The organism is Streptomyces sp. AM25 (genome assembly GCF_058146165.1).
In genome coordinates this window covers 1-55323 of sequence record NZ_JBKIWN010000022.1, presented here as the reverse complement: position 1 = coordinate 55323, position 55323 = coordinate 1, and the positions used below count along the sequence as shown (strand labels likewise).

54 protein-coding genes (1 of these 54 only partly in view) are annotated in these 55323 nt (G+C 72.2%); 17 read left to right on the top strand and 37 right to left on the bottom strand.

Features of this window, described 5'->3' with window-relative positions; all coding sequences use genetic code 11:
* Positions 1-738 carry the 5' portion of an ABC transporter ATP-binding protein gene (locus tag ACLHRZ_RS27445; protein ID WP_490421219.1) on the bottom strand. The gene continues 141 nt to the left of window position 1, outside the view, so only the first 738 of its 879 coding nucleotides appear in the window; the start codon lies at positions 736-738; its stop codon lies off the left edge, out of view.
* Positions 739-861: 123 nt separating this feature from the next.
* Between ACLHRZ_RS27445 and ACLHRZ_RS27440 the strand changes: the two genes are divergently transcribed.
* Positions 862-1299 (top strand): GntR family transcriptional regulator, encoded by a 438-nt coding sequence (locus ACLHRZ_RS27440; RefSeq protein ID WP_490421218.1) that lies wholly within the window; start codon positions 862-864, stop codon positions 1297-1299.
* Positions 1296-2414 carry a DUF1648 domain-containing protein gene (locus ACLHRZ_RS27435; protein WP_490421217.1) on the top strand — a complete coding sequence of 373 codons (1119 nt, stop codon included), beginning with the start codon at positions 1296-1298 and terminating at the stop codon, positions 2412-2414. Before ACLHRZ_RS27440 ends, ACLHRZ_RS27435 begins: the two co-directional genes overlap by 4 nt.
* On the opposite strand, the gene ACLHRZ_RS27430 is transcribed toward ACLHRZ_RS27435, so the two are convergent.
* From ACLHRZ_RS27430 to ACLHRZ_RS27415, 4 genes are all read right to left on the bottom strand, one after another.
* Positions 2407-3102, bottom strand: coding sequence for an MBL fold metallo-hydrolase (locus ACLHRZ_RS27430; RefSeq protein WP_490421216.1), 696 nt, complete (start codon positions 3100-3102; stop codon positions 2407-2409). The two genes, ACLHRZ_RS27435 and ACLHRZ_RS27430, sit on opposite strands and share 8 nt — an antisense overlap.
* A 100-nt stretch (positions 3103-3202) precedes the next feature.
* The gene (locus ACLHRZ_RS27425) at positions 3203-4360 is read right to left on the bottom strand and encodes a sensor histidine kinase (protein WP_490421215.1); all 1158 of its coding nucleotides are present in this window, start codon (positions 4358-4360) and stop codon (positions 3203-3205) included.
* Positions 4357-5028, bottom strand: coding sequence for a response regulator (locus ACLHRZ_RS27420; RefSeq protein WP_490421214.1), 672 nt, complete (start codon positions 5026-5028; stop codon positions 4357-4359). The genes ACLHRZ_RS27425 and ACLHRZ_RS27420 overlap by 4 nt, the downstream gene beginning before the upstream one ends.
* A 134-nt stretch (positions 5029-5162) precedes the next feature.
* Complete coding sequence (locus tag ACLHRZ_RS27415) at positions 5163-5810, bottom strand: hypothetical protein (RefSeq protein ID WP_490421213.1); 648 nt, start codon at positions 5808-5810, stop codon at positions 5163-5165.
* A 257-nt stretch (positions 5811-6067) separates the two neighbouring features.
* Here ACLHRZ_RS27415 and ACLHRZ_RS27410 point away from each other — a divergent pair, with 257 nt between their 5' ends.
* A complete protein-coding gene (locus ACLHRZ_RS27410; protein ID WP_490421212.1) occupies positions 6068-6934 on the top strand; it encodes a hypothetical protein in 867 nt (288 codons plus the stop codon).
* Between the two features lie 16 nt (positions 6935-6950).
* On the opposite strand, the gene ACLHRZ_RS27405 is transcribed toward ACLHRZ_RS27410, so the two are convergent.
* Complete coding sequence (locus tag ACLHRZ_RS27405) at positions 6951-8012, bottom strand: glycoside hydrolase family 113 (RefSeq protein ID WP_490421211.1); 1062 nt, start codon at positions 8010-8012, stop codon at positions 6951-6953.
* Complete coding sequence (locus tag ACLHRZ_RS27400) at positions 8009-9934, bottom strand: DUF2334 domain-containing protein (RefSeq protein WP_490421210.1); 1926 nt, start codon at positions 9932-9934, stop codon at positions 8009-8011. The genes ACLHRZ_RS27405 and ACLHRZ_RS27400 overlap by 4 nt, the downstream gene beginning before the upstream one ends.
* A 380-nt stretch (positions 9935-10314) precedes the next feature.
* Here ACLHRZ_RS27400 and ACLHRZ_RS27395 point away from each other — a divergent pair, with 380 nt between their 5' ends.
* The 4 genes from ACLHRZ_RS27395 to ACLHRZ_RS27380 are packed head-to-tail and all read left to right on the top strand — an operon-like array spanning position 10315 to position 13651.
* Positions 10315-10476: a hypothetical protein gene (locus ACLHRZ_RS27395; protein ID WP_490421209.1), complete on the top strand. Its 162-nt coding sequence runs from the start codon at positions 10315-10317 to the stop codon at positions 10474-10476.
* On the top strand, positions 10476-11729 hold the full coding sequence (locus tag ACLHRZ_RS27390; RefSeq protein ID WP_490421208.1) for a glycosyltransferase: 1254 nt from the start codon (positions 10476-10478) through the stop codon (positions 11727-11729). Before ACLHRZ_RS27395 ends, ACLHRZ_RS27390 begins: the two co-directional genes overlap by 1 nt.
* 51 nt (positions 11730-11780) lie before the next feature.
* On the top strand, positions 11781-12980 hold the full coding sequence (gene wecB / locus ACLHRZ_RS27385) for a non-hydrolyzing UDP-N-acetylglucosamine 2-epimerase (RefSeq protein WP_490421207.1): 1200 nt from the start codon (positions 11781-11783) through the stop codon (positions 12978-12980).
* Positions 12977-13651 carry a calcium-binding protein gene (locus tag ACLHRZ_RS27380; protein WP_490421206.1) on the top strand — a complete coding sequence of 225 codons (675 nt, stop codon included), beginning with the start codon at positions 12977-12979 and terminating at the stop codon, positions 13649-13651. Before wecB ends, ACLHRZ_RS27380 begins: the two co-directional genes overlap by 4 nt.
* 63 nt (positions 13652-13714) lie before the next feature.
* Here the strand turns inward: ACLHRZ_RS27380 and ACLHRZ_RS27375 are convergent, their stop codons facing one another.
* From ACLHRZ_RS27375 to ACLHRZ_RS27350, 6 genes are all read right to left on the bottom strand, one after another.
* Positions 13715-15244, bottom strand: coding sequence for a glutamate synthase subunit beta (locus tag ACLHRZ_RS27375; RefSeq protein ID WP_490421205.1), 1530 nt, complete (start codon positions 15242-15244; stop codon positions 13715-13717).
* On the bottom strand, positions 15237-19805 hold the full coding sequence (gene gltB, locus ACLHRZ_RS27370; protein ID WP_490421204.1) for a glutamate synthase large subunit: 4569 nt from the start codon (positions 19803-19805) through the stop codon (positions 15237-15239). Before gltB ends, ACLHRZ_RS27375 begins: the two co-directional genes overlap by 8 nt.
* Positions 19806-20083: 278 nt before the next feature.
* The gene (locus tag ACLHRZ_RS27365; protein ID WP_490421203.1) at positions 20084-20815 is read right to left on the bottom strand and encodes a VIT1/CCC1 transporter family protein; all 732 of its coding nucleotides are present in this window, start codon (positions 20813-20815) and stop codon (positions 20084-20086) included.
* A 194-nt stretch (positions 20816-21009) separates the two neighbouring features.
* Entirely contained in the window at positions 21010-21891 is an 882-nt protein-coding gene (gene lgt, locus ACLHRZ_RS27360) for a prolipoprotein diacylglyceryl transferase (protein ID WP_490421202.1), read from the bottom strand.
* 70 nt (positions 21892-21961) lie between these two features.
* Positions 21962-22759, bottom strand: coding sequence for a methyltransferase domain-containing protein (locus ACLHRZ_RS27355; RefSeq protein ID WP_490421201.1), 798 nt, complete (start codon positions 22757-22759; stop codon positions 21962-21964).
* Positions 22760-22940: 181 nt separating this feature from the next.
* A complete protein-coding gene (locus tag ACLHRZ_RS27350) occupies positions 22941-23798 on the bottom strand; it encodes a hypothetical protein (protein WP_490421200.1) in 858 nt (285 codons plus the stop codon).
* A 150-nt stretch (positions 23799-23948) separates the two neighbouring features.
* Between ACLHRZ_RS27350 and ACLHRZ_RS27345 the strand changes: the two genes are divergently transcribed.
* A complete protein-coding gene (locus tag ACLHRZ_RS27345) occupies positions 23949-25040 on the top strand; it encodes a glycosyl hydrolase family 18 protein (RefSeq protein ID WP_490421199.1) in 1092 nt (363 codons plus the stop codon).
* A 48-nt stretch (positions 25041-25088) separates the two neighbouring features.
* Here ACLHRZ_RS27345 and ACLHRZ_RS27340 read toward each other — a convergent pair whose 3' ends face one another.
* Positions 25089-26237: a hypothetical protein gene (locus ACLHRZ_RS27340; RefSeq protein WP_490421198.1), complete on the bottom strand. Its 1149-nt coding sequence runs from the start codon at positions 26235-26237 to the stop codon at positions 25089-25091.
* 285 nt (positions 26238-26522) lie between these two features.
* Between ACLHRZ_RS27340 and ACLHRZ_RS27335 the strand changes: the two genes are divergently transcribed.
* Positions 26523-27557, top strand: a complete 1035-nt coding sequence (locus ACLHRZ_RS27335; protein WP_490421197.1) for a serine hydrolase domain-containing protein — start codon at positions 26523-26525, stop codon at positions 27555-27557.
* A 22-nt stretch (positions 27558-27579) separates the two neighbouring features.
* Here ACLHRZ_RS27335 and ACLHRZ_RS27330 read toward each other — a convergent pair whose 3' ends face one another.
* The 10 genes from ACLHRZ_RS27330 to hisI form a co-directional block, all read right to left on the bottom strand.
* Positions 27580-28365 carry a DsbA family protein gene (locus tag ACLHRZ_RS27330; protein WP_490421196.1) on the bottom strand — a complete coding sequence of 262 codons (786 nt, stop codon included), beginning with the start codon at positions 28363-28365 and terminating at the stop codon, positions 27580-27582.
* Positions 28366-28430: 65 nt separating this feature from the next.
* Positions 28431-29246: a tryptophan synthase subunit alpha gene (trpA, locus tag ACLHRZ_RS27325; RefSeq protein WP_490421195.1), complete on the bottom strand. Its 816-nt coding sequence runs from the start codon at positions 29244-29246 to the stop codon at positions 28431-28433.
* Positions 29246-30490 (bottom strand): tryptophan synthase subunit beta, encoded by a 1245-nt coding sequence (gene trpB, locus ACLHRZ_RS27320; protein ID WP_490421194.1) that lies wholly within the window; start codon positions 30488-30490, stop codon positions 29246-29248. The genes trpA and trpB overlap by 1 nt, the downstream gene beginning before the upstream one ends.
* Positions 30491-30653: 163 nt before the next feature.
* Positions 30654-30806: a tryptophan biosynthesis modulator TrpM gene (gene trpM / locus ACLHRZ_RS27315; protein ID WP_490421193.1), complete on the bottom strand. Its 153-nt coding sequence runs from the start codon at positions 30804-30806 to the stop codon at positions 30654-30656.
* 6 nt (positions 30807-30812) lie between these two features.
* The gene (gene trpC / locus ACLHRZ_RS27310) at positions 30813-31622 is read right to left on the bottom strand and encodes an indole-3-glycerol phosphate synthase TrpC (protein ID WP_490421192.1); all 810 of its coding nucleotides are present in this window, start codon (positions 31620-31622) and stop codon (positions 30813-30815) included.
* 134 nt (positions 31623-31756) lie between these two features.
* Positions 31757-32200 carry a DUF2752 domain-containing protein gene (locus tag ACLHRZ_RS27305; RefSeq protein WP_490421191.1) on the bottom strand — a complete coding sequence of 148 codons (444 nt, stop codon included), beginning with the start codon at positions 32198-32200 and terminating at the stop codon, positions 31757-31759.
* Positions 32201-32323: 123 nt separating this feature from the next.
* Positions 32324-32539 (bottom strand): HGxxPAAW family protein, encoded by a 216-nt coding sequence (locus ACLHRZ_RS27300; RefSeq protein ID WP_490421190.1) that lies wholly within the window; start codon positions 32537-32539, stop codon positions 32324-32326.
* Positions 32540-32650: 111 nt separating this feature from the next.
* Entirely contained in the window at positions 32651-33307 is a 657-nt protein-coding gene (locus tag ACLHRZ_RS27295) for a TIGR02234 family membrane protein (protein ID WP_490421189.1), read from the bottom strand.
* A gap of 64 nt (positions 33308-33371) precedes the next feature.
* Positions 33372-34904, bottom strand: coding sequence for an anthranilate synthase component I (locus ACLHRZ_RS27290; protein WP_490421188.1), 1533 nt, complete (start codon positions 34902-34904; stop codon positions 33372-33374).
* 135 nt (positions 34905-35039) lie between these two features.
* Positions 35040-35393, bottom strand: a complete 354-nt coding sequence (gene hisI / locus ACLHRZ_RS27285) for a phosphoribosyl-AMP cyclohydrolase (RefSeq protein ID WP_490421187.1) — start codon at positions 35391-35393, stop codon at positions 35040-35042.
* 37 nt (positions 35394-35430) lie between these two features.
* On the opposite strand from hisI, the gene ACLHRZ_RS27280 reads away from it, so the two are divergent.
* Positions 35431-36063: a TIGR03085 family metal-binding protein gene (locus ACLHRZ_RS27280; protein WP_490421186.1), complete on the top strand. Its 633-nt coding sequence runs from the start codon at positions 35431-35433 to the stop codon at positions 36061-36063.
* Between the two features lie 23 nt (positions 36064-36086).
* Here the strand turns inward: ACLHRZ_RS27280 and hisF are convergent, their stop codons facing one another.
* The 8 genes from hisF to hisD are packed head-to-tail and all read right to left on the bottom strand — an operon-like array spanning position 36087 to position 41836.
* The gene (gene hisF, locus ACLHRZ_RS27275) at positions 36087-36842 is read right to left on the bottom strand and encodes an imidazole glycerol phosphate synthase subunit HisF (RefSeq protein WP_490421185.1); all 756 of its coding nucleotides are present in this window, start codon (positions 36840-36842) and stop codon (positions 36087-36089) included.
* On the bottom strand, positions 36839-37246 hold the full coding sequence (locus tag ACLHRZ_RS27270; RefSeq protein ID WP_490421184.1) for a RidA family protein: 408 nt from the start codon (positions 37244-37246) through the stop codon (positions 36839-36841). The genes hisF and ACLHRZ_RS27270 overlap by 4 nt, the downstream gene beginning before the upstream one ends.
* Positions 37243-37968 (bottom strand): bifunctional 1-(5-phosphoribosyl)-5-((5-phosphoribosylamino)methylideneamino)imidazole-4-carboxamide isomerase/phosphoribosylanthranilate isomerase PriA, encoded by a 726-nt coding sequence (gene priA, locus ACLHRZ_RS27265; protein ID WP_490421183.1) that lies wholly within the window; start codon positions 37966-37968, stop codon positions 37243-37245. Before priA ends, ACLHRZ_RS27270 begins: the two co-directional genes overlap by 4 nt.
* Positions 37968-38615, bottom strand: coding sequence for an imidazole glycerol phosphate synthase subunit HisH (gene hisH / locus ACLHRZ_RS27260; protein WP_490421182.1), 648 nt, complete (start codon positions 38613-38615; stop codon positions 37968-37970). Before hisH ends, priA begins: the two co-directional genes overlap by 1 nt.
* Complete coding sequence (locus ACLHRZ_RS27255) at positions 38612-38779, bottom strand: hypothetical protein (protein WP_490421181.1); 168 nt, start codon at positions 38777-38779, stop codon at positions 38612-38614. Before ACLHRZ_RS27255 ends, hisH begins: the two co-directional genes overlap by 4 nt.
* Positions 38776-39402, bottom strand: coding sequence for an imidazoleglycerol-phosphate dehydratase HisB (gene hisB / locus ACLHRZ_RS27250; protein WP_490421180.1), 627 nt, complete (start codon positions 39400-39402; stop codon positions 38776-38778). The genes ACLHRZ_RS27255 and hisB overlap by 4 nt, the downstream gene beginning before the upstream one ends.
* Positions 39396-40514, bottom strand: coding sequence for a histidinol-phosphate transaminase (locus ACLHRZ_RS27245; protein ID WP_490421179.1), 1119 nt, complete (start codon positions 40512-40514; stop codon positions 39396-39398). The genes hisB and ACLHRZ_RS27245 overlap by 7 nt, the downstream gene beginning before the upstream one ends.
* Positions 40511-41836 (bottom strand): histidinol dehydrogenase, encoded by a 1326-nt coding sequence (hisD, locus tag ACLHRZ_RS27240; protein WP_490421178.1) that lies wholly within the window; start codon positions 41834-41836, stop codon positions 40511-40513. Before hisD ends, ACLHRZ_RS27245 begins: the two co-directional genes overlap by 4 nt.
* Before the next feature lie 139 nt (positions 41837-41975).
* Between hisD and ACLHRZ_RS27235 the strand changes: the two genes are divergently transcribed.
* The 4 genes from ACLHRZ_RS27235 to ACLHRZ_RS27220 are packed head-to-tail and all read left to right on the top strand — an operon-like array spanning position 41976 to position 45002.
* A complete protein-coding gene (locus tag ACLHRZ_RS27235) occupies positions 41976-43577 on the top strand; it encodes an oxidoreductase (protein ID WP_490421177.1) in 1602 nt (533 codons plus the stop codon).
* A 43-nt stretch (positions 43578-43620) separates the two neighbouring features.
* A complete protein-coding gene (locus ACLHRZ_RS27230; protein WP_490421176.1) occupies positions 43621-44358 on the top strand; it encodes an LON peptidase substrate-binding domain-containing protein in 738 nt (245 codons plus the stop codon).
* 16 nt (positions 44359-44374) lie between these two features.
* Positions 44375-44872, top strand: a complete 498-nt coding sequence (ybaK, locus tag ACLHRZ_RS27225; RefSeq protein WP_490421175.1) for a Cys-tRNA(Pro) deacylase — start codon at positions 44375-44377, stop codon at positions 44870-44872.
* 49 nt (positions 44873-44921) lie between these two features.
* The gene (locus ACLHRZ_RS27220; RefSeq protein ID WP_490421259.1) at positions 44922-45002 is read left to right on the top strand and encodes a 50S ribosomal protein bL37; all 81 of its coding nucleotides are present in this window, start codon (positions 44922-44924) and stop codon (positions 45000-45002) included.
* A 198-nt stretch (positions 45003-45200) separates the two neighbouring features.
* On the opposite strand, the gene ACLHRZ_RS27215 is transcribed toward ACLHRZ_RS27220, so the two are convergent.
* The 4 genes from ACLHRZ_RS27215 to ACLHRZ_RS27200 all read right to left on the bottom strand — a co-directional run bounded on the left by ACLHRZ_RS27215 (position 45201) and on the right by ACLHRZ_RS27200 (position 49182).
* Positions 45201-45806: an ABC transporter permease gene (locus ACLHRZ_RS27215; RefSeq protein WP_490421174.1), complete on the bottom strand. Its 606-nt coding sequence runs from the start codon at positions 45804-45806 to the stop codon at positions 45201-45203.
* A gap of 35 nt (positions 45807-45841) precedes the next feature.
* Entirely contained in the window at positions 45842-46678 is an 837-nt protein-coding gene (locus ACLHRZ_RS27210; RefSeq protein ID WP_490421173.1) for an ABC transporter permease, read from the bottom strand.
* Positions 46675-47646 (bottom strand): ABC transporter ATP-binding protein, encoded by a 972-nt coding sequence (locus ACLHRZ_RS27205; protein ID WP_490421172.1) that lies wholly within the window; start codon positions 47644-47646, stop codon positions 46675-46677. Before ACLHRZ_RS27205 ends, ACLHRZ_RS27210 begins: the two co-directional genes overlap by 4 nt.
* A gap of 252 nt (positions 47647-47898) precedes the next feature.
* Complete coding sequence (locus ACLHRZ_RS27200) at positions 47899-49182, bottom strand: NYN domain-containing protein (RefSeq protein WP_490421171.1); 1284 nt, start codon at positions 49180-49182, stop codon at positions 47899-47901.
* 272 nt (positions 49183-49454) lie between these two features.
* On the opposite strand from ACLHRZ_RS27200, the gene ACLHRZ_RS27195 reads away from it, so the two are divergent.
* Entirely contained in the window at positions 49455-49628 is a 174-nt protein-coding gene (locus ACLHRZ_RS27195) for a hypothetical protein (RefSeq protein WP_490421170.1), read from the top strand.
* A gap of 82 nt (positions 49629-49710) precedes the next feature.
* Here ACLHRZ_RS27195 and dnaE read toward each other — a convergent pair whose 3' ends face one another.
* Positions 49711-53262, bottom strand: coding sequence for a DNA polymerase III subunit alpha (gene dnaE, locus ACLHRZ_RS27190; protein ID WP_490421169.1), 3552 nt, complete (start codon positions 53260-53262; stop codon positions 49711-49713).
* A gap of 158 nt (positions 53263-53420) precedes the next feature.
* On the opposite strand from dnaE, the gene ACLHRZ_RS27185 reads away from it, so the two are divergent.
* Positions 53421-54740, top strand: a complete 1320-nt coding sequence (locus ACLHRZ_RS27185) for a DUF2252 family protein (protein WP_490421168.1) — start codon at positions 53421-53423, stop codon at positions 54738-54740.
* Between the two features lie 130 nt (positions 54741-54870).
* Positions 54871-55323: hypothetical protein (locus ACLHRZ_RS27180; RefSeq protein ID WP_490421167.1), on the top strand; the 453-nt coding region annotated here is incomplete at its 3' end.

Sequence of the window (55323 nt, the reverse complement as noted above, 5' to 3'; positions counted from 1 at the left end):
GACGCGCCCTTCCTCCAGCGGGACGGACGGGGCGACGTCCTCGGGCCAGGCCCCCTCGCAGTGCACCGCGTAGGCGTCGGCGTCGGCGGCGAGCAGGTCGTTGCGGACGGACAGTGCGCCGTCCTTGAGGACCAGGACCTCCGAGGCGATGCTGAGCGCCTCGGGCAGGTTGTGCGTGGAGTACAGCACCGTGCGGGTCCGGGACCAGGTGCGGATGAGGTCGCGCACCTGGGCGGAGGTGACCGGGTCCAGCCCGGTCAGCGGCTCGTCCAGCAGCAGCACCGACGGGTCGCCCAGGGTCGCCCGGGCCAGGTCCACCCGCTGCAGCTGACCCCGGCTCAGCCGGCCGGCGCGGCGCTCCCACAGCGGGTCGAGGTCGAAGGTCTCGCGCGCCGTGGCCAGCCGCTCGGCGCGCACCGCCGGGTCGGCGCAGTGCAGCGCGGCCCAGAACTCCAGGTTGCGGCGGACCGTCAGGTCCGTGGAGACCGCGGCCCGGTGGCCCAGGTAGGCCACCCCGTCCTTCGCCTCGGGGCGGGCGGCGAGGTCGGCGCCGCCGACCAGGACCCGGCCGGAGAGCGGGGCGAGGATGCCGGCCATGGCCCGCATCAGGGTCGTCTTGCCCGCCCCGTTCCGGCCGAGCAGTGCGTAGACGCCCGTGGAGAGAGCGACGTCGACCGGACCGAGGGCCGGTCGCCCCCGGTAGCCGGCGCGCACTCCCTCCAGTGCGAGCGAAGCCATTCCGCCTCCTTGCTAGCTGTTATATGAAACATAGAACAGCTACACACGCGCGTCCACCCCCAACTGGACCGCACCAATCGGGTGTTCTATGTTTCCTGGAACAGATCAGACCTGGAGGCGGGGATGCTCATCCCACTCGCGCTCAGCAGCGAGGTGCCGATCTACCAGCAGATCCGCGACCGGGTCGTCGAGGGGATCGCGTCCGGCACCCTGCCCGCCGGATCCTCGCTGCCGTCCACCCGTGCCCTGGCAGCGGATTGCGGCGTCAACTTCCATACGGTCAACAAGGCCTACGACCAGCTGCGCCAGGAAGGCCTGCTGCAACTGACCCGCAAGCACGGCGCGGTCGTCGCCCGGGACCACAACACCGGCCCGCCGCAGCCCGGTTTCACCGACGACTGGCGGTCCAGGGCGCACACGCTCCTGGCCGAGGCCAGGGCGCAGGGACTGACCACCGAAGAGATCACCGCCCTGTGCACCGGGCTGCTGGAGGACTTCGCGGCCGGTGCGGCCGGGGAGCCCGGCCCGCCCGGCGCGGGGGAAAGGCAAGGCACCGCATGACCGCGCTGGTCCTCGTCCAGGTCGCCGCGCTGCTGCTGCTCACCGGGATGGCCTGGGCCACGCCCGCGCTCGCGCAGCCCACCCTGCCGTTCGGGGTACGGATACCCGGCGACCGGGCCGGCGAGCCGGTCATCGCCGCGGCCGTCCGGCGCTACCGCGCGCAGGTCCTGCTCGGCGGGCTCGCGACCGCCGCCGCGGCCACCGCCGGCACTCTGCTCGCGGGGCGCTCGGCCCTCGCCCTCGCCGTCGTCCCGCCCTGCGCCGTCACCGCCGCGATCGCCCTGTGCTGGGCCGTCTACTACCGCGCGCACCGCACGGTCGCCGCCGCCAAGGCGGAGCACGGCTGGTTCGACCGGGTGCCGCAGGGCATCGCCGTCGACACCGCCCTGCGGACCGACCCCGAGCGCTACCCCTGGGCCTGGGCCCTCCCCGCCGCCGCGGTCACCGCCGGCACGGCCGTGCTCGGCGCGGTGCGCTACCCGGACCTGCCGGCGACCCTGGTCACGCACTGGGACGGCAGCGGACGGGCCGACGGACGGGCCGCCACCACCGTCCTCACCGCGTTCACCCCGGTGCTGCTCCAGGCCGCCGTCGGGGCGCTGCTGGCCGGCTCCGCCGTCGTCGCCCTGCGCAGCCGCCAGTCCCTCGACGCCGAGCATCCGCGGGCCTCCGCCGCCCAGCACCGCGGCTTCGTCCGCTGGACCGCGCGCGGACTGCTCGTCCTGGCGGCCTTCGTGAACCTGTCCCTGCTGGGCACGGCGCTGACGATGTGGGGGCTGCTCGGCCACTCCACCGCGCAGGACGCCGCGCTGACCGGCCTGCCCGTGCTGCTCGGCGCCGTGGTCGTCGTGTTCATCGCGGTGCGCACCGGGGCGCAGGGCAGCCGGCTCACGGTCGACGGCCCCGGCGGCCCGGACCGGGCGGCGGTGTCGAACCGGGACGACGACCGTTACTGGAAGGCGGGCGTCCTCTACGTCAACCGTGACGACCCCTCGGTCTTCGTGCCCAAGCGCTTCGGCATCGGCTGGACCCTCAACTTCGGCAGCCGCGGGGGCCGGTTGGTGATGATCCTGATCCTGGTCGGGGTGCTGGCGGCCGTGCTGCTGGTCAACTGAGCCGGCGGGCGACCTCCTGCAGCGCCGCCCCCGCTCCTCCGACGATCGGGTCCCCGTGCCCGAAGCACGCGGTCTCCACGCCGAGTGCGGCCTGCCGCCGGAAGGACGCGAGCATCTGCTCGTGGTCGACGTTGAAGACACCGGGCATCAGCTGCTGGACGTTGGCGATGGTGTCACCGGTGAACAGCACGCCGGAGGACGGCAGATGCAGGGCGATGCTGCCCGGTGTGTGGCCCGGGACGTGGACGACGCGGACCTCCTCGCCCCAGTCGAGGGTGTCGCCGTCGACGAGTTCCACGTCGACGGGGCAGGGCGGGGCCGCGTGCGGGATCGGGTGGCTCGCCTGCACGGCCTCGAACACCGGTACCTCCCAGTCCTGCAGGACGGCCGCGGGCCCGGGCGCGTCGCCGCGGACGACGGCCGCGTCCGCGGCACCGGCCAGCACGCGGGCGCCGGTGGCGGCGACGAGGTCGGCGGCGGAGCCGGTGTGGTCGACGTGGGCGTGGGTCAGCACGATGTCGCGCAGCTCGCCGCCCAGGGCGCCGAGGGCGCCGAGGATCTCGTCGGCGTACCCGGGCAGGCCGGCGTCGACCAGGGCTCGGCCGCCGTCGGGAAGGGCCAGGGCGTAGGCCTGGCCCACGGGGAATCGGAGCATGGTGATGCGGTCGGTGACGGGGGTGATGTCCATGGGGTGACGTTATGCGTCGTCGTTCAACTGCGGGCCGTCGTGGGCTGGTCGCGCCCACGCGGCGGAGCCGCATAGTGCAGCACAGCCGACCCGCACGTGCTCACCCCCGCAAACTCCGGTCGACCGGAAAGACGGCCGTCACCTGCCAGCCCCCCTCCGGCGCCGGCCCCGCGCCCAGTCGGCCGCCCATCGCCTTGGCGCGCTCGGCCAGCCCGATCAGCCCGAACCCCCCGCCCAGCGCCTGCTCCGAGAGCGGCGCCGCATGCTTGCCGTCGTCGGCGACGCGCAGCTCCACCCCCTCCGCGACCCCCCGCACCCCGATGCGCACGGCAGTGGCGTCGGCGGCGTGCTTGCGGATGTTGGTCAGGGCCTCGCGGACGATGCGGTGCACGCCCGCGGCGACCTCCGCGGGGAGCCAGGTCTCCATGCCCTGTTCGATGTAGAGGGCGACGGGCGGGCCGGTGCGGGTGAACGAGTCGGCCAGTTCGCGGACCTCGGGCAGGCCCGCGACGGGCTCGGTCTCGGCCTCGCCCTCGCGCAGCACGCCCACCAGGCGGCGCATCGCGCTGAGCGCCTCGCTCGCGGAGGTCTCGATGCGCTCGAACGCCCGGGCGGCGGCGTCGCCGTCGAGGGAGGTGAAGCGGGCGGCCTGGGCCTGGACGGCGATGCCGGTGACGTGGTGCGCGACGAGGTCGTGCAGTTCCCGCGCGAGCTCCAGGCGTTCGGCGGTCCGCACGGCCGCCATGTCGCGCAGGCGCTGCGCGGCCTGGCCGCGCAGCAGCAGCGAATAGCCGCCGACGACGGCGGTCAGGGTGCCGAACACCACCGTGAACCGGGCCGGGTTGAGGTCGCGCATGGGCGCGGCGACTGCGGCGAGCGCGAGCAGCGGCCCGAGGACCGCGGCGACGCGGACGGCGCAGCGCTGGACGACGGCGGTCAGCAGGACGAGCAGGGCGATGTCCTCGCCCGCGCCCCAGACGATGCCCGGGTGGGTGCCGGTCATCAGGACGGCGGAGGTGGTGAGCGAGACGGAGACGGCGACGGAGGCCCGCACCTCCAGCGGGATCCAGCCGTAGGGCACGGCGCACAGGCAGACGGCCACGCCGGCGGCGAGCACCATGGCGTGCGGCGCGCTGGGCTGCCGGGCCAGGACGGCGCCCTCGAAGGCGACGATGCCGAGCAGGAAGAGGCCGAAGGCGGCCTTGGCCAGGGCGGCCCGCCGGGGGTGCCGGGCCGCCCACCCGGCCCATCTGGTCACGTTCCGCCCGAGGCCAGTCCGCTCTCCCAGGCCCAGGCGGCGATCTCGACCCGGTTCCGGGCGTCGAGCTTCATCTGCACGTTGGCCAGGTGGGTCTTGACCGTGGACAGGGAGACGAACAGTTCGGCGGCGATCTCGGCGTTCGTCGCGCCGCGCGCCAGGCAGCGCACGACGTCGGCCTCGCGGTCGGTGAGCGGCTCGGAGGGCTGCCGGGCGGTGCTCGGCGAGCCGGCGGGGGCCATGTCGCGCAGCAGCCGAACGGTGATCGCGGGCGAGATGAGGGAGTCGCCGACGGCGGCGGCGTGGACGGCCTCGACGAGCATCGCGGGGCTGGCGTCCTTGAGCAGGAAGCCGGAGGCGCCGTTGCGCAGTGCGGTGTGCACGTACTCGTCCAGGTCGAAGGTGGTGACGATGACGATCCGGGGGCGCTGGGTGCGGTCGGGATCGGAGGAGGCGGAGAGCCGGCGGGTGACCTCCAGGCCGTCGAGCTTGGGCATCCGGATGTCGAGGAGCAGCACGTCGGGCCGGTACCGCTCGACGGCCTCCAGGGCCGCCTCGCCGTCCACGACGTCGGCCACGACCTCGATGTCGGGCTGGCTCTCCAGGATCATCCGGAAGCCGGTACGGACCATCTCCTGGTCGTCCGCGATGACCACCGTGATCGCCATGCTGTCCTCGTCCCTGCGTCCTGGGTCGTGTACGGTCCCGCGCCGTGCCGGGCCGTGTCCTGTCATGTCACCGGGGGTGTCCGCGGGCCGCAACCGCAGTGCGCCGCGGCCGTGCGGCGGGGGTCAGGGGGCCGTCACGCGTCCTGCTGCCCGCCGTCGGCCTGCGTCTGCCGGGCCCGGTTGCGGCGCACCACGAGGCGCCGGACGCCGTAGGCCCCGCCGCCGAGGGCGAGGAGTGCGGCGCCGCCCGCGAGGGCGGGCCTGCCGATGTCGTGCTGCCGGCCCTTGATGACCTCGCCCGCGTCGACGACGCGCTTGACGGGGTTGGCGGACAGCTCGTGGTGCCGGCTGTGGCGGTGCGCGGCGGGCTGGTGCGCGTGGTGTCCGGTGCCGGCCGCGTGGTCCGGGGTGTGGCGCAGGGAGCCGGAGGCGAAGTCGTAGTAGTTCGTCTCGCGGGCCCCGTCGAGCTGGGCGCGCAGCGTGGGGCGCGCGGAGTCGCCGCCGATGATCCGCAGGTGGAGCCGGTCGAGGTCGGCCGAGGGGCGGGTGGCGTCGAGGGTGCGGGCCGGGCGGCCGGCGGAGGTGACGGTCACGCTCGTGCCGTCGCCGCCGGTGTGCAGCCGGGCCCGGCTGCCGTCGGGGAGCTGCACCTGGTGGACGGTGGCCGGGTGGCCGTGGCGGGTGTCCTTGTCCGCCGCGGAGGCCGTGGCCGCCGGCCCGGCCAGGGCGGCAGCGGCCGCGCCGATGACCGCGGCGGCGGCGATGCGGGACTTCACGGACACGGGGGTGCCTTTCCTTCAGGTGCGTCGAGGACGGCTGGTACCCCCCTACGTTACGGACCTTTACCCTCCGCACACCTCGACTGTCCGACCATTCCCGGCTCGGCCGAAAGGATGATCCGTGCTCGTCCGGGTCATCCCGAGGTCGCGCGGACGGGTTACCCGGGCGGGGTTGCGGCGGCTGGGCCGTCCGGGTAGCCCGGGCCCGTAAAGTGGAAGGGCAGCGGTGGGGCGGGCGCGATGCACGGGGGTGGTCACGCGTGGGGACGGACATCGAGATCCAGCACGGTTTCCCGCACCTGGAGACCGTGCGGTCGGCCATCACCGCGCTGTACAAACGGCTCTCCCCGGATACCGTGCGCACCTTCGACGCGAGCGTGCTGCCCTTCGAAGTGTCCTTCTCCGACGACGAGGACCCCTATCTGGGCGTCCAGCGCGTCGCGGGCGTCATGGTGCGGCACCTGCGGCTGCCCGACGCGCGGATGATCGTCAGCTTCAAGGAGATGCGGCACGCGGGCAGCATCGAACTGGCCGCCGGTCCCGAGTACTTCATCGAGCTCAACCCCCGCTTCAAGACCCACCGCCGGGACATCGGCGCGGCGCTCGCGCACGAGGTGATGCACGTCTATCTGCACCGGCTCGGCCTGGAGTTCGCGGGCACCCGCGACAACGAGATCCTCACGGACACGGCGTCCGCCTACCTCGGGGCCGGGTGGCTGCTGCTGGACGCGTACCGCGAGTCGTCGGTCTCCACGCAGAAGCTGGGCTATCTCACACCGGAGGAGTTCGGCTACGTGCTCGCCAAGCGGGCGCAGGCGTTCGGGGAGGACCCGGCGCCGTGGTTCACCAGCCCGCAGGCGTACGAGGCGTACACGGCCGGGGCCGCGCGGGCGCGCGAGGACGAACGGCAGCCGCCGCTCGCCGCCGCGGGGCGGTGGGGGCGGCACCGCTACACGCGCGACCGGCGCGCGGGCACGGCGCACGCGGGCTACGCCTTCGAGGGGCGCGACCCGGTGCGGGTCACGTTCCCGTGCCCGACGTGCCACCAGCGGATCCGGGTACCGGTCGCGGGGCGCGTGCGGGCGCGGTGCGGGCTGTGCGGGTCGGTGCTGGAGTGCGAGACGTGACAGTGCCGCGCACCGGTCACCCCCTCCCCCACCAGTGCCGCAACACCTTCTCCGCCGGCTTCCCGTGCGGCGTGTAGGCGAAGCGCTTCGCCGTCTCCCCCGCATCCGGCCAGTCGTCCCACATCCACCAGCACACCCCGGCCCACCACGGCTTGCCGTCGAACGTCGCCAGCAACGCCTCGTAGGCGGCGGCCTGTTCGGCGTCGCCGTTCCGCTTGCTGACGGTCCAGGAGAACGGTTCCGTGGTCGAGCCCTTCTGGCTGACGTAACCCGCCTCCGTGAAGAGGATCCTGCGGCCCTGCTTCGCCGAGAACGCCGCGAGTTCGTCGGCGATCGGCTGCCACGCCTGGCGCAGCCGCGCCGTGTCCGTGGTGGCCTTGTCGCCCAGCGGCCAGTACGCGTCGATGCCGATGACGTCGAGGTCCCGCCAGAAGGGGATCTTCTTGTACTCGTCGTAGTTGGCCGCGTAGGTGAGCGGGCCCTTGTAGTGCCTGCGGACGGCCGCGACGACCTCGCCCCAGTGGTCGCCGTCCTGCGAGGTGCCCGCCAACTCGGTGCCGACCGAGAACTGTTCGACGCCGGTGGCGGTGGCCAGGTCGGCGTAGTGGGTGATGCAGCGCTCGTACGCGCCGAACCACGCGTCCGGGTCGCGCGGCCTGATCTCGGCGCGGTCGCCGCCCTTCACCAGGTCGATGTGCGGCTTGATCATGGTCTTGAGCCCGGCGGAGTGGGCGAGGCCGATGATGTGCCGCAGACTCTTGTCGTCGGCGGTCTCCTCGGTGGTGCGGATCGCCGAGTCGGTGACCTTGTCCTGGTACCAGGTGGGGGTGAAGACCACCCAGCGGGCACCGGTGGAGGCGATCTGCTTGAGGTACGTGCCGGCTTCGGGACTGCTGTAGTCGCCGGTGTTCCACGACGGGAGCGTCATGCCGCGCATCCCGTTCCCCTTCCTGTCGTCGGGGCGGCTGCTGCTGTGGCCGGACGACGGTCCGTCGTCGGAGGAGTCGGACGAGCAGCCCGCGACGAAGAGGGCGGCCAGCACCGACAGCACGGCGGCCGCCCTCTTCACCGCCTTCACTGGGCCAGGTCCATGGGGCCGACGAAGGTGTAACCGAGGGCCTTGATGCCCTCGACCGTCTGCTGCAGCGGCGCCAGGTCGTAGTACGGGTGGTAGAAGAAGCTCGCCACGCCGTCACGCACCGCCAGGTTGGCCTTGGCCGCCGCGATCAGGTCGGCGGGCAGCCGGGCCGGGTGGTTGTTGTAGGGCACCGGCTCGTAGTTGCCGAGGTTCTCGGGGAGCACGGTCGTACCGTAGACGTCCTTCACCGCGTACGGGAAGAACTGGCCGATGTACTGGGAGGCGTTCACCCGGCCTCCGCTCAGCGTTCCGGCGAAGTACAGCGAACGCTCCAGCCGCGCCGTGTAGTTCTGGCCGAAGACCTGGTAGTCGGCGGCCGAGGCGGCGTAGTGCGGAGTGGTCCACAGAGCGGGCCGGGGCAGCCCTGCCGCGGCGAACAGGCCCAGCGCGGAGGTGACCCGGGACTGTGCCCAGACCGTGGAGTCCTCGGCCGGCGGGCCATCGTAGACGACGTTGTTGTTCGCGTCGACGTGGGCGCGGAAGAACTCGAAGTCGTCGCCCGTGACGCCGCTGTAGGGGTTGTTGACGTTGCTGTACTGGTGGGTGAAGCCGTGATTGATCAGGACCGCGCCGTGCTGCAGCATGTACTGCAGCGCGGAGACCACCTGCGGGGCCTGGGCCAGGGTGATCGTCTGCGGCACCCCGTTGTTGTAGACGCCCTTGGGGTCGGTGTACTCGGGGATGACGACGATCCCGTAGGGGATCTTCTGCGAGTACAGGTAGTCGGCCATGGTGCGCAGCTGCGCCGGGTCCGAGTTGGGGCTGATGTCCTCGAGCCGGACGAACGCCCGGTGCCGCTCGGTGGTGGCCGGGGCGAGCGCGTCGAAGAGGAGGTCCTCCATGGCGATGACGCGGTCGGACTCGGAGACGTAGGCGAAGGGGATCTCCGTCACATAGGTGAGGTTGCCCGAACGGATCGCCCAGGGGCTGGTGGCACCGGAGTTGGCGTCGGTGGCCTGCGCGAGCTGGGTGACCTGCGGGTAGTTCGCGCCGCTGAGGATCGCCGGGTGCAGGATGCCGCCGTCGAAGCCGGCCGGGATGGTGCGGGTGAGCGTCTGGCCCTTGTAGGAGACCTGGTTGACGTTGCCGACGGACCCGTTGACCTCGAAGTACGAGGTGGTGGGGTCCCAGCCGTACTTCTGCTCGAAGGCCGGGATCCCCTGGGTGTCCGCCATGTTCCAGATGTTGTCGCCGATCCAGGTGACCGGCTTGGAGGTGGACATGGCGTCCTGGTAGAAGGCCGCGGGAATCGCGTCCGGGATGGAACCGCCGTAGTACGTCGAGCCGACATAGACGGTGGCGGTGTACTGCTCGACCATCCCGGCCGTGTAGGCGGAGACGGGCTTGGAGGTCACGGTGCCGAAGTGGCCGGAGAGGTTGGCGAGGGCCATGGCGTAGAGCTCACCCAGGCTGCCGTACGGGCCCGTGGTGTCGTAGAGGACGAGCGCCGAGGTGCCGGGAGCGGCGGCCGCCGCCAGGGACTTGACGGTCGCGGTCTTCGCCGTGGCGGTCGCGGACTTGGCGGCTGTCGGCTCGGCCGCCGCCGGCTTGACCGCTGCCGTCTTCTTTGCGGCCCCCTTCGCCGGGGCCGCGGCCCGGACGACGAGGGCGTGGTTGCGCCGCTGCCCATCGGTCTTCAGCTGATCGGCGGCCCAGGCCTTGAGGTCCTTGGCGCCGGTGGCGGAAAGTCCGGCAGGGCCGACGCCCTTGAGTGCGTGCGCTGCTCCGGGCTTCTTCCCGCCCGGCCCGGCTATCGACGCCTGCGCGCCGCCGGATAGCACGAAGCCGCCGAAGAGTGCGGCGGCCACCAACGCGACGAGCGAGACCAGGAATACCCGTGGTCTCCTCCTCAGGTTTTTCATTTTTCGTTCCCCCCTGATTGAACAGGCTTTACCCGGACCGGATCCGCCCCCGACGGCAGATCGCCGAAGGCACAGTGGTCCCGGCAGGTGGCCGATTGTTGTGGCGCCCGGGACCCGTGTCAACGGGCAGGTACGGACCGGAATAGGCAATTACCGTCGGGGAGTTGGTGCAGACCAGAGGTCACACCCGTAACATCACCGCCCCGACCTGCCCCAACAACCGGTTGACAGGCAGAACTTGGTGTTCCGATCCAACAACTCCCATCATTCACATCGAAACTTCAGTTCCGTCTGATACCTTCCGAGCCATCGCCCCACACGGGGCGGAAAATGGGGGGGAACCCATGTACGGAAAACCAGCCCTGGGGACAGTCCTGCCTTTGGCCGGACTGACGGCGGCCCCGGAGGTGCTCCCGGGCCTGCCCTTTGCCCGGGCCCTGCAGGAACTCGCCGGGGCAGGCTTTCTGCTCTACTGCACCACCGCAATAGCCATTCTTTCGGTAAAGATATGGTTTCTGATGCGGAATGCCGGTGAGCATTGATGATCACCGAAGTCATGCTCGGGGCGAGCATCGCCCTCATCGTGATGGCCGGTGCGTACAACACCGGCATGTTCGTCCTCTCCCGGCGCCGTATCCGGCACGCACGGTCCCCGCGCACCCAGCGGATCTACGTCTTCCTCCTCGCCTGTCTGAACGAGGAGAAGGTCCTCGCGGAGAGCCTGTCCCGCATCACCGCACTGCCCGCCGGGAACTTCCTGGCCCTCGTCATCGACGACGCCTCCGACGACCGCACGGCCGAGATAGCCCGCGCCGCCGACCCCCAGCGGGTCCACCTGCTGCAACGGCAACTGCCCAATGCCCGCAAGGGCAAGGGCGCCGCCCTCAACAACGGCATCCGGCACCTCCGCCAGTCCGGCATCCTCGACGGCTACGACCCGCGCGACGTCATCGTCTGCGTCGTGGACGCCGACGGCCGGCTCGACCAGCACGTCATCCAGGCCGTCGACCCCTACTTCGACGACCCGCGCACCGGCGCCACCCAGGTCGGCGTGCGGATGTACAACCGCCACAAGGGACTGCTCGCCCGGCTCCAGGACATGGAGTTCGTCATCTACGGCGACATCTTCCAGAGCGCCCGGCGCTACATCGGCAGCGTCGGGATGGGTGGCAACGGCCAGTTCATGCGGCTGGCCGCGCTCGACACCCTCTCCGCGGGACACGGCCGGGGCCCCTGGAGCGACTCCCTCACCGAGGACCTCGACCTCGGGGTGCGGCTGATCGCCCGCGGCTGGACCAACCAGCACTGCACCACCGCCGCGGTCTCCCAGCAGGCCGTGCTCGACGTCAAACGCCTGGTACGGCAGCGCTCCCGCTGGTTCCAGGGTCATCTGCAGTCGGCGAACCTGGTGCCGATGATCCTGCGCGAGATCCCCGGCCGGGCCGCGGTGGACCTGCTCTACCACCTCTCCAGCCCGGTGCTGATCCTGCTCACCTCACTGCTGCCGCTGTCCTTCGTCGTCGCCACCGCCGGCGCCGTCGTCGGCTCCGTGGAAGCCGGGCACCTGCTGGTGTCCCCGATGTGGATCATCGGCCCGTACCTGCTCTCCTTCACCGCCGCGTACGCCTACGGCTGGGTGTACTCCCGCCGCGAACGCGAAGTCGGGCTGGGCCGCGCCGTCCTGCTGTCGCACGCCTTCGTCCTCTACGGCTACATCTGGTTCGCCGCCGGATGGTGGGGCCTGTGGCGGATGCTGACGGGCAAGCAGACCTGGCTCAAGACCGCGCGCACCTGACCGGCCTCCGGTCACTCCTCCACCCGCAGCACCTCCTTTCCAGGGAGCACCATGTCCGAGGACATCATCACCGCACCCGTTCGCGCCATGCTCGTGCTGGGCACCCGCCCCGAGGCCATCAAACTCGCCCCCGTCGTCCGGGCGATGGCCGCCTCCCCGCTGTTCGAACCCCTCGTCGTCACCACCGGGCAGCACCGCGAGATGCTGCACCAGATGCTCGAACTCCTGCAGGTCGAGGCCTGCGTGGAGCTCGACGTCATGCGCGAGCGGCAGAAACTCTCCCAGCTGACCGCTCGCCTGGTGGAGGGGCTCGGCGAGGTCGTCCGCGCCGAACGCCCCGACGTGGTCGTCGTCCAGGGCGACACCACCAGCGCCCTCACCGGCGCACTCGCCGCCTTCTACGAGCACATCCCCGTCGCCCACGTCGAGGCCGGGCTGCGCACCGGGGTGCCCGACAACCCGTTCCCCGAGGAACTCAACCGCCGCCTCATAGGCCGCATCGCCCGCTGGCACTTCGCCCCCACCCCGCGCGCCGCACGGCACCTGACGGACGAGGGTGTGCCGGCCAGCGAGGTGTTCACCACCGGCAACACCGTCATCGACAACCTGCTGTGGGTGCTCGAAGAGGGCGTCGGCCGCAGCGTCTTCCGCAGCGACAGCGGCCTGCGGCGCGTGCTGCTCACCCTGCACCGGCGCGAGAACCAGGGCCACAAGATGCGGGAGATGGGCAGGGCGCTGCGCCGCCTGGCCGACCGGGGCGACGTGGAGATCGTGCTGCCGCTCCACAAGAGCCCGGCCGTGCGGGACGCCCTGCTGCCCGAGCTGAGCGGGCACCCGGACATCCACGTCGTGGAGCCGCTGGGCTACCTCGACTTCTCCGCCACCCTGGCCGCCTGCGACCTGGTGCTCACCGATTCGGGCGGAATCCAGGAGGAGGCGCCCAGCCTCGGCAAGCCCGCGCTGGTGCTGCGCACGACCACCGAGCGGCCCGAGGCCGTCGAGGCGGGCGCCGCACGGCTGGTGGGCACCGATCCGGAGGCCGTCCTGGCCGCGGCCGTGCACCTGCTGGACGACGCCGCGGCCTACGAGCGGATGGCGACGGCCGGCAACCCCTTCGGTGACGGGCGCGCCACCGAACGCATCATCGCCCAGCTGGCCGAGGACTTCGGCGCGGACGCGGACGCGGCCCCCGCGCCGGACGCGCTGGCCGCCCCGCACGCGGACGGGACGGGGCCATACTCGACCGCATGACGAGAGTTCCCCGCCGGTACGTTCGCGCCCTGCTCGCCGTCGCCGCCGTCGTGGGGCTCGCCCTGGGGGCGTACGGACTGTGGGGCGCCGGCGGCGGGGCACCGGAGCGGCCGTGGGCCGAGGGATCGGTCCACGGCCCGTGGCGGTCGGTCTTCGACGGCCACGGCGAGAACATCGGTCGGCACGACGGGCTGGTCCTCTCCCCCGAGCCGGCCAAGCAGCCCGGGGTGACCCACGCGGGCCTGATCGTCTCGACGCAGCAGTACGGCGACGTGGACTACCGGGCCACGATGCGCACGATCGCCCAGCTGCGCACGCCCAGGCCCAACCCGTGGGAAGTGCCGTGGCTGCTCTGGGCGTACACCGACCCGGAGCACTTCTACTACATCACCCTCAAGCCCAACGGCTGGGAGCTGGGCAAGCGCGACCCCGCCTATCCGGGCGGGCAGCGCTTCCTGGCGACGGGGTCGGAGAGCTTCCCCGTCGGCCGCACCTCGGACGTGCGGATCGCGCAGCGCGGGCCGCTGATGGAGGTGAGCGTGGACGGGAAGGGGCTGGTCGCCTACCGCGACCAGGAACGCCCGTACCTGCACGGCAGCGTCGGGGTCTACACCGAGGACGCCCGGGTGGTGTTCGGCTCGCTGTCGGCGCACGCACCGGGCGAGGAGTGAGCCCGGTGCGGCGCCCGCCCCTCCGGTCGGGGACGGGGCGGGCACCGCGTGCGGCGGGCCGGGTCAGACGCTCAGGGCCCGGTCCGTCGGCCTGATGGGCGCGGGCAGGGTGCTGCTCCCGGCGAGGAAGCGGTCCACGCCGCGGGCGGCGGAGCGGCCCTCGGCGATGGCCCACACGATGAGCGACTGGCCGCGCCCGGCGTCGCCGGCGACGAAGACGCCGGGGACGTTGGTGGCGAATTCGACGTCGCGGGCGATGTTGCCGCGTGCGTCCAGCTCCAGGCCGAACTGCTCGACGAGCCCGTTCTTCCGGTCGGTGCCGGTGAACCCCATCGCGAGGGTGACCAGTTGGGCCGGGATGCGCCGCTCGGTGCCCGGCTTCTGCTCCAGCTTGCCGTCCTTGAACTCCACCTCGATCAGGTGCAGCCACTGGACGTTGCCGTCCTCATCGCCTTCGAAGTGCGTGGTGGAGACGGAGTAGATCCGTCCCTCCTCGCCCGCCTTCGGCGAGGAGGGTCCCTCCACGGGGTCGGCCCCACCGCGGAGGCGGGCCAGCACCGTGGTCTCCTCATGGGCCGAGGTGACCTTGTAGAGCATGGGGAAGGTCGGCCACGGCTGGCCGGCGTTCCGCTCGTCGCCGGGCCGCGGCATGATCTCCAACTGCGTGACGGAGGCGGCCCCTTGCCGGTGGGCGGTGCCGACGCAGTCGGCGCCGGTGTCGCCGCCGCCGATGACGACGACGTGCTTGCCCTCGGCGGTGATCGTCGGGGCGACGTAGTCGCCCTCCTGCACCTTGTTGGAGACGGGCAGGTACTCCATGGCGAAGTGGACGCCCTTGAGCTCGCGCCCGGGCACCGGCAGGTCGCGGGAGGTGGTGGCGCCCGCGGCGATCACCACGGCGTCGTAGCGGCGGCGCAGTTCGGCGGCGCCGATGTCGCGGCCGATCTCCACCTCGGTGCGGAACTTGGTGCCCTCCGCCCGCATCTGCTCGATGCGGCGGTTGATGTGGCGCTTCTCCATCTTGAACTCGGGGATGCCGTAGCGCAGCAGGCCGCCGATGCGGTCGGCGCGCTCGTAGACGGCGACCGTGTGGCCTGCCCGGGTGAGCTGCTGGGCGGCGGCCAGGCCGGCCGGGCCGGAGCCGATGACGGCGACGGTCTTGCCGGAGAGCCGCTCGGGCGGCTGCGGGGTGACGCCGCCGGCCTCCCATGCCTTGTCGATGATGGTGACTTCGACGTTCTTGATGGTGACGGGCGGCTGGTTGATGCCGAGCACACAGGCGGACTCGCAGGGTGCGGGGCACAGCCGACCGGTGAACTCGGGGAAGTTGTTGGTCGCGTGCAGCCGTTCGGCGGCGGCGCGCCAGTCCTCGCGGTAGGCGTAGTCGTTCCACTCCGGGATGAGGTTCCCCAGCGGACAGCCGTTGTGGCAGAACGGGATGCCGCAGTCCATGCAGCGGCCGGCCTGCTTGCTGATGACGGGCAGCAGGGAGCCGGGGACGTACACCTCGTTCCAGTCCCGGACGCGCTCCTCGACGGGGCGGGTGCGGGCGACGGCGCGGTCGGTGGTCAGAAAGCCCTTCGGGTCAGCCATGGGTCGCCGCCTCCATCATCTTCTCGTGGGTCTCGGTCTCGGAGAGACCTGCTCGCTCGGCGGCGTCCTTGGCGGCGAGCACTGCCTGGTAGGTGGCCGGCACGACCCTGCCGAAGCGGGTCACGGCCGTGTCCCAGCCGGCGAGGAGGGCGGCCGCGACGGTCGAGCCGGTCTCCTCCTGGTGGCGGCGCACGACGTCGTGCAGCCACGCCCGGTCGGCGTCGTCGAGGGGGCCGACGGCGGCGGCGAGTTCCTTGTTGACGTTGTCGGGGGCGAGGTCGAGGACGTAGGCGATGCCGCCGGACATGCCGGCCGCGAAGTTGCGGCCGGTGGGCCCGAGGACGACGGCCCGGCCGCCGGTCATGTACTCGCAGCCGTGGTCGCCGACGCCCTCGGAGACCACGGTGGCGCCGGAGTTGCGGACGCAGAACCGCTCGCCGACGCTGCCGCGCAGGAACATCTCGCCGCCGGTGGCGCCGTAGGCGAGGGTGTTGCCCGCGATGGTGGAGTACTCGGCGAGGTGCTCGGCGCCGCGGTCGGGACGGACGACGACGCGGCCGCCGGAGAGGCCCTTGCCGACGTAGTCGTTGGCGTCGCCCTCCAGGCGCAGCGTGACGCCGCGCGGCAGGAAGGCGCCGAAGGACTGGCCCGCGGAGCCGGTGAAGGTGATGTCGATGGTGTCGTCCGGCAGGCCCTCGCCGCCGTACTTCTTGGTGACCTCGTGGCCGAGCATGGTGCCGACGGTGCGGTTGATGTTGCGGATGGGCACCTGGGCGCGGACGGGCCGGGCCGCCTCGGCGCCCACCGCGTTGAGGGCGTCGGCGGAGAGCTTGATCAGCTGGTTGTCGAGCGCCTTGGCCAGGCCGTGGTCCTGCTCGGTGATGCAGTGGCGGACGGCGCCCTCGGGCAGGTCCGGCACGTGCAGCAGCGGCTGCAGGTCCAGGCCCTGGGCCTTCCAGTGGCCCACGGCGCGGGTGACGTCGAGGAGTTCGGCGTGGCCGACGGCCTCCTCCAGGGTGCGGAAGCCCAGCTCGGCGAGGAGCTCGCGGACCTCCTCCGCGATGAACTCGAAGAAGTTGACGACGAATTCGGCCTTGCCGCTGAACCGCTCGCGCAGCACCGGGTTCTGGGTGGCGATGCCGACGGGGCAGGTGTCCAGGTGGCAGACGCGCATCATGACGCAGCCGGAGACGACCAGCGGGGCCGTGGCGAAGCCGAACTCCTCGGCGCCGAGCAGCGCGGCGATCACCACGTCGCGGCCGGTCTTGAGCTGACCGTCGGTCTGCACGACGATGCGGTCGCGCAGCCCGTTGAGCAGCAGCGTCTGCTGGGTCTCGGCGAGGCCCAGCTCCCAGGGGCCGCCCGCGTGCTTGAGGGAGGTCAGCGGCGAGGCGCCGGTGCCGCCGTCGTGGCCGGAGACGAGGACCACGTCGGCGTGCGCCTTGGAGACGCCCGCGGCGACCGTGCCGACGCCGACCTCGGAGACCAGCTTCACGTGGATGCGGGCCGCGGGGTTGGCGTTCTTGAGGTCGTGGATGAGCTGGGCGAGGTCCTCGATGGAGTAGATGTCGTGGTGCGGGGGCGGCGAGATCAGCCCGACGCCGGGCGTCGAGTGCCGGGTCTTCGCGACCCACGGGTAGACCTTGTGGCCGGGCAGCTGGCCGCCCTCGCCGGGCTTGGCGCCCTGGGCCATCTTGATCTGGATGTCGTCGGAGTTGACCAGGTACTCGCTGGTGACGCCGAAGCGGCCGGAGGCGACCTGCTTGATGCTGGAGCGGCGCGCGGGGTCGTAGAGGCGCTCGGGATCCTCGCCGCCCTCACCGGTGTTGGACTTGGCGCCCAGCCGGTTCATCGCGATGGCGAGGGTCTCGTGGGCCTCCTGGGAGATGGAGCCGTAGGACATCGCGCCGGTGGAGAAGCGCTTGACGATGGCGGCCACGGACTCGACCTCGTCCAGCGGCACGGGATCGCGGCCGCTCGCGAAGGAGAACAGCCCGCGCAGGGTCATCAGCCGCTCGGACTGCTCGTTCACGCGCTGCGTGTACTGCTTGAAGATGTCGTAGCGGCGGGACCGGGTGGAGTGCTGGAGCCGGAAGACGGTGTCCGGGTCGAAGAGGTGCGGCTCGCCCTCGCGGCGCCACTGGTACTCGCCGCCGATCTCCAGCCGGCGGTGGCTGGCCGGGATGCCGGTGGCCGGGTAGGCCTTGGCGTGCCGGGCGGCGACCTCCTTCGCGACGACGTCCAGGCCGGCGCCGCCGATCTTGGTGGTGGTGCCGTGGAAGTAGGTGTCGACGAAGGCCTCGTCGAGGCCGACGGCTTCGAAGACCTGGGCGCCGCGGTAGGAGGCGACGGTGGAGATGCCCATCTTGGACATCACCTTGAGCACGCCCTTGCCGAGGGCCTTGATCAGGTTGCGGATGGCGGTCTCGGGGTCGGCGTCCGGCAGGAACGTCCCTGCACGAACCAGGTCCTCGACGGACTCCATGGCCAGGTACGGGTTGACGGCCGCGGCCCCGTAGCCGATGAGCAGCGCGACGTGGTGCACCTCGCGCACGTCGCCCGCCTCCACCAGCAGGCCCACCTGGGTGCGCTGCCTGGTGCGGATGAGGTGGTGGTGGATGGCGGAGGTGAGCAGCAGCGAGGGGACCGGCGCGTGCTCGGCGTCGGAGTGCCGGTCGGACAGGACGATCAGCCGGGCGCCGGCGGCGATGGCCGCGTCGGCCTCGGCGCACATCTCCGCCAGCCGGGCGGCCAGCGCCTCACCGCCGCCGCTCACCCGGTACAGGCCGGAGAGGGTGACGGCCTTCAGACCCGGCAGGTCCCCGTCGGCGTTGATGTGGATGAGCTTGGCCAGCTCGTCGTTGTCGATCACCGGGAAGGGCAGGGTGACGCTGCGGCAGGAGGCCGCGGTCGGCTCCAGGAGGTTGCCCTGCGGACCCAGCGAGGAGACCAGCGAGGTGACGAGCTCCTCGCGGATGGCGTCCAGCGGCGGGTTGGTGACCTGCGCGAAGAGCTGGGTGAAGTAGTCGAAGAGCAGCCGCGGGCGCTCCGAGAGCGCGGCGATGGGCGAGTCCGTGCCCATCGAACCGATCGGCTCCGCACCGGACTTGGCCATCGGCGCGAGGATGACGCGCAGCTCCTCCTCGGTGTAGCCGAAGGTCTGCTGGCGGCGGGTGACCGAGGCGTGGGTGTGCACGATGTGCTCGCGCTCGGGCAGCTCGCCGAGGTCGATCAGCCCGGCCTCCAGCCACTCCCGGTAGGGCTGTTCGGCCGCGAGGGAGGCCTTGATCTCGTCGTCCTCGATGATGCGGTGCTCCGCGGTGTCGACGAGGAACATCCGGCCGGGCTGCAGCCGTCCCTTGCGGACGACCTTGGCGGGGTCGAGGTCCAGGACGCCGACCTCGGAGGAGAGCACGACCAGGCCGTCGTCGGTGACCCAGTACCGGCCGGGGCGCAGGCCGTTGCGGTCGAGAACGGCGCCGACGAGGGTGCCGTCGGTGAAGGTGACACAGGCCGGGCCGTCCCAGGGCTCCATCAGCGTGGAGTGGTACTGGTAGAAGGCGCGCCGGGCCGGGTCCATGGAGGCGTGGTTCTCCCAGGCCTCGGGGATCATCATCAGCACGCTGTGCGGCAGCGAACGCCCGCCGAGGTGCAGCAGCTCCAGCACCTCGTCGAAGGAGGCGGAGTCGGAGGCGTCGGGGGTGCAGACCGGGAAGGTGCGCTCCAGCGGCCCGTCCCCGAACAGGTCGCTGGCCAGCTGGGATTCGCGCGCCCGCATCCAATTGCGGTTGCCGCCCACGGTGTTGATCTCGCCGTTGTGCGCCACGAAGCGGTACGGGTGGGCGAGCGGCCAGCTCGGGAAGGTGTTCGTGGAGAAGCGGGAGTGGACCAGGGCGATGGCCGTGGCGAAGCGGCGGTCGGAGAGGTCCGGGAAGAAGGGCTCCAACTGGCCGGTGGTCAGCATGCCCTTGTAGACGAGGGTGCGGGCGGAGAGCGAGGGGAAGTAGACCCCGGCCTCGCGCTCGGCGCGCTTGCGCAGCACGAACGCCTTGCGGTCCAGGGCGATCCCGGTGCTCTCGCCGTCTGCAACGCTGTGCTTGTCCGAAACGCTGTGCTTGTCCGAAACGAAAAGCTGCCGGAACTCGGGCATCGTGGCCCGGGCCGAGCTGCCCAGCAGCTCGGGGGCGACGGGGACGGAACGCCAGCCGAGGACGGTGAGCCCCTCCTCGGCGGCGATCGTCTCGATGCGCGGGGCGTCGTCCCCGGAGCCGAGGAACGCGATGCCGACGGCGTACGCGCCCTGCTCCGGCAGGTCGAAGTCGACGGCCTCGCGCAGGAACGCGTCCGGGATCTGGACGAGGATGCCGGCGCCGTCCCCCGAATCGGGCTCGGAGCCGGTGGCGCCGCGGTGCTCCAGGTTGCGCAGGACGGTGAGCGCCTGATCCACGAGGGCGTGGCTCGCCTCGCCGGTGAGAGTCGCGACAAAGCCCACGCCACAGGCGTCGTGCTCATTGCGCGGGTCGTACAACCCCTGCTGGGCGGGGTGGGATGCGTGTCGCATCGGCGCTCCCGTCGTCGTCTTGGCAGTCATGACGTGTGCATGTGCCGAGGGACGACGCTGGCCCTCTGCGAGAAAATTTCGTGCAGATTACAGGATGACCCGCTTCTCGAAAAGCGGAAGGCGTGGTCCACGATGTGGACCGAAGAGCTTGGACCCGGAGACGCCGGACGCAACGCGACGCGGGCGGCACTGCCCGCTGCGTTCCGGGATTGTGCCCGGATGCGGAGGGCTTGAAACCGCGACGTAACGTGCACATTATGCGGTCGCCCGCATAAGAATTACCCCACGGCCGTACCGAAGGCAAGACCCAGCAGATACGTCACACCCGCCGCGGCACCGCCCAGCACCAGCTGCCGCAGCCCGCTGAACCACCAGGACCGCGCCGTCACCCGGGCCACCACGGCCCCGCAGCCGAAGAGCCCCAGCAGCGCCAGCAGGATCGCCGGCCACAGCTGCGTGGCGCCCAGCAGGTACGGCAGCAGCGGCAGCAGCGCACCGAGGGCGAAGGAGCCGAACGACGAGGCGGCGGCCACCAGCGGCGAGGGAAGGTCGGAGGGGTCGATGCCGAGCTCCTCCCGGGCGTGGATCTCCAGCGCCTGCTCGGGGTCGCGCGAGAGCTGCCGGGCGACCTCGCGGGCCAGCTTCGGCTCGACGCCCCGCGACTCGTAGAGCGCGGCGAGCTCCTCCAGCTCGTCGGCGGGGTGCTTGCGCAGCTCGCCGCGCTCGATGTCCAGCTCGGCGAGGACGAGTTCGCGCTGCGAGGCGACGGAGGTGTACTCGCCGGCGGCCATGGAGAACGCACCGGCGGCGAGGCCCGCCAGCCCGGCGATCACGATGGCGCTGGAGGAGGCGGTGCCGCCCGCGACACCGCTCATCAGCGAGACGTTGGAGACCAGCCCGTCCATCGCCCCGAACACGGCGGGCCGCAGCCAGCCGCCGTTGACGTCACGATGGGTGTGGTTGTCGCGGTGCGCTATGTGCGTGGCAGCAGCGGTGTCGAGGACGGCCATGATCTTCGGGGGCTCCCTTCCACGGGGCACAGGCCCGTACGCCCACCCCTCTCATGAGTCGAAGGTACGCACGGGCGCGGTGATCCGCTAGCAAGGAAGGCCTGCCTGACCTGGGGGTTTACGTCCGGAAACGCCTGTGGCCGACCCGGGGGAACCGGGCCGGCCACAGGCGGCACATGCGGAGCGTGCGTGCGTCAGGACTTCTTGTCCGCGGTCTCCGGCTCGGCACCCCCGGAGGCCCCGTTGCCCTCGTCGAGGGCGGCGGGCTCCACGACGGGCTCGCGCCCGGGCGACCGCTTCAGCGAGACGACGATGTAGGCGACGGCCGCGAGGAAGACCAGGATCGACGTCCAGTCGTTGAGCCGCAGGCCCAGCACGTGGTGCGCATCGTCCACACGCAGGTACTCGATCCAGAACCGGCCGACGGTGTACGCGGCGACGTAGACCGCGAAGGCCCGCCCGTGCCCGAGCGTGAAGCGGCGGTCGGCCCAGATGACGAGCGCGGCGACGCCGAGGCACCACAGCGACTCGTACAGGAACGTCGGGTGGTACGTGCCCGCCACGCGCCCGATCGCGGGGTTGGCGTCGATCTTCAGCGCCCACGGCAGGTCCGTCGGCCGGCCGTAGAGCTCCTGGTTGAACCAGTTGCCCCAGCGCCCGATGGCCTGGGCGACGACGATGCCCGGCGCGATGGCGTCCGCGTAGGCGGGCAGCGGGATGCCGCGGCGGCGGCAGCCGATCCAGGCGCCGACCGCGCCGAGCGCGACGGCGCCCCAGATGCCGAGTCCGCCCTCCCAGATCTTGAAGGCGTCGACCCAGTTCCGGCCGGGGCTGAAGTACAGCTCGTAGTCGGTGATCACGTGATAGAGCCGGCCGCCGACGAGACCGAAGGGCACCGCCCACACGGCGATGTCGGCCACGGTCCCGGCCCGCCCACCGCGCGCGATCCAGCGCCGGTTGCCGAGCCAGACCGCGACGAAGACGCCGATGATGATGCAGAAGGCATAGCCGCGCAGCGGGATCGGCCCGAGATGGACCACGCCGGTCGAGGGGCTGGGAATGTATGCGAGTTCCATGACAGCTACGAAACTACCTTGTGCGGCGTCCGAGTCCCAGAGCGCCCGTCACCCTCTGCACTCACGGTAGTCACGCCGTGGCGGAGGTGAGAAAGAACGTCACGGCATAGGTGAACCGCCCGGTGGCGGCCGCATGATCGAAATGCGCGGTGAAGTCGGCGGCCTCGGCGGACGTGATGTGCCCCTGATCGGCAGCCGTGCGCGCCCAGTCCCGGATGCCGAGGACGTGGTCGACGGTCCGGGGGTCGCGGACGACGAGGGCGAGGGCTTCCACGGCGACCTCGCCCAGACCGCGCTCGGCGAGCATGCCGGGGTGCTGGTGCGCGAGCGCCCCGCCGCGCACGCCCGGGTCGACGCGCAGCCGCAGGATCCGGCGGGCGAGGTCCGGCGTCCCGATGTCCAGCACCTGGGTCCCGTAGTCGATGGCGGCCAGCACGATCCGCCCGCCGGGCCGCACGACCCGCAGCATCTCGTCGACGACCCGGGCCGGGTCGGCCACGTGCTGCAGCACGAGATCGGCCCAGGCGCCGTCGAAACTCCCCTCCCGGAAGGGGAGATGGTGGGCGTCGGCCACGACGGGCCCGCGGACCCCGTCCGCCCGCATCGCACCGGCCATGGTCAGCGACAGGTCGGCGGCGACGGCCCGCGCCCCGCTCTCGGCGGCCAGCGCGAGCACGGTCTCGCCGGTCCCGGCACCGACGTCGAGGAACCGCCGGCCGGGCCGGGCACGGAGCAGCGCCCGCAGGCGCCGTTTGTAGCCGGTGTGGAACGAGGAACCCGCGCGCCGTCGCAGGGTGTCCACGAGATGGGCGGGGTTGTTGCTGGCATCGACGTCCGACCAGGGACGCGGCAGGGGGTGTTGCGCCATGGCGGGTGATCGTATGGTCTGAGGTATCCGCAGGGCAGGGGCTGGGCCGCATCATCACCCGGGTTGGTGAGGCGGTGCAGGAACGATACGAACTGGCGGCCGTGCGGGGCGTTTCGGTGGACGCCGGACAAGTGTTCCTGCCGCGCCCCGGAGGGCGCGGCGGACTGCGCGGGCGGAGCGCTCAGGTGCGCGTGGTCCGGGTGCACTGCCGGCGATCGGGCAACTGGCGGGTCTCGTCGTAGGGATCGACGGCCGGCCCGGTGGGCCGGTCCGCCGCCTTCCGGTGGTGCCCGGAGCGGAACTCGGGGTGCAGGAAGCCGTCGTGGACGCCGCAGCGGGAGTTGCCGACGCCGAACTTGGTGGAGCGCAGGTTGAGCGTGCCCGGGGTCACGGGGAAGTGATCGGAGTCGAAGACCTCGGCGTCGAGGACGCGCCGCACGACGGTGCGCGTCACTTCGGCGGACGGCTTTGTGGCCTTGGCGGCCTTCGCATCCTTCGTGGCCTTCATGAGCGGGTACACGAAGGTGTAGTCGCAGTGGACGAGCACGGACCCCTTCTTGGGCCCCGCCTCGAACGTCATCCGCCCGTGCGTCTTGACGGTGCCGCCCGCCAGGCGCACCTCGTGCGGATCGAAGCGGCTGAAGAACCGGAGGGGGTCGCGCTCCTGGCCGGGCGAGCCGAGCGAGGCCGATATCTCCGTCTTCATGTCCTTCTGCCGTGGTTCGACCAAGTCGATGGCCGCCTGGGGCTGTTCACCGTGTATGACCGCAGGGTCGAGGTTGGCGGCGACGAGGAACTTCCTGGTCGTCTCCAGGGCGGCGGCGACCTGTTCCTTCGTCAGCGTTCCGACGGGCGTGGCCTGAGGGACGACGATCCCGGCCGAACCGTCGGCGTACTGCTCGGCCGGCGACCCGGCGAAGGGGTGGGCGAAGGTGGCCGGAGCCAGGCCGTGGTGCTCGGCGGCCTTCTTGGCCTTCTCCGTCTTCTCCTCACTGCCGGGGAGCCGGGAGAGAACGTCGCCGGGATTGAAGGCGATCACCGCCGCAACGGCAAGACCGGCCGCGGTCCCGACATTACGGAGAATCCGGCGGCTGCGGGGTGGTCTGTCGTGCTCGGATGATTCGTCGGTCACCGCATGTTTCTTTCTGTCCGGGGGAACTTGCCGGGTGGGCGCGGTAACTCTAGACACATGCACATAGCCCTTCGGCATCCAGCCCTGCGTATGACCGCGGCGATGGCCCTCGCCGCGAGCCTCGCGTCCTGCGCGACGCACCCTTCTCGGGAGAGCGGCACCCCGGGACCCGCGCTCCAGGCATGGATCTACCCCGGCTCGACGGGGGAAGCGACATGCGGGGCCCCGAGCGAGTACCGGGACGGGCGTCTGCGCGAGGGAGTCCTCAAACCCGAATACTGGAAGGTGAATCCGGAGGGCACCCTGACCCTCCACACCACCGATGAGGATGCCCCCTGCAACGGCTTCAGCGAGGCGAACGCGGCGGACGTGAAGGCGCATTCGGCGCAGCAGTACACGACGGTCTCGGCGATGGACCGCGACACGGTGGCGGCGTTGACGGGGAATGCGGATCGCCGAGCGGCGGCGATCGGGAAAATGACGGACCTCGCCCGCCGCATCGGCTTCACGGGCGTGGACGTGGACTTCGAGGACTTCTGGAACTGGTCGGAGGAGGACGAGACCGCCTACGAGACGTTCCTGTCCGAACTGGCCCGCAGCCTGCACGCCGCGGGCCTCGAACTCCAGGTGGACGCCCCGGCCGAACTCCACGACGGCGACTCGCCGTTCCGCTTCGCGAAGGTGATGAGCGCGGGCGTGGACCAGCTGACCGTCATGACCTACGGCCGCGTCTTCGCCACCCCGGCGGGCGAACGCTGCTGGGCGATCGCACCGGAGGGGTGGGTGCGGGAGGCGGTCGCGTACGCACAGTCGCAGGTACCGGACGAGGACAGGCTCGTCATCGGCCTGCCCTCGTACGGCTTCAGCGCACCGGACCCGTGCGACGCGAAGAAGATCCAGGACAGCGTCCCGGTGTCCGAACTGCACAAGCGGCCGGGCTGGTCGGACGACGCGGGGGTGGTACGGCGGCGCCGCGACCCGGGTTCGGGCGAGATCCGCTGGGCCGAGGGCGGGGTGCTGTACGACGCCATGGACGGGGCGGCGATGGACGCGCGGCTGGAGTTGCTGGGGCGGTTGGGAGTGCGGCATGTGTCGGTGTGGGCGCTGGGCGGGAATCCGTGGTTCTCGGCATCGCGTGTACCGTCGTGATCTTCGCCGGTCCGCCGGAGGACTTCGAGGCCGCCCGACCCGACCGGGTCACGTCCGTGTGACGGTCCCGCATCGGCCGCCGCCGTTTTCCATTTCGCGACTCCGGTCGTAGGGGTCGACAGGCGAACCGGTCGGATCGGGCTCTTGGCGGCCCTCTGCACCGAATCCTGGATGCAGGAACCCGTCGTAGACACCGCACTTGGAGTTGGCGGAGTTCACCTGGAAGGAGGTGACGGTCAGTTTGACCGGCGTCACCTGAAAACGGCCGGGGTCGGGAACCTCGGTGTCCACGACCCGCCGCACGATGGTGCGTTCCACTTCCCGGGAATCGTCCGCCTTCTTCGTCAGCGGATAGACGAAGGTGTAGTCGGCATGCACGGCCACCGCCCCGTCCCGGCCTTCCTCGAACGTCATCCGGCCCCGGGTCTTGACGGTCTCCCCCACCATTTTCACTTCGTTCGGGTCGAAGCGGCTGAAGAACTGGAGCGGGTCGTGGTTCTGGTCGGGCTTGCTCAGAGCGGTGTTCATCCTGGTGAGCACATCGCTCTGTTGCGGATCGACGAGAGCGATCGCCGTTTCCGGACGTCCGCCGTGGACGACGACCGCGGGGTCGAGATTCGCGGCGACGAGGAAGTCCTTGGTCGCGGTGAGGGCGGAGGCCACCTGCTCCTTGGACATCGCGCCCACGGACGTGGCTTCGGGCACGACGATGCCGGCTGCCCCGTCGGCGTACTGCTCGGCCGGAGACCCGGCGAAGGGCCGGCCGAGAGTCGGGGCCCCGGAGACCGCGCCGGGCGCCCCGGTGGGCCGCGCGGTCTCGGCGGGCAGAGGTGCGGCCGCTTTCTTGTGCGAGCCGCCGGGGAGCCACGGCAGGACCATGCCGGGGTTGATGACGAACACCGTGACCGCGACAGCGGCCACGACGCCCATGCCGCCGAGGACCCGACGCTTCCGCGCGGCCCGCCCGTTCATCTCCTGCCCTGCGGGACCGGTACGCCAGCCGTCGGGCCGGTGCGCGGGTATCCCCTTGCGCCGCGTCTTGGACCTGCCCCGCCTCGCGTCCTCCTGCCGCAGCCGCTCGGTGACCATGCGGGCCCGCGCGGACGGTTCCTTGGGGGCGGATTCGCGGATCGAGCGCTCGTCGTCCTGGGCGAAGCGCTCCCAGATGTCGTCGGGCAGGGGTGGTTCGGGTGTCACCACAGAATTTCTCGCATTGTTCGGATCAAAGGACTTGCCGGATGAGCGGCAACTGTAGGGGGCCAACCGCGCATCGTAGGTGAATCGTCACAAGTAACGTCAACCGGCATCCCCGGCATCCGTCGTCAGCAAGTCGATGCGAAACGGCGGGAACGAGGGCGGGCGCCCCCAGGCGACGACGCAGCCCCACGCACCGCCCCCGGCGCGGCTCCGGACCTCCGGCCGCCGGAATCGCCACCCTGAGGGCAGACATCACCACACCGCCCACCGCCCCCGGAGGCCCCCATGCCCGCGCCGTTCACCCCCGATGACGTCACCCGCCTCCGCGAGGCCCTGGCCGACGTGGTCGCCGCCGGGGCCACCCCCGGCGGTGTCATCGTCGCCGGCACTGCCGACGGGAACCGTCACATCGTCGACGCGGGCGTGGTCGCCCCCGAATGCGGGGACGCCGCCCCGGGCGAGGACACGGTCTACGACCTCGCCTCCCTCACCAAGGTCGTCGCCACCTGGCTCCTCGCCGGGCGGGCCGTCGACGCCGGGCTGCTCGATCTCGACGCACCCGTCCGCGACGCCCTCCCCGCGATGAGCGGCGAGGCGCCCGGCGGCGAGTCGACGATCCGGCAGCTGCTCGCGCACACGTCGGGCCTGCGCGCCTCGACACGCCTGGACCACTACCGGGGCGCCAACGCGCCGCTCCACGAACTCCTTTGCCGCGAGCCGCTCGAAGACGCCCCCGGCACCCACCGCTACATCAACCGCGGGTACATCCTCCTGGGCCTGGCCCTCGCCCACATCCACGCGAGACGTCTCGACGAGCTCGCGGCCGAGATGTGGCACGGGCTCGGCATGACGTCCACGGTCTACGGCCCGGTCTCGCGCGGCGCGCACGTCGCCCCGACCGAACAGCGCCTGCCCGGCGCGCCCCGCACCTGGGGCGCCGCCCACGACGACAACGCCGCCCTGCTGGGCGGCATCGCGGGCCACGCGGGCGTCTTCTCCACCCCCGCCGACCTCGCGACGTACGCGGAACGGCTGCTGACCTCGCACGGCCACCGCTCCTCCGCGCTCGGCGAGTGGCTGCACGCGAGCCTGGTCCCGCAGGCGGAGATCGAACCGGGCCTGGAACGCGGCCTGTCCTGGGCCCTCACCGGCCACGGCCAAGTCGCCTACCACCACGGCTTCACCGGCACCAGCCTCTGCCTCCACCCGGAGGCGGGCCGCTACGTCGTCATCTGCACCAACGCCGTCTACTCCGGCGCAGCCCGCACACGGATCTCGCCGCTGCGGGCGCTGGCGCTCAAGACCGTTTCTGCCGCCTGAACCAGGCGGGGGCGCAGGGACATCACCCCTTCTGCGCCCCCGCCACCATCTCCCGCAGCTTCGCCGGCGTCAGCGGATTCGCCGGGTCCGCGTAAATGCTCTTGCCGTTGAGCAGGACCGTCGGCGTCGCCTTGTACGACGACGCGCTGAAGGTCTGCTGGGACTTCTTCACCCAACTGTTGTGCGTACCGCCGTCCACACAGCTCTTGAACTCCGCCGTGTCCAACCCCTTGACCTTGCCGGCCAGTTCGAGCAGGCGCGACTTCTTCGCGAACTGGTCGTCCGTCTCCTGCGGCTGGTTCATGTACAGCGTGTCGTGGTACGCCTTGAACATGCCCGCGTCCTGGGCGCAGGCCGCCGCGTTCGCGGCGTTCAGCGAACCCGTGCCGCCCAGGTTTTTGTCGATGAGGGTGACGATGTGGTACTCGGCCTTCAGCTGGCCCTTCTTCTCCAGGTCGTTGACCGTCTCGCGGTAGCCGTTCTCGAACTGGCCGCACGCGGGGCAGCGGAAGTCCTCGTAGACGGTGAGCGTGGCCTTGGCCTCGGGCTCGCCCACCGGGATGGCCAGGTTGTCCTTGCCCATGGCGCTCTGGGGGGCGACGAGCGGGCCGGAGGCGCCGGTGCCCTGCTTCTTCTTCCCGGAGTTGGCCACCAGGGCCGCGATGCCGGCGCCCGCGCCGAGGACCGCCACCACCACGACAGCGGCGATCAGGGTCCGCTTGCGCTTGGCGCGGGACTCTTCCATCCGGCGCTGTTCCTGCAGGCGCTCGCGGGCGCTGCGTTTTCCGTCGCTGTTCTTCTGGCTCACGTCCGGTTACAACGAACCGGGGGAGTCCATCAGGACTCCCCCGGCTGCCGGTTCCTTCGAACGAGTTACGCGCGCTTGCGCACGCCCTCCGCCAGTTCACCCGCGAGAGTGCGCACCGCGGTCAGGCCGGACTCCGGGTCCGGGGCGTCCAGCAGGCGCTTGACGAAGGCCGAGCCGACGATCACGCCGTCCGCGAACCGGGCCACCTCCGCCGCCTGCTGGGCGTTGGAGACGCCCAGGCCGACGCAGACCGGCAGGTCGGTGACGGCGCGGGTGCGGTGCACCAGGTCCTCGGCCTCGCGGCCGACGGACTCCCGGGTGCCGGTGACGCCCATGAGCGAGGCGGCGTAGACGAAGCCGCTGCCCGCCGCGGTGATCTTGGCGAGGCGTTCGTCGCGGCTGCTCGGCGCGACCACGAACACCGTGGCCAGGCCGTGCTGTTCGGCGGCCTTGCGCCACACCTCGGACTCCTCGACCGGGAGGTCGGGCAGGATGCAGCCCGCTCCCCCGGCGGCGGCGAGGTCCGCGGCGAACCGCTCGGTGCCGTAGCGGTCGACCGGGTTCCAGTACGTCATGCACAACACCGGCGCACCCGTGGCCTCGTGCGCCCGGCGGACGGTGTCGATGACGTCCGCGATCCGTACCCCGCCCCGCAGGGCGATGTCGTCCGCGGTCTGGATGACCGGGCCGTCCAGGACCGGGTCGCTGTGCGGCAGCCCGATCTCGACGACGTCGCAGCCGCCCTCGATCATCGCGACGACGGCGCGCACGCCGTCGTCGACGGTCGGGAAGCCGGCGGGCAGGTAACCGACGAGGGCGGCACGGTTCTCCGCCTTCGCGCGGGCGATGACGTCGCTCAGCAACTCCAGGTTCCCTGCCATCACTTCGCCCCCTCGGTCTCGTCGTCGTACAGCCCGAAGTAGCGGGCCGCCGTGTCCATGTCCTTGTCGCCGCGCCCGGAGAGGTTCACCAGGAGCAGGCCCTGCGGGCCCAGTTCGCGGCCGACCTCCAGCGCGCCCGCGAGGGCGTGCGCGCTCTCGATGGCCGGGATGATGCCCTCGGTGCGGGACAGCAGGCGCAGCGCCTGCATGGCCTCGTCGTCGGTGACGGCGCGGTACTCGGCGCGGCCGGTGTCCTTCAGGTACGAGTGCTCCGGGCCGATGCCGGGGTAGTCCAGGCCCGCCGAGATCGAGTACGGCTCGGTGATCTGGCCGTCCTCGTCCTGCAGGACGTACGAGCGCGAGCCGTGCAGGATGCCGGGCGTTCCCGCGGTGAGGGTCGCCGCGTGCTCGCCGGTCGGCACGCCGTGGCCGCCCGGCTCGCAGCCGATGAGGCGGACGCCGGCGTCGGGCAGGAACGCGTGGAAGAGGCCGATGGCGTTGGAGCCGCCGCCGACGCAGGCGACGGCGGCGTCCGGCAGCCGGCCGGCGCGCTCCAGGATCTGGCGGCGGGCCTCGATGCCGATGACGCGGTGGAAGTCGCGCACCAGGGCCGGGAAGGGGTGCGGTCCGGCGACCGTGCCGAACAGGTAGTGCGTGCGGTCGACGTTGGCGACCCAGTCCCGGAAGGCCTCGTTGATGGCGTCCTTCAGCGTGCGGCTGCCGGACTTCACCGCGATGACCTCGGCGCCGAGCATCCGCATGCGGGCGACGTTCAGCGCCTGGCGCTGCGTGTCGACCTCGCCCATGTAGATGGTGCACTCCAGGCCGAAGAGCGCGCAGGCGGTGGCGGTGGCGACGCCGTGCTGGCCGGCGCCCGTTTCGGCGATGACGCGGGTCTTGCCCATCCGCTTGGTGAGCAGGGCCTGGCCGAGGACGTTGTTGATCTTGTGGGAGCCGGTGTGGTTGAGGTCCTCGCGCTTGAGGAACACCCGGGCGCCGCCCGCGTGTTCGGCGAAGCGCGGCACCTCGGTGAGGGCGCTGGGGCGCCCGGTGTAGTTGACCATCAGGTCGTCGAGCTCGGCGGCGAAGGCCGGGTCGGCCTTCGCCTTCTCGTACTCCGCGGCCACCTCGTCGACGGCGGCGACGAGGGCCTCGGGGATGAACTTGCCGCCGAACGCCCCGAAGTAGCCTTCAGGACTGGGGACTTGCCCCTCGGGGTCGGGAACGAAGAACTCGGAGGACATGGCTGTCTCCTGGAATGGATGCTGGGTACACGGGCAACGGTCGGCTGCTGCTGAGCGCTCCGCGGGAAGTGCAGTGCCTCGACTGCGGGCTCGTCGTGGCTGTTCGCGCAGTTCCCCGCGCCCCTTTGGGGCGCGATCACGCACTGCACTTCGCCAAGCTCGCTTACTGCGCAGCCGGACGACGCCATCGGCGCCCGTTGATCTGTCCCGGCTCACAGCCGATGTGGTACCGCACGCGGCGTCCCAGCACGCGCCGCGCGGGCGCACGGCAGCCCCGGGGGCGGCACCCCCGGGCCAGTCGCGCGTACGCCCGCATCGCCGGTCAGCTCCTGCCGTGCCGCAGGGCCGGGTGGGCGCCGGCCGCGACGAGGTCGGCGACCGCGCCCTTCGGGTCGCGCCCCGTCACCAGGGACTCGCCGACGAGCACCGCGTCGGCGCCCTCGTTCGCGTAGGCGATCAGGTCGTGCGGGCCGCGCACGCCGGACTCGGCGATCTTGACGATGCCGTCCGGGATCTCGGGGGCGACCCGGGCGAAGTTGTCCCGGTCCACCTCGAGGGTCTTCAGGTTGCGCGCGTTGACGCCGATGACCCGGGCGCCGGCGTCGACCGCGCGCCGGGCCTCCTCCTCGTCGTGCACCTCGACGAGCGGGGTGAGGCCGATCGACTCGGCCCGCTCGATCAGGGAGACCAGGGCCTCCTGCTCCAGCGCGGCGACGATCAGCAGGGCCAGGTCGGCCCCGTAGGCACGGGCCTCCCACAGCTGGTAGGCGGTGACGATGAAGTCCTTGCGCAGGACCGGGATGTCGACCCGGGCACGGACGGCCTCCAGGTCGGCCAGCGAACCGCCGAAGCGGCGCTGCTCGGTCAGCACGCTGATGACGGCGGCGCCGCCCGCCTCGTAGTCCGCCGCCAGGCCCGCGGGGTCGGCGATCGCGGCCAGCGCGCCCTTGGACGGGCTGGAGCGCTTGACCTCGCAGATCACGCTGACGTTCTCACCGCGCAGCGCGGCGGCGCCGTCCTTGACCTGCGGCGCCCTGGCCGCGCGCTCCTTGAGCTCGTCGAGGCTGACGCGCGCCTGCCGCTCCGCGAGGTCGGCACGGACTCCGTCGATGATCTCGTCGAGCACACTCACGCGAGCGGCCCCCTTCCGGACTCGGCTGGTCTGGGCTGGTGCGGCACAAGCTCACCTCACCAGGCACTGCGATGGTACTTGCCGGAGGGCGAAGGATTCGCATCCGGTTGACGACGGGCCGGTCGGCTGCGCGTTCACCAGTGACTTCCCGGCGCCAGCGCCGCCCCGAAGGGCAGGTTCCGGATGACCGTGAACGCCAGGACGAGCCCTCCCAGCGCCCACCAGGCCCACGGGCGCAGCGCCACCCGCATGCCCCCGCCGTCGCGCAGCGCCCGGACGCACCACACGGCCCAGAAGCCGGCGAAGGCGGCGTACGCGGCCACGGCGAGCGCATTGGCGCCGAGTGCGCCGGCGAGGTCGCCGTGCGCGAGGGCGTGCAGGCCGCGCAGGCCGCCGCAGCCCGGGCAGTACAGGCCCGTCCAGTGCAGCAGCGGGCAGACCGGGTAGCGGCCGGGCCGGTTGGGGTCCACGGCCCCCACGTACGCCACGGCCGCCGCGAGCCCCGCGGCGACGCCGAGCGGGGCGGCGAGGCGGCGCGGGGCGGCGAGGCGGCGCGGCGCGGATTCGGGTTCCCGCACCCTGCCGAGTCTCCCCCGCACAGCACGAAGGCGCAGCTCGGAACGGGCGTACGGGCGGTGTCGCCGTCCGTACGGTCCTGGGCCGCGCCTTTGCGGGATGTGCGGGGGAGGAAGGGCCGGGGATCAGCCCTGGGTCTGTGCCTGGGCCTTCGGCTGCCCCATGCCCATGGCGCGCATGATCACGCCGACGACACCGCCGAGCAGGACGACGGCGATTCCGGCCCAGAAGCCCACCGGCTTGGCCATCACGACGAACGCGCCGGAGACGCAGAAGCCGATGAAGGCGATGATGACACCGGTCCACGCGGCCGGGGTGTGTCCGTGGCTGCTACCCGACATGAGACTGACTCCTCGTTGCTGTATCGCGCCTGCGGGCGCAGAGATCACTCCGGGACATTGTTCCGTACGCGCCGTGCCGGTCCGCTCCGGGGTGGGCGTGTCCCGGCCGCGTCACCGGCCGGCTCCGCCGGTGGGGTCCTCGCCGCGGTCGAGGGCCTTCCACAGATCCTCGGGCCGGTCGGGGTCGGGGGCCGCGGCGGTGCGCCGCGGGCGGGCGGCGCCGTCGCGCTCGTAGCGGCCGGACATGGCCGGCCAGTCGCGCCCGTACCGCAGGGCGACCAGCCCGGCCAGCAGCAGCAGGACACCGCCCGCGAGGGCGACCCACGGCCAGGCGGTGTGGGTGACGCCCTGGACGGAGGCGTGGGTCAGGCCGTTGACCCTGGCCGCCTTCTGGTCCAGCGCCGAGGTGTCCGAGGCGCCCGTCAGCGCGCCCGCGACGACGCCCGCGCCGCTCAGCGCGAGCAGCGCGGCGACGGCCAGCCGGCCGGCCCCGCGCACGGCGAAGACGGCCACCAGTGCGGCCAGCCCGACGACGGCCAGCGCCGTGGGCAGGCCGCTGATGTCCTGGCCGGTGGCCTGCTGGGACAGGGTGCCGCGGGCGACGGCCGCCGCGCCCTCGGCCCAGGTGCGGCCGCCCGCGAGCAGCACGAGTGCCGCGCCGGCGGCTCCGGACAGCAGGGCGGCGGCGACACTGCGCCTGCCGCCGCGCGGGGCACGGGGGGCTGCGGACTCGGCCCGGGGGCGGGGGTGGGGTACTGCTGTGCTCACGGTTCCACTATCCCCCGGCGATTTCCGGCCCGCGCGACCGGGGTGCCCGGCACGCTCACGGGGCTCACGGTGCAAGCCGGTTGGCGGTGTGCACGGCCCGCAGCACCGCGGCAGCCTTGTTGCGGCACTCGGCGTCCTCGGCCGCCGGGTCGGAGTCGGCGACGACGCCGGCGCCGGCCTGGACGTAGGCGGTGCCGTCGCGCAGCAGGGCGGTGCGGATGGCGATGGCGGTGTCGGAGTCCCCGGCGAAGTCCAGGTAGCCGACGCAGCCGCCGTACAGCCCGCGGTGGGTGGGCTCCAGCTCCTCGATGATCTGCATGGCCCGCGGCTTGGGGGCACCGGAGAGGGTCCCTGCGGGGAAGCAGGCCGTCAGCACGTCGAAGGCGGTACGGCCGGGGGCCAGGCGGCCGGTGACGGTGGAGACGATGTGCATCACGTGGCTGTAGCGCTCGACCGACATGAAGTCGACGACCTCGACGCTGCCGGGTTCGCAGACCCGGCCGAGGTCGTTGCGCCCGAGGTCGACGAGCATCAGGTGCTCGGCGCGCTCCTTGGGGTCGGCCATCAGCTCCTCGGCGAGCGCGGCGTCGGCCTGCGGCGTGGCGCCGCGCGGGCGCGTCCCCGCGATGGGGTGCACCATCGCGTGCCCGTCCTCGACCTTGACCAGCGCCTCGGGGCTGGACCCGACCACGTCGAACGCCCCTCCTTCCCCGTGGGGGAATCGGAACAAATACATGTACGGGCTCGGGTTGGTCGCCCGCAGCACCCGGTAGACGTCCAGGGCCGAGGCCGTGCACGGGGTCTCGAACCGCTGCGAGGGCACGACCTGGAAGGCCTCGCCCGCGCGGATGCGCTCCTTGATGTCGTCGACGGCCGCCATGTAGTCGGGGCCGCCCCAGCCCGCGGTGTACTCGGGCAGCTCGGAGGCGGGCAGCGAGACGGGCTGCGTGGGCTCGGGCCGGCGCAGGTCGGCGGCCATGGCGTCGAGCCGGGCGACGGCGTCGGCGTAGGCCTCGTCGATGCCCGTCGACAGGTCGTTGTGGTTGATCGCGTTGGCGATCAGCAGGACGCTGCCGCTCCAGTGGTCCAGGACCGCGAGGTCCGAGGTGAGCAGCATGGTCAGCTCGGGCAGGCCCAGCTCGTCCCGGCCGTGCTCGCCGATCTTCTCCAGGCGGCGGACGATGTCGTAGCCGAGGTAGCCCACCATGCCGCCGGTGAACGGCGGCAGCCCCGCATCCTCTATCAGGTCGCGCGGGGTGTGCAGGGCCTCGACGGTGGCCCGCAGCGCGTGCAGCGGGTCCCCGTCGACGGGGACGCCGACGGGCGGGGTGCCGAGCCAGTGGGTCCGCCCGTCGCGGACGGTGAGGGTGGCGGAGCTGCGGACGCCGATGAACGAGTACCGGGCCCAGGTGCGGCCGTTCTCGGCGGACTCCAGCAGGAACGTGCCGGGGCGTTCGGCGGCGAGCTTGCGGTAGAGGCCGACGGGGGTGTCCCCGTCGGCGAGGAAGCGGCGGGTGACCGGGATGACGCGGCGGTCCTTCGCGAGCATCCGGAAGGTGTCGGCATCCGGGCTGATGCCGTTTTGCGTGGCAGCCATGCCTCGGGAGCCTAGTGGCTCCGTTTGGCTCGGGGTTCGACTGCGGGTTCGTTCGGGCTGGTCGCGCCCACGCGGCGGAGCCGCATATCGAACACAGCCCCGCGCCCCTTCGGGGCGCCCGGCTTGCGGGGCGCGTTATCCCAGCAAAACGTCTGCGTCGAAGCACGTCCTCGTGCCCGTGTGGCACGCGGGCCCCTCCTGGTCCACCTTCACCAGCAACGTGTCCCCGTCGCAGTCCAGGGCCACCGACTTCACGTGCTGGACGTGGCCGGATGTGTCGCCCTTGACCCAGTACTCCTGGCGGCTGCGGCTCCAGTAGGTGCAGCGGCCCGTGGTGAGGGTGCGGTGGAGGGCCTCGTCGTCCATCCAGCCGAGCATGAGCACCTCACCGGTGTCGTACTGCTGGGCGACGGCGGGGACCAGGCCGTCGGCGCTGCGCTTGAGGCGGGCCGCGACGGCCGGGTCGAGGGCGGAGGAATTGCCTGTCATACCCCCCATTCTGCCGCGGCGGCCGTAGGCTGGCGGCATGTCGACCCATGCGCAGCGCGAACGCCTGCTCCTCGCCGACCTGTTGGAGACCGCGGGCCCCGACGCCCCGACGCTCTGCGAGGGCTGGAACGCCCGTGATCTCGCCGCACACGTGGTGGTGCGCGAGCGCCGCGCCGACGCGGCGGCCGGCGTGCTGCTCAAGCTGCTGGCGGCCCGGCTGGAGCGGGTGCAGGCCGAATTCGCGGCGAAGCCGTACGAGGAGCTGGTGCAGCTCGTCAGGGGCGGGCCGCCGAAGATCTCGCCGTTCTCCCTCAAGCAGATCGACGAGGCGGCGAACACGGTGGAGTTCTACGTGCACACCGAGGACGTGCGCCGGGCCCAGCCCGACTGGACGCCGCGCTCGGTGGACCCGGTCTTCGCGGACGCCCTGTGGACCCGCCTGGAGGCGATGGCCCGGGTGCTGGGCCGCCGCGCGCCGGTCGGCCTGGTGCTGCGGCGCCCCGACGGCCGCGTGGCGGTGGCCCGGAAGGGGGCGCCGGTGGTGACGGTCACCGGCGAGCCGACCGAGCTGATCCTGTTCGCCTTCGGACGGCAGAAGGCCGCCGAGGTCGAGCTGGAGGGCGACGAGATGGCCGTCGCGAAGCTGCGGTCGGCAAAGCTGGGCATCTGAGACGCCCGCGTCACCGCGCCCCGTCACCGCACCGGATGCCCCGCCTCCCGCAGCGAACCCTTCACCTCGCCGATCCGCAGATCGCCGAAGTGGAACACCGACGCCGCCAGCACCGCGTCGGCCCCGGCCTCCACCGCCGGAGCAAAATGCTCGAGGCGGCCGGCTCCGCCGGAGGCGATCACCGGGACCGAGACATGCCGCCGCACCGCGCGGATCATCTCGGTGTCGTAGCCGTCCTTGGTGCCGTCCGCGTCCATGGAGTTCAGCAGGATCTCCCCGGCGCCCAGCTCCGCGGCGCGGTGCGCCCACTCCACGGCGTCGATGCCGGTGCCGCGGCGGCCGCCGTGCGTGGTGACCTCGAAGCTGCCGGACGGGGTGCGCCGGGCGTCCACGGACAGCACCAGCACCTGGCTGCCGAACCGCTCGGCGATCTCGCGGATCACGTCGGGGCGCTCGATGGCGGCGGTGTTGATGCCTACCTTGTCGGCCCCGGCGCGGAGCAGCTTGTCGACGTCCTCGGGGGTGCGCACGCCGCCGCCGACCGTCAGCGGGATGAACACCTGCTCGGCCGTGCGGCGCACGACGTCGTAGGTGGTCTCGCGGTTGCCGGAGGAGGCCGTGATGTCGAGGAAGGTCAGCTCGTCGGCGCCCTCGGCGCCGTAGATCCTGGCCATCTCGACGGGGTCGCCGGCGTCGCGCAGGTTCTGGAAGTTGACGCCCTTGACGACCCGGCCGTTGTCCACGTCCAGGCAGGGGATGACTCGGACCGCCAGGGTCATGTGCTCGTTGCTCCTCGGAAGGCTTCTACTTCTACTTCGACCAGTGCGCGGGAGTCGACGAAGCCGGAGACCACGACCATGGTCGAGACCGGCCGGACGTCGTCGAAGAGCTCCTTGTGGGCGCGGCCGACCGCGTCCACGTCGCGCACGTGGGTCAGGTACATACGGGTGCGGACGACGGACTCGATGCCGAGTCCGAGCTCCTTCAGGGCGTTCAGCGCCTTGCCGAAGGCCGCGAGCGTCTGCTCGTAGGGATCGCCCTCGCCCTGGATCACGCCGCCCGTGATCGGCAGCGTGCCGGAGACGAGGACCAGGCCCCCCGCCTCCACGGCCCGTGCGAATCCGATCGTCTCCTCCCAGGAGCTGTCCGACTGCACACGCCGCGGTGCGGGGGATTGGCTCATACGGACACAGCCTCCAGTGCCTGTTCCAAGGTGAACGCCTTGGCGTAAAGGGCCTTGCCGACGATGGCGCCTTCCACACCCTCCGGTACCAGGGTGGCAAGAGCCCGCAGATCGTCAAGGGAGGAGACACCGCCGGAGGCGACGACGGGACGGTCCGTCACCCGGCAGACGTTGGACAGCAGCTCCAGGTTGGGGCCCTGGAGAGTGCCGTCCTTGGCGATGTCGGTGACGACGTAGCGGGCGCAGCCCTCGGAGTCCAGGCGGGCCAGGGTCTCGTAGAGGTCGCCGCCGTCTCGGGTCCAGCCGCGGCCGCGCAGGGTGGTGCCGCGGACGTCCAGGCCGACGGCGATGCGGTCGCCGTGCTCGGCGATGACCTTGGCGACCCACTCGGGGCTCTCCAGGGCGGCGGTGCCGAGGTTGACGCGGGTGCAGCCGGTGGCGAGGGCCGCGGCGAGGGAGGCGTCGTCGCGGATGCCGCCGGAGAGTTCGACCTTGATGTCCATGGCGCGGACGACCTCGGCGACCTGCGCGCGGTTGTCCCCGGTACCGAAGGCGGCGTCGAGGTCGACCAGGTGCAGCCACTCGGCGCCGGCGCGCTGCCAGGCCTGTGCGGCGGTCAGCGGGTCGCCGTAGGAGGTCTCGGTGCCGGACTCGCCGTGGACGAGACGGACGGCCTGGCCGTCGCGGACGTCGACGGCGGGGAGGAGTTCAAGCTTGGACATCAGAGCGTCTCGATCCAGTTGGTCAGCAGCCGGGCACCGGCGTCGCCGGACTTCTCGGGGTGGAACTGCGTGGCGCACAGCGGCCCGTTCTCGACGGCGGCCACGAAGGGCTCGCCGTGCGTGGCCCAGGTGACCAGCGGCGGGCGGATGGCGGCGTTGCCGGCCTCGAAGTTCCACTCGCGCACGGCGTAGGAGTGCACGAAGTAGTAGCGGGTGTCGGGGTCCAGGCCCGCGAAGAGCCGGGTGTCCTCGGGCGGGTTGACGGTGTTCCAGCCCATGTGCGGGACGACGGGCGCCTTGAGCGGCTCGACGGTGCCGGGCCACTCGTCGAGGCCGTCGGTGCCGATGCCGTGCTCGATGCCGCGCGCGAAGAGGATCTGCATGCCGACGCAGATGCCCATGACGGGCCGCCCGCCGGACAGCCGGCGCTCGACGATCCAGTCGCCGCGGGCGGCGCGCAGCCCCTGCATGCAGGCGGCGAAGGCGCCGACGCCGGGGACGAGCAGCCCGTCGGCGTTCATGGCCTTGTCGTAGTCACCGGTGATCTCGACGTCCGCGCCGACGTGGGCGAGGGCGCGCTCGGCCGAACGGACGTTGCCGAAGCCGTAGTCGAAGACGACGACCTTCTTCTTGGCGGAGGCGCTCACGACCACAGCCCCTCGATGCGCAGGATGCCCGCGGCGAGCGACATGGCCGAGCCGATGGCCAGCAGCACGATGATGCTCTTGGACATCTTCTGCTTCCAGAAGGAGTAGACGCCGCCGAGGAGGAAGAGGCCGAGCAGGATGAACAGCGTGGAGATGGAGTTCACAGGGCGCCCTTCGTCGACGGGATGATCCCGGCGGCGCGCCCGTCGCGCTCGCAGGCGTAACGCAGCGCGCGGGCAAGGGCCTTGAACTGGCACTCGACGATGTGGTGCGCGTTGCGCCCGTAGGGCACGTGGACGTGCAGGGCGATCTGGGCCTGCGCGACGAAGGACTCCAGGATGTGCCGGGTCATCGTCGTGTCGTAGGCGCCGATCATCGGCGCCATGTTCTCGGGCTCGGTGTGCACCAGGTAGGGGCGGCCGGAGAGGTCGACGGTGACCTGGGCGAGCGACTCGTCCAGCGGGACCGTGCAGTTGCCGAAGCGGTAGATGCCGGTCTTGTCGCCGAGGGCCTGCTTGAAGGCGGCGCCGAGCGCGAGGGCGGTGTCCTCGATGGTGTGGTGGGTGTCGATGTGCAGGTCGCCGTCGGTCTTGACCGTGAGGTCGAAGAGACCGTGGCGGCCGAGCTGGTCGAGCATGTGGTCGTAGAAGCCGACGCCGGTGGACACGTCGACCTGGCCGGTGCCGTCGAGGTCTATCTCGACGAGCACGGACGTCTCCTTGGTGGTGCGCTCAACGCGGCCCACACGCCTGGGGGTCTGGGGGTCAGCCCCCAGAGGGTTCAGCATTGGTTCTCCTTGCGAATGGTGCGCACCGCTTCGAGGAACGCGTCGTTCTCGGCCGGGGTGCCCGCGGTGACGCGGAGCCATCCCGGTACGCCGTTGTCCCGCACCAGCACGCCCTGGTCGAGGATGGCCTGCCAGGCGGTGTGGCTGTCGGCGAAGCGGCCGAACTGCACGAAGTTGGCGTCGGATTCGGTCACTTCGCAGCCCATGGCGCGCAGCTCCGTGACGATGCGGTCGCGCTCGGCCTTGAGCTGCTCGACGTAGCCGAGCAGCGTGTCGGTGAACTCCAGGGCGGCCAGGGCCGTGGCCTGGGTGACCGACGAGAGGTGGTACGGCAGGCGGACCAGCTGCACGGCGTCGACCACGGCGGGGTGCGCCGCGAGGTAGCCCAGGCGCAGCCCGGCCGCACCGAAGGCCTTGGACATGGTGCGCGAGACGACCAGGTGCGGGCGGCCTTCGAGCAGCGGGACCAGCGAGGGGCGGTGGCTGAACTCGCCGTAGGCCTCGTCCACGACGACGATCGACGGCTTGGCCGCCTGCGCGGCCTCGTACAGCCGCAGCACCGTCTCCTCGGTGACCGCCATGCCCGTCGGGTTGTTCGGCGAGCAGATGAAGACCACGTCGGGCCGGTGCTCGGCGATCGCGGCGACGGCCGCGTCGGTGTCGATGGTGAAGTCCTCGTGGCGGGGGCCGGCGATCCAGCCGGTGCCGGTGCCGCGCGAGATGAGCGCGTGCATCGAGTACGAGGGCTCGAAGCCGAGGGCCGTGCGGCCGGGGCCGCCGAAGGTCTGCAGCAGCTGCTGCAGGACCTCGTTGGAGCCGTTGGCGGCCCACACCTGCTGCTGCGTGACCTCGTAACCCGTGGTGCGGGTGAGGTACTTGGCGAGCTCGGTGCGCAGCTCGACCGCGTCCCGGTCGGGGTAGCGGTTGAGGTGGCGGGCCGCCTCGGCGACGCGCTCGGCGATGCGGGCGACGAGCGGCTCGGGCAGCGGGTAGGGGTTCTCGTTGGTGTTCAGACGTACGGGCACGTCGAGCTGGGGGGCGCCGTACGGGGACTTTCCGCGCAGTTCGTCCCGGATGGGGAGATCGTCGATACCGGTTACTTGCTCGTTCACTTGCTGTCCGGCACCTTCCAGTCGAACCGTGCCTTCACTGCGGCACCGTGTGCGGGCAGGTCCTCGGCCTCGGCCAGCGTCACCACGTGCCCGGCGACCTCGGCGAGCGCCTCGCGTGTGTAGTCCACGACGTGGATGCCGCGCAGGAAGGACTGCACGGACAGCCCGGAGGAGTGGCAGGCGCAGCCGCCGGTGGGCAGCACGTGGTTGGAGCCCGCGGCGTAGTCGCCGAGCGAGACGGGCGCGTACGGGCCGACGAAGATCGCGCCCGCATTGCGCACCCGGGCGGCGACGGCGGCGGCATCCGCGGTCTGGATCTCCAGGTGCTCGGCGGCGTAGGCGTCCACGACCGCGAGGCCCTGGTCGATGCCGTCGACGAGGACGATGCCGGACTGGCGGCCGGTGAGGGCCGGGACGATCCGGTCCTCGACGTGCTTGGTCGCGGCGACCTGGGTCTTGAGCTCCTGCTCGACCGCGGCCGCCAGCTCCTCGGAGTCGGTGACGAGCACGGAGGCGGCCAGCGGGTCGTGCTCGGCCTGGCTGATCAGGTCCGCGGCGACGTGCACCGGGTCGGCGGTGGCGTCGGCGAGGACTGCGATCTCGGTGGGGCCGGCCTCGGCGTCGATGCCGATGCGGCCCTTGAGCAGCCGCTTGGCGGCGGCGACCCAGATGTTGCCGGGGCCGGTGACCATGGTGACCGGGCGGCACTCGTCGGTGCCGTAGGCGAACATGGCGACGGCCTGGGCGCCGCCGGCCGCGTAGACCTCGTCGACGCCCAGCAGCGCGCAGGCGGCCAGGATCGTGGGGTGCGGCAGACCGCCGAAGCCGGCCTGCGGGGGCGAGGAGACGGCCATCGATCCGACGCCGGCCTCCTGGGCCGGGACGACGTTCATGACGACGGACGAGGGGTAGACGGACCGGCCGCCGGGCACGTACAGCCCGACGCGCTCCACCGGCACCCAGCGCTCGGTGACGGTGCCGCCGGGCACGACCTGGGTGGTGTGGTCGGTGCGGCGCTGCTCGCGGTGGACGATGCGGGCGCGCCGGATGGACTCCTCGAGGGCCGCGCGGACGGCCGGGTCGAGCTCCTCCAGGGCACGGGTGATCGCCTCGGCGGGCACCCGCACGCGGTCGATCGTGACGCCGTCGAACTTCTCCGCGTATTCGATCAAGGCCGCGGTGCCGCGATGATGCACGTCCTCGCAGATGGGCCGCACCTTCTCCAGGGCGGCTGCAACGTCGAGTTCGGCTCGGGGCAGCAGGTCGCGGTCGATGCCGTTCGCCGGGAAGGCGTCGCCACGCAGATCGATTCGGGAAATCACACGGCCAATTGTCTCAGACCCGTCCCGTCGCACGTTTCTCCGTACCACCCTCCGATACGCCTGCACGGACGGTGTCCGCGCCGCCACAGCGGGAATGGGGATCCTTGGTACGGCCGTACGGGTGACGGAAGGGGGCGCGGTGACCGAGCAGACGGACGGCGGACTTCCGCACGGGCTGGAACTCACCCCTGCCGAGCAGGGGATGTGGCAGGCGTTCCGCCAGGGCAGCACCCACGACCTGCGGGCCGCCGAGCACGAGCGCAACGATCCGGACGGCCCGCACGCCTGGGGCCCCGAGCGCAGCGTCCGAGCGACGGTCGTCGCCCTGCTGCTCCTGGACGGCCCGCCCGCGCTGCCCGGCCGGGTGGCCGCGCTGAAACTCAACGGGGTGCGGATCACCGGCCGGCTCGACCTCTCCGGCGGGACGGTCGTGCCCTACGTCGAACTGCACAACTGCCGCTTCGACCAGCAGCTGCTGTTACCCGAGTGCCACTTCACCACCCTGCGCCTGGTCGGCTGCGCCATCCCCCGCCTGGAGGCCGCCCGGCTGCACACCGAGGGCGATCTGCACCTGCCGCGCTCGGTGGTGCGGCACGGCGTCCGGCTGACCGACGCCCACATCGGCACGGACCTGCTGCTCAACCAGGCCGTGGTGCGCCGGGACCGGCACGGGGTGTCCATCGCCGCCGACGGCCTGACCGTCGGGCAGGACCTGCAGGCCGAGATGATGCGCTCCTACGGCGAGCTGAGCCTGCGCGGCGCCACCGTCGGCGCCTCGCTGAGCCTGCGCGGCTCGGCCCTGCACAACCCCTACGGCCGGCGCGCGCTCAACGCCCCGCAGCTCACCGTGGAGCGCACCCTCTACCTCACGGCGGTCGGCATCAGCGGCTCCTCCTTCCCCGGCGGCACTCCCCCGTACGGCATCGCCCCCGGCACCCCCGAGCGGGGCACCCGGATACAGCGCTTCGAGTGCCACGGCGGGGCGCGGCTGGACGACGGGCGGTTCGGCGACGCGGTGGACCTGAGCCAGGCGCGCTTCGTGATGCAGCCGGACCAGGAGCTGTCGCTGCGCCGCCTCCAGACGCCCGAGCTGCGTTTCCTCGGGGACCGGCCGGAGCGCGGCCGGGTGGTGCTGTCGGGGGCCCGGGTCACCAACCTGGTGGACCGCCACGACAGCTGGCCCGGCCCCGGCGGGCTGACGATGGCCGGCTTCTTCTACGAGAACCTCATACCGCTGGGCCCGTTCCCGCTCCCGCTGCGCCTGGAGTGGGTGGCCGCGGCCACCCCCGAGTACGCACCGGAGCCGTACGAGCGGCTGGCGGGCGCCCTGCGCGACAGCGGCGAGGACGAGGACGCGCGGGAGGTGCTGCTGGCCAAGCAGCGGCGCAGGCGCGAGACGCTGCCCCCGGCCGGCCGGGCCTGGGGCTATCTGCAGGACTGGACCGTGGCCTACGGCTACCGCCCCGGCCGGGCGGCGGTGTGGATGGCGGTGCTGTGGGCGCTGGGGACGCTCTACTTCTCGCACCAGCACTTCGAACCGGTCAAGGAGCACGAGGGCCCCGTCTGGAACCCCGAGCTCTACACCCTGGACCTGCTGCTCCCGGTCGTCGACCTGGGCCAGGGCCTGGCCTGGAAGACCACGGGCCTCGCGCAGTGGCTGTCGGCCGCGCTGATCCTGCTGGGCTGGGTGCTGGCGACGACGGTGGCGGCCGGCGCCTCCCGGCTGCTGCGCCGCCAGTGAACTCCGGGCACCCTGTCGGCGCAGGCCATTAGGCTTACCGGCTGTGACCAGCGCTCGCCTTCCGATCTTCCCGCTGAACTCGGTGCTCTTCCCGGGCCTCGTGCTCCCGCTCAACGTCTTCGAGCAGCGGTACCGCGCCATGATGCGCGAGCTGTCGGCGCTGCCGGAGGAGGCGCCGCGCCGCTTCGGCGTCGTCGCCATCCGGGACGGCCGCGAGGTCGCGCCCACCGCGCCGGGCCTGCCCGAGCCGGCCCGCCCGGAGCCGGGGCCGGCGTCCGGGTTCGGCCCCGACCCCATCAGGTCCTTCTACTCGGTGGGCTGCATGGCCGAGGCGGCCACGATCCGCGAGCGCCCGGACGGCACGTTCGAGGTCCTCGCCAGCGGCACCACCCGCTTCCGGCTGCTGTCGGTCGACGCCACGGGCCCCTACCTGACGGGCGAGGTGGAGGAGATCCCGGAGCAGCAGGGCGACGAGGCGGGCGCGCTGGCCTCGGGCGTGGTGCGGGCGTTCCGCGCGTACCAGAAGCGGCTGGCCGGGGCGAGCGAGCGCTCGCTGGCCGGGCAGGCGGATCTGCCCGGGGAGCCGTCGGTGCTCTCCTATCTGGTCGCGGCCGCCGCGGTGCTGGACACCCCCGCCAAGCAGCGGCTGCTCCAGACCCCGGACACCGCGTCGCGGCTGGCGGAGGAGCTGAAACTGCTGCGCGCCGAGACGGCCTTGATCGGTAAGCTCCCGTCGCTGCCGGCCGTGGAGCTCACCAGACGGCCGACCAGCCCCAACTGACCGAGGGACGGACGCGTTGGCGAAGACGAAGAAGCAGGGTGCGGGCCCGACGCCCGCCATCGTGGCGCTGGAGCAGGCCGGTGCGGCGTTCTCCGTGCACGCCTACGAGCACGACCCCGCCGTGGCGTCCTACGGCGAGGAGGCCGCGCAGGCGATGGGCGTCGAGCCGGGCAGGGTCTTCAAGACCCTGGTGGCCGACGTCGACGGCAACCTGGCGGTCGCGGTCGTGCCGGTGTCCGGCTCGCTGGACCTCAAGGCCCTCGCCGCCGCGCTCGGCGGCAAGCGGGCCGCGATGGCCGACCCGGCCCTCGCGGAGCGCACCACGGGATACGTACGGGGCGGCATCTCCCCGCTCGGCCAGCGCAAGCGGCTGCGCACGGCGCTGGACGCGTCGGCGGCCGCGCACCCCACGATCTGCGTGTCGGCCGGCCGCCGGGGCCTGGAGGTGGAGCTCGCGCCGGACGACCTGGCGGCGCTCACGGGCGCGGTGGTCGCCCCGATTGCGCGTGCGTGAGCCCTGGACGGCTCCGCTGCGCTCGGCTACGACCTAGGGGGAGGAGGGGATGCCCATGTCGAAGCGGACGCGCAAGCGCAGGTGGCGCCTGAAGAAGGGCCGGGCGAACCACGGGAGGCGGCCGGCGTAGGGGGCACCGTTTTCCCGGGGCTCCGCCCCGAACCCCGGGGTGGTGCAGGCCGGTGGTCCGGGTTGTGCCCACCCGTTCCGCCCTGCGGAACGCCTGCCCACAACCAAGGTGGGCCGGCTGTTTTCAGCCCGTCCGGCGTTTGAGGACGAGCGGCGAAGCCGCGACAGCGGGGGTCTGGGGGCGCAGCCCCCCAGGACCTCAGTCCTCTGTCGCCGGCCAGTGCGGCACCGGCTCCGGATCGCGGGGCCCGAACAGGGCCGTCAGCCCGAGATGAACCGCCATCGCGGCCAAGGGCCACGCCAACAGCGTGCCCTTGGCCCCCAGCTTCAGCGGCCCGTCGAAGACGACCGCCTTGCCCACGGCCCGCGCATGCGCGGCCACGTCCGACGTCGGCCCCAGCCAGACCCCCAGCCGCCAGCCGATCAGCGAGGCCAGCAGCGAGCCCACCGCCAGGCCCACCACCACGGCGATGCCGCCGCTGCGGCGGAACCAGAACACCAGCGCCGCGCTCACCGCGCCGAAGCCCAGCCCGAGGAAGGCGAAGAGGCCGTCCGCGCCGACGGCCTGCTCGCCCTCCGAATTGCGCAGGTACACCGCCTTGCCGTCCGAGATCAGCGGCACCCGCGGCGCCAGCCACAGCCACAGCAGCCCCAGCAGGAGCCCGGACACCGTCACGGCCGCCAGGACGACGGCGGACTGGCGCACCTCGGTGCGCAGATCGTGCGCGGGGGCGGCGGGCTGCGGCTCCTCGGGAACGGCGGGCCGGTCGGCGGGCTGGTCGTGCGGGGAAAGCGATGCGGTCACCCCGTCATCGTGCCAGGCCGGCGCGGTGCGGCGCGTCACCGTACCGCCGCCCGGCGGAAGGCCCAGGTGGCCGCGGCCAGCGACACCACGCCGACGGCCGCGCAGACCCCGAGGTCGGCGGCGACCAGCAGCCAGTCGGGGTGCGCGTCGAAGCTGCGGGCCAGCGCCTCGACCCCGTAGGTGGAGGGCAGCAGGTCGCGCGCGAAGGCGACCGGCGCCGGCATGTGCGAGGCCGGCAGCACGCCCAGCAGCAGCGCCGCCGACATGCCCAACTGCCCGGCCAGCGTGGCCAGTTCCTGGCGCGGCGCGAGCAGTCCCAGCGCCGCGCCGAGCCCGGAGAGCGCGGCCCCGGCGAGCGGGACCACCGCGGCCAGCACCCACAGGTGTCCCAGCGGCAGCTTGAACAGCACGCTGCCCACGACGGCCGTGACGGCCGTACCGGGCACGGTGAAGGACGCGTACGCCCCCGCCGCGCCGAGCACCACCGCGGCGGGCGGCACCGGCAGCGTCGCGTAGTGGTCGAGCCCGCCGCCGGCGCGCAGCTGTCCGAAGTACTGGGCCAGGAGGTTGAGCGCGACGAACGCCACGACCAGCACGCTGGAGCCGGACACGACGGCCCGCGCCGCGTCCCCGCCGTCCACGACGCCGCGCATCAGGATCATGATGCCGACGGACTGGAAGGTCGCCACGAACAGCAGCGGTATCCGCGCCACGCGGGCGCGCGACAGCTGTGCGCGGTAGACCGCGGCCAGCGCGGGCAGCAGCCGGGCCCGCGGGCCGAGCGGGGCCGCCTCGCCGTCCCCGGCCCGGGCCCGGGCGTCGCCGCGCTCGCGGCTCTGCCCCGGCACCACCCCGGTGGTCACAGCGCTCATCCCTTTACCAGCCCCTCCGTACGGCCGCCCAGCGCCAGGTAGACGTCCTCCAGGCTGGGCGTGGCGAGCGTGAAGTCGTCGAGCGCGGCGAAGGCGGGGCCGCCGGTGACGGCGGCGACGGCGGCGCGCGCCTCGGCGGGCCCGAGCCGCAGCGACCAGCGGCGCCCGGCCTCGGTCGCCGCGCCGCGCAGGGCGGCGACCTCGGGGACGTCCAGCGGGGGCTCGGTGCGCCAGACGAGGTCGACCCGGACCTCGTCGCCGACGAGCTGCTTGAGCCCGGCCGGGGTGTCGCAGGCGATGATCCGGCCGCTCTCCAGGACGGCGACCCGGTCCAGGACGGTCTCCGCCTCGATGACGTTGTGGGTGACGAGCAGCACGGTGGCGCCGCGCTCGGCGCGCCGCCGGTCGACGGCGGCCCAGACGGCGCGGCGGGCCACGGGGTCCATGCCGGTGGTGGGCTCGTCGAGGATCAGCACGGGCCGGTCGCCGACCAGCGCGGCGGCGAAGCAGGCCAGGCGGCGCTGGCCGCCGGAGAGCTTCTTCAGCGGCCGCGAGGCGATCGCGGTGAGCCCGAGCTCCTCCAGGACGGCGTCGCGCTCGGCGCGGGCGGTACGCAGGTCCAGCCCGCGCAGCCGGCCGGTGGTCTCGGCGGCGAGGGAGACGGTCAGCTCGTCGAGCGCGGTGGAGTGCTGGCCGAGGTAGCCGACGAGCCGGGCGGCGCGCTCCGGGTGCCGGACGAGGTCGTGGCCGAGCAGCTCGACGCGGCCCGCGTCGGGCCGCAGCAGGCCGGTGAGCTGGCGGACGAGCGTGGTCTTCCCGGCGCCGTTGGGGCCGAGCAGGCCGAAGATCTCGCCGCGCCGGATGTCGAGGTCGATGCCGTCGCTGGCCTTCACGGCGTCGGTACCGGGCCCGCCGCGGCGGCCGCGCGCGGCGGGATACGTTTTGACGAGGCCGCGCACGGTACACACCGGGGGGCTTGCAGCCCGCTCAGGCTGATTCGCGACCGTTCTCACGAGCTATGAGGTTACGCGCCTCGGCGGCGCGGCTCGCCATGGGGGCTGCGGCTCCGATGACCGTGCGGGTCGTCTTCGGCTGGTCGCGCAGTTCCCCGCGCCCCTATGGGGCGCGCCGGTACCGCACGACATCACGCGCCCCGTAAGGGGCGCGGGGAACTGCGCGACCAGCCACGGACGGCCCGCAGCCGAAGACCGCACTTCCGGCTAATCCCCCGCAGGGGCATGCTCGGCCGCGGTCCTGGCATCGATCTCGCGCCAGAAGCCGGCGCGAATCGCGTAGCGGTCGTGCTCGTCGATCTGGTCGTCCTTGTGGGCCAGCAGCCCGAAGCGGGCGGCGTAGCGCAGCAGCTCGCCGTCGATGCGGTGGGGGATGCGGGGGTATTCCGTCGACAGGTGCTGCAGGTGGACGGAGTCCGTGATGCGCTCGGTCCAGCGCCGGGCGAAGACCTGGCCGACCTCGAAGGGGTCGCCGCCGACGGTGGTGATGTCCTCCTCGCGGTCGGCCCAGCGCTGCTCCGCGCTGGTGAGCTGGGCCAGCGTGGGCAGGGAGGCCGTCTCGGGGGTCTCCCCCAGGCCGTTGCCCGGGCCACCCCGCTCGACCCAGCCCTTGTCGGACGACCAGCGCAGGGTCGCATTGGGCGAGGCCCCCGTGCTCACCGAGGGCGGCTGCCCGTTGGACTGGGCCGCGGGGCCGCGGCCCAGGCTCGCGAGGTCCTTCGGCGTGGGCACCCCACGGCCGCCGGGCGTGTCGCCCGTGCGCTCGGACCCCGCGCACCCCGCGGCGGCGGCCGCCGCGGACCGGGAGCCGTTGCCCGTCTCGGAGTCCCCGTTGCGCGCGGCCGCGGCCGCTGCGGCCGCCGCGCTCTCGGGGAGCGGGGCGGAGAGGATGGCCGCGATCTCGGGCCGGGGCGCGGGCTGCGGCGCGCAGGGGCCGGTGAGCTCCTTGGCGCGGACCGCCCGGGTGATCCAGGTGCGGTCGAGCACCCGCCGCTCGTCGGCCTCGGCGACGAGGTCCTCGGACTGGTTGTAGTCGCCGTCGGCGGCCTGGACGGCCCACAGGTGGACGGCGACGCCGTGCTCCTTGGCGGACATCAGGCCGGGCAGCAGGTCGCCGTCGCCGGTGACGAGCACGATGTCGGAGCAGGCCCTGTTGCGGGCGAGCTCGGTGAGTTCGGCGTGCATGGCCGCGTCCACGCCCTTCTGGGCCCAGCGGCCGTCGCTGCGGGTCAGGGCGCCGAGCCGGACGGTGACGCGCGGCATGACGCGCAGCCGGCGGTGCTCGGGCTGGGGGACCCGGTCGGGGGCGCCGTCGAACCAGTAGATGCGCAGCAGCGGGCGCTCGGTGTCGGCCTCGGCGCGTTCGCGCAGGCCCTGGATGAGCGTTGCGTGGTCGACCGTGATGCGCGACCGGGCGGGCTCCCCGGCCAGCAGGCTCGCGGCGGCACCCAGCAGGTAGCCGGCGTCGACCAGGACGACGCAGCGGTCCACGGTCCACCTCTCTCCATGAGTTCGGGGCCGGCCGGCAGCACGGTCGTGCCCCGGCACAGTGGCGCCCCGGCGCTCCGGGCTTTCGGCTTTCCCTGGAGTCTGCCCGACCGCGCGGGGGTTATCAGTCCGAACTGGATCATCGGCGTGGCGGATACGGGTAACAGTCGGCAAGTGTCCCTATCACCCACGGTAATTACCCGAAATGCGCGGTTCGCGGACGCGTGCAAGGGTGTGCGAAAAGGGGGGCCACCCCGGAGCGGAGGCATACCGGCATGGCCAAGAACAAGAAACAGGACCGGTCGAGGCAGCAGACCCAATCGGCCGAAAAGAGCACTCAGCAGGCGCAGAAGTCCTCGATCGAGGCGCAGTCCGAGCAGCGGCAGGCCCAGGTGACCCCCGGCGACCTGGCCCGTAAGGGCAAGCAGAAGCGCTTCGGCCACAACTGACCGGCGCTTCGGTGCGCTTGAGGGGCGCGCCCGCACTCGGCGGGCGCGCCCCTCGCGCTGTCGGGCCGTCGCGGCCCGGGCGTCAGCCGGCCAGGCAGGACGGGCCGAGGAGTTGTTTCAGGTCACCGAAGAGCGCCGGGTCGGGCGTGACCCGGTGCCGGTCGAGCCGGAGCACGGTCGTCTTGCGCGGCCCCTGGAGCTTGATGCGCACCTCGGTGGAGCCCCGGTGGTGGGTGAGCACCTGGCCGAGGCGCTCGACCATCGGCGGGGTGACCTTCACGGTGGGGATGGAGATGACCACGGGCGCGTTGGTGCCGGCGTTGGACAGGTCGGGGACCATCAGCTCCATCGCGACGAGCCGCGGGATGTCCTCGCGCTTGTCGAGCCGGCCCTTGACGAAGACGACGGTGTCCTCGACGAGCTGGGTGGAGACCAGCTGGTAGGTGGCGGGGAAGAACATGCAGTCGATGGAGCCCGCCAGGTCCTCGACGGTGGCGATGGCCCAGGCGTTGCCCTGCTTGGTCATCTTGCGCTGCAGGCCCGAGATGATGCCGCCGATCGTCACGATCGCACCGTCGGCGTGCTCACCGCCGGTCAGCTGGGAGATGGCGGCGTCGGCCTTGTCGTTGAGGACGTGCTCGATGCCGAAGAGGGGGTGGTCGGAGACGTAGAGGCCGAGCATCTCGCGCTCCTGCGCGAGCAGATAGGCCTTCTCCCACTCCACGTCGGAGAACTCCACGTCCAGGCCGAAGCCCGGCCCGTCGTCGGCGCTGTCGTCGCCCATGCCGCCGAAGAGGTCGAACTGGCCCTCCGCCTCCTTGCGCTTGACCGCGACCACGTTGTCGATCATCGGCTCGTAGTGCGCGGTGAGGCCCTTGCGGGTGTGCCCCATCGTGTCGAAGGCGCCGGCCTTGATCAGTGATTCGACGGTGCGCTTGTTGCAGACGACCGCCTCGACCTTGTCCAGGAAGTCGGGGAAGGTGGTGTACTTCCCCTTGGACTTGCGGCAGCGGATGATCGAATCCACCACGTTCTGGCCGACGTTGCGGACGGCGGTGAGGCCGAAGAGGATCACGTCGTCGCCCTGGGCGGCGAAGTTCGCCTGGGACTCGTTGACGTTCGGCGGGAGCACCTTGATGCCCATGCGGCGGCACTCGTTGAGGTAGATCGCCGACTTGTCCTTGTCGTCGCGCACCGAGGTGAGGAGCGCGGACATGTACTCGGCCGGGTAGTTGGCCTTGAGGTAGGCGGTCCAGTACGAGACCAGTCCGTACGCGGCCGAGTGGGCCTTGTTGAACGCGTAGCCGGCGAAGGGGACCAGCACGTCCCACAGGGCCTGGATGGCCTCGTCGGAGTAGCCGTTCTTCCGGGCGCCGCCCTGGAAGATGGTGAAGTTCTTCGCCAGTTCGTCGGGCTTCTTCTTGCCCATGACACGGCGGAGGATGTCGGCCTCGCCGAGCGAGTACCCGGCGATGATCTGGGCGGCCTTCTGCACCTGCTCCTGGTAGACGATGAGGCCGTAGGTGACGTCCAGGACCTCCTTGAGGGGCTCGCCCAGGTCCCTGTGGATCGGGGTGATCTCCTGCTGGCCGTTCTTCCGGAGCGCGTAGTTGGTGTGCGAGTTCATGCCCATCGGGCCCGGCCGGTACAGGGCGGACACGGCGGAGATGTCTTCGAAGTTGTCGGGCTTCATCAGCCGCAGCAGGGACCGCATGGGGCCGCCGTCGAACTGGAAGACGCCGAGGGTGTCACCGCGCTGGAGCAGTTCGAAGGTCGTGGGGTCGTCGAGCGGCAGTTCCAGCAGGTCGATGTCGAGGCCCTTGTTGGCCTTCACCATCTTGACCGCGTCGTCCATGATCGTCAGGTTGCGCAGGCCCAGGAAGTCCATCTTCAGCAGGCCGAGCGACTCGCAGCTCGGGTAGTCCCACTGCGTGATGGTGACACCGTCGGAGTGCCTGACCCAGACCGGGACGTGGTCGGTGATCGTCTCGCTGGACATGATCACGCCGGCCGCGTGCACGCCCATCTGCCGCACCAGGCCCTCGACGCCCATCGCGGTGTCGATGACCTTCTTCACGTCCGGCTCGTTCTCGTACATCCCGCGGACCTCGCCCGCCTCGCTGTAGCGCGGGTGCGCGGAGTCGGTGATGCCGGAGAGCGGGATGCCCTTGCCGAGGACGTCGGCAGGCATGGCCTTGGTGATGCGGTCGCCCATGGCGTACGGGTAGCCGAGGACGCGGGCGGAGTCCTTGATCGCGTTCTTGGCCTTGATGGTGCCGTAGGTGCCGATCATGGCGACCTTGTCGGCGCCGTACTTCTCCGTCACGTACCGGATCACCTCGGCGCGCCGGCGCTCGTCGAAGTCGATGTCGACATCGGGCATGGAGACGCGCTCGGGGTTGAGGAACCGCTCGAAGATCAGGCCGTGCGGGATGGGGTCGAGGTCGGTGATGCCCATCGCGTACGCCACGATCGAACCGGCCGCGGAACCACGGCCGGGGCCGACCGCGATGCCGTTGTTCTTGGCCCACATGATGAAGTCGGCGACGACGAGGAAGTAGCCCGGGAACCCCATCTGGATGATGACGTCCATCTCGTACTCGGCCTGCTTCTGCCGGTCCTCCGGGACGCCGCCGGGGAAGCGCCGGGCCATGCCCCGGCGGACCTCCTCCTGGAACCACGTGACCTCGCTGTAGCCGTCGGGCACGTCGAACCTCGGCATGAGGTTCTTCGCCTCGAACATGCCCGAGACGTCGACCTGTTCGGCGACGAGGAGCGTGTTGCGGCAGCCCTCCTGCCAGGCGTCCGAGGAGTCGATGGCGTACATCTCGTCCGTGGACTTCAGGTAGTAGCCGGTGCCGTCGAACTTGAAGCGGTCGGGGTCCGAGAGGTTCTTGCCGGTCTGGATGCACAGCAGGGCGTCGTGCGCCTCGGCCTCGTGCGGGTAGGTGTAGTGCGAGTCGTTGGTGACGAGCGGGGGGATGCCCAGCTTCTTGCCGATCTCCAGCAGGCCGTCGCGGACCCGGCGCTCGATCTCGATGCCGTGGTCCATCAGCTCCAGGAAGTACCGGCCCTCGCCGAAGATGTCCTTGTAGTCGCTGGCGGCCTGCACGGCCTCGTCGAACTGGCCGAGCCGCAGGCGGGTCTGCACCTCGCCGGACGGGCAGCCGGTGGAGGCGATCAGGCCCTCCGACCACTGGGCGATGGTCTCCTTGTCCATCCGCGGCCACTTGGTCAGCCAGCCCTCGGCGTACGCGTCGGAGGAGAGGCGGAAGAGGTTGTGCAGACCGGTGGCGTTCGCCGCCCAGATCGTCTTGTGCGTGTAACCACCGGAACCGGACACGTCGTCCCGCTTCTGGTGCGGCTGGCCCCACTGGATGCGCCGCTTGTTGCGCCGCGACTCGGGGGCCACATAGGCCTCGATGCCGATGATCGGGGTGATCTCCGCCTTCTTCGCCGTATGGAAGAAGTCGTACGCGCCGTGCAGGTTTCCGTGGTCGGACATGGCGATGTGCGTCATGCCCATGTCCTGGCAGGCCTTGAACATGTCCTTGAGCCGCGCGGCACCGTCCAGCAGGGAGTACTGGGTGTGGACGTGCAGGTGCGTGAAGGGGGGCCTGGACGAGGCGGTCACGGCGGGAAAACCTCCGGGCGGACGGTGGGCGGCGGCGGGTGGGGACAGCTTCGAAGGTTACCGGCACCGACTGACAGCCACGGGCACGGACGGGCGGTCCCGCACGTTGAGGACGGCAGCACATCCGTCCGCCGACGACCACCCAGGAGGAACCGGCGATGGCGCTCGAGCACGACCGGACCGCGCAGCGCGGCGAGGAGATCCTCGCCGCCCTCGGCACCGCATCCGAGGACCTGCGGACCCTCGGCCCAGACGCCCTCCGGGCCCGGTTCCGGAAGCAGGCCGCGTCCGTCCTCGCCTTCCACCACGCCACGCCCTGCCTCTTCTACGCCGACCCGGAGCACGGCAAGGAGGGGTACGGCATCGGCCCGTTCCTGGACGAGCGCACCGGCCGGATATGGATCCACGGCGACCTGCACACCGGCCGCTTCGGCGCGGCCATGGACGCCACCGGCCGCCTGGTCTTCGGCGCCACGGGCTTCGACGAGGCGTACGTGGGCCCGTTCACCTGGGACCTGAAGCGGTTCGCCGCCTCCCTTGCGCTGCTGGGCCGCACCACGGCGCTCGGCGACGAGCAGATCAGCGGGCTGGTCCGGCACTACGCCGCCGCCTACCGCGAGCGCATCCACGCCCTGGCCGCGGGCGCCCGCCACGAGGAGGTCCCGCCCCTCACCCTGGACAACGCCGAGGGCCCCGTCCTCGGCACCCTGCGCCGGGCCCGCGCCAGGACCCGCTCCGGGATGCTCGCCGACCGCACCGGGATCCGCGACCACGACCGGCGCTTCCGCTCCGGCGAGGACACGGTCGAGCTGGACGCCGCCACCCGCTACACGATCCTGGCCGCCTTCGACGGCTACCTGGAGTCGCTGCCCGACACCGCCCTCGACCGGCCCGACTCCTACCGGGTCAAGGACGTCGTCGGCCGCCGCGCCGGCGCCGGGCCGGCGGCGTACGACCTCCTCCTGGAGGGCGCCAGCGACGCCCTGGAGGACGACGTCGTGATCTCCATGCGGCCGGGCCGCGCCCCGGCCGTCTCCCGGCACCTGGCCGACCGGGCCCTGCGCGAGCAGGTCCGCCACGAGGGCCACCGCACCGTGATCGCCCAGCGCGTCCTCCAGCCGCACGCCGACCCCTGGCTCGGGTGGACGGAGCTGGACGGGGCCGGGCAGCTGGTCTCCGAGGTCTCGCCGTACGCGGTGGCGCTGGACTGGTCGGCCGTCGGCGAATCGGGCGAGCCGGCGGAGCTCGCCGCCCTGGTGGCCGACCTGGGCCGGGCCACGGCCGACCTGCACGCGGCGGCCGGGGACGGCGCCGGGCGGGCCCTGGTCCCCTTCGCCGCCGAGCGGGCCATCGACGCGGCCATCGCGGCGGACGAGGACGCCTTCCCGGAACTGCTCACGGACTTCGCCCACCGCTCCGCGTCCCGCACCCTCACGGACCACCGGATCTTCGTGGACCTGCTTCGCGAGGGGGCGTAATACCGCGCCCCGATACCGCGCCCCGAAGGGGCGCGGGGACTGCGCGAGCAACCACAGCCGACCCGCAGCCAACGGACCGCTCAAGCCCCTTTAACAGTGGTTTACCCACGCCCATGACAGACTCGACCTCATGGACATATCGGCGGCAAGCCTACGGGCACTGCGCGCAGCGCTCTTCACAGCGCTGTGCGTCGCCCTGTCCGCCGCCTCGCACGCAGTGCTGTCCGGCATGCCGCTGCCCGTGCCCACCGTCGCCCTGACCGCGGCCGGCGTCTTCGCGCTCGCCTACGCGCTGGCGGGCCGGGAGCGCGGCTACTGGCGCATCGCCGCCCTGCTGATCCCGCTGGAGCTGGCCTCCGGTGTGCTCTTCAGCACCGGGCAGGACACCTGCTACGGCTCCGTACGCCACCACACCGCGGGGGCCTGGACCCTGCTGTGCGGGGGCGGCAGCGTGGGCCGCTCGCTGACCGGGGCCGCCGCCCCCGGCACGGCCCCCTGGCTGCTGCTCGCCGCGCACGTCGCGGTCGGCCTGCTGGCCGCCGCCTGGCTGCGGCGCGGCGAGGCGGCCCTGGCCCGGCTGCTG

Excerpts from the sequence above, each read along its gene's own strand:
- ACLHRZ_RS27440 (WP_490421218.1), top strand. The coding sequence starts at position 862 with ATGCTCATCCCACTCGCGCTCAGCAGCGAGGTGCCGATCTACCAGCAG.
- ACLHRZ_RS27435 (WP_490421217.1), top strand. The coding sequence starts at position 1,296 with ATGACCGCGCTGGTCCTCGTCCAGGTCGCCGCGCTGCTGCTGCTCACC.
- ACLHRZ_RS27430 (WP_490421216.1), bottom strand. The coding sequence starts at position 3,102 with ATGGACATCACCCCCGTCACCGACCGCATCACCATGCTCCGATTCCCC.
- ACLHRZ_RS27420 (WP_490421214.1), bottom strand. The coding sequence starts at position 5,028 with ATGGCGATCACGGTGGTCATCGCGGACGACCAGGAGATGGTCCGTACC.
- ACLHRZ_RS27400 (WP_490421210.1), bottom strand. The coding sequence starts at position 9,934 with ATGAAAAACCTGAGGAGGAGACCACGGGTATTCCTGGTCTCGCTCGTC.
- ACLHRZ_RS27390 (WP_490421208.1), top strand. The coding sequence starts at position 10,476 with ATGATCACCGAAGTCATGCTCGGGGCGAGCATCGCCCTCATCGTGATG.
- wecB (WP_490421207.1), top strand. The coding sequence starts at position 11,781 with ATGTCCGAGGACATCATCACCGCACCCGTTCGCGCCATGCTCGTGCTG.
- ACLHRZ_RS27380 (WP_490421206.1), top strand. The coding sequence starts at position 12,977 with ATGACGAGAGTTCCCCGCCGGTACGTTCGCGCCCTGCTCGCCGTCGCC.
- ACLHRZ_RS27375 (WP_490421205.1), bottom strand. The coding sequence starts at position 15,244 with ATGGCTGACCCGAAGGGCTTTCTGACCACCGACCGCGCCGTCGCCCGC.
- gltB (WP_490421204.1), bottom strand. The coding sequence starts at position 19,805 with ATGCGACACGCATCCCACCCCGCCCAGCAGGGGTTGTACGACCCGCGC.
- ACLHRZ_RS27365 (WP_490421203.1), bottom strand. The coding sequence starts at position 20,815 with ATGGCCGTCCTCGACACCGCTGCTGCCACGCACATAGCGCACCGCGAC.
- lgt (WP_490421202.1), bottom strand. The coding sequence starts at position 21,891 with ATGGAACTCGCATACATTCCCAGCCCCTCGACCGGCGTGGTCCATCTC.
- ACLHRZ_RS27355 (WP_490421201.1), bottom strand. The coding sequence starts at position 22,759 with ATGGCGCAACACCCCCTGCCGCGTCCCTGGTCGGACGTCGATGCCAGC.
- ACLHRZ_RS27345 (WP_490421199.1), top strand. The coding sequence starts at position 23,949 with ATGCACATAGCCCTTCGGCATCCAGCCCTGCGTATGACCGCGGCGATG.
- ACLHRZ_RS27335 (WP_490421197.1), top strand. The coding sequence starts at position 26,523 with ATGCCCGCGCCGTTCACCCCCGATGACGTCACCCGCCTCCGCGAGGCC.
- trpA (WP_490421195.1), bottom strand. The coding sequence starts at position 29,246 with ATGGCAGGGAACCTGGAGTTGCTGAGCGACGTCATCGCCCGCGCGAAG.
- trpB (WP_490421194.1), bottom strand. The coding sequence starts at position 30,490 with ATGTCCTCCGAGTTCTTCGTTCCCGACCCCGAGGGGCAAGTCCCCAGT.
- trpM (WP_490421193.1), bottom strand. The coding sequence starts at position 30,806 with ATGCGGGCGTACGCGCGACTGGCCCGGGGGTGCCGCCCCCGGGGCTGC.
- ACLHRZ_RS27300 (WP_490421190.1), bottom strand. The coding sequence starts at position 32,539 with ATGTCGGGTAGCAGCCACGGACACACCCCGGCCGCGTGGACCGGTGTC.
- ACLHRZ_RS27290 (WP_490421188.1), bottom strand. The coding sequence starts at position 34,904 with ATGGCTGCCACGCAAAACGGCATCAGCCCGGATGCCGACACCTTCCGG.
- hisI (WP_490421187.1), bottom strand. The coding sequence starts at position 35,393 with ATGACAGGCAATTCCTCCGCCCTCGACCCGGCCGTCGCGGCCCGCCTC.
- ACLHRZ_RS27280 (WP_490421186.1), top strand. The coding sequence starts at position 35,431 with ATGTCGACCCATGCGCAGCGCGAACGCCTGCTCCTCGCCGACCTGTTG.
- hisF (WP_490421185.1), bottom strand. The coding sequence starts at position 36,842 with ATGACCCTGGCGGTCCGAGTCATCCCCTGCCTGGACGTGGACAACGGC.
- ACLHRZ_RS27270 (WP_490421184.1), bottom strand. The coding sequence starts at position 37,246 with ATGAGCCAATCCCCCGCACCGCGGCGTGTGCAGTCGGACAGCTCCTGG.
- priA (WP_490421183.1), bottom strand. The coding sequence starts at position 37,968 with ATGTCCAAGCTTGAACTCCTCCCCGCCGTCGACGTCCGCGACGGCCAG.
- hisB (WP_490421180.1), bottom strand. The coding sequence starts at position 39,402 with ATGCTGAACCCTCTGGGGGCTGACCCCCAGACCCCCAGGCGTGTGGGC.
- ACLHRZ_RS27220 (WP_490421259.1), top strand. The coding sequence starts at position 44,922 with ATGCCCATGTCGAAGCGGACGCGCAAGCGCAGGTGGCGCCTGAAGAAG.
- ACLHRZ_RS27210 (WP_490421173.1), bottom strand. The coding sequence starts at position 46,678 with ATGAGCGCTGTGACCACCGGGGTGGTGCCGGGGCAGAGCCGCGAGCGC.
- ACLHRZ_RS27195 (WP_490421170.1), top strand. The coding sequence starts at position 49,455 with ATGGCCAAGAACAAGAAACAGGACCGGTCGAGGCAGCAGACCCAATCG.
- ACLHRZ_RS27185 (WP_490421168.1), top strand. The coding sequence starts at position 53,421 with ATGGCGCTCGAGCACGACCGGACCGCGCAGCGCGGCGAGGAGATCCTC.